Here is a 57,671-nt window from a genome sequence, read left to right as displayed (position 1 = left end):
CACGGCGCTCGGCGGCCCGGACCCGGGAGGGCGCGTTCGCCCTGGGCCCCGACGGCGGGACCGGCCGTCACATGCACGCGCGGGAAGGAGAATCGACCGCGCCGGGCAGCCGGCGCACGGCCCGCCGGGGCGCACCCGGCCAACTGTCCGTCCCGACTGCCGCCCCCTGCACCGACGCCGCACGGCGCCCGGAACGCAGTGGACCCGGGGGCACCGGCCCCCGGGTCCACTGCGGTCGGTCCACGAGGATCGGCCCGGTCTCGTGGACCGACCCTCGTGGATCACATGAGGCGCCCGGTCAGGCCGGGCGGACGGCGCCCATGTAGGGCATCGCGGAGATCGGCAGGACCTCGATGTTCTTGCCCGTGCGCGGGGCGTGGATCATCTTGCCGTCGCCGATGTACAGGCCGACGTGGTGCAGGTCGTTGTAGAAGAAGACCAGGTCACCGGGCTGGAGGTTGGCGCGGTCGACGTGCGGGCCGTCCTTCCACTGCTCCTCGGACGTCCGGGAGATCGTGACGCCCGCGGCGCGGTAGGCCTGGCTGGTGAGGCCGGAGCAGTCGAAGCTGGCGGGGCCGTTCTTGCCCCAGCCGTAGGGCTTGCCGAGCTGGGCCTGGGCGAAGCCGATGATGGCGCCGGCCCGGCCACTGGCCGACGGCACCGGGGCGTTCATGTCCGGGCGGTCGGCGGAGCGGGAGGCGCGGTCCTTGGCGGCGGCAGCGGCGGCGGCGGCCGCCTGCTGGGCCTCGGCCTTGGCCTTCTCGGCGCTCTGCTGGGCGTTGATCTTGGCACGGTCCTCGGCGCTGAGCTTGTTCAGCATCTCCTGGGCCTGGGCCAGCTTGGTCTGGATGTCCTTCTTCTGCTCCGCCAGCTGGGTGCCCACCGAGTCGAGCGCGGCCAGGGTGGCGGTGGCCTCGGCGCGGTCCTGGTCGAGCTTGCGCTGCTCGTCCTGGGCCTGCTTGAGCAGGCTCGCCTGGGAGTCGGAGACCTGGTTCTGCACCGAGGCGCGCTCCAGGTAGGCGGACGGGTCGGAGTCGAGCATCAGCTGGACCGACGGGTCTATGCCGTTGGTGCGGTACTGGTCGGCGGCGACCGCGCCGAGCCGGGTCCGCAGCTCGTTCATCGCCTCCTGACCGCGGGCGACCTTCTCCTGGATCACGTTGGCGTCGGCCTGGAGCTGCTGCTGCTTCGCCTGGAAGCCGTTGTGCTTCTCGATCGCCTGCTCGGCCGCCTCGTTGAGCTGGTCGACCTGCTCCTTGACGGAGGCCAGGCTCGGGGTCGGCTCGGCGTGGGCGGTACCGGAGGCGAGGACCGCGCCGCCGGCCGCCATGGCCGTGGTGACGACCGCCATGCGGGCCCGGCTCGGCGGGCTGGGCTTGCGACGCTTTCCCATGGCGGTCGCTCTCCTTCGGGGGAATCTGGGGAGGGTCCGGACGGAGCCGGGGAACGGCTCGGCCGGGGCCGGGGACGACGAAGGCGGGCAGGGCGAGCAACGGGGGGGTACCGCCCCGCCCACCTTCTTCGAAGTAACTTAATAGATGAGGGCCCTGGTTCCGCAATCCCCCTGATCATGACGTTTTGGCAGCATGACGGGACATCGATCACGTTCCCTGCCATCGGTGTTGACCTCGGACATCGCGCCCGCCGCCGACGGCCGCCGCCACCCTCGCCGACCTGCGCCCGTCCCACTCCCGCTCCCCGGCTCCCCTCGACCCCCCTCCACTGCCCCCCCGGCTCCCCTCGGCTCCCCCGTACGGCACCCCTTCCTACCCCTGGCGCCCGCCGCCCCGGCGGCCGTGGCACTCGACGCCTCGGAGAGTGCTCGGATCACGGCCCGATCGAGGGCAAGGTCACACGGAATCCCCCTCCTGCGGCCCCGCGAACGGACGCTAACCTGCGCACATGAAGGTCCCGCCCGAAGGGCTCCCCCTCGCCACCGAGTTCCCGGCCGCGCACCGCGAGCAGTGGCAGCAACTCGTCCAGGGAGTGCTGCGCAAGTCCGGTGCCCAGCCCGAGGACGGCGCCGCCGCCGAGCAGGCGCTCACCACCCGACTCCAGGACGGGCTGAGCGCCCGCCCGCTGTACACCGCCGAGGACACCGACGCGGACCCGGGCTACCCCGGCTTCCCGCCGTTCGTGCGCGGCGGCCGGGCGCAGGGCTCCGCCGTGGCCGGGTGGGACGTCCGCCAGCGGCACGCCGACCCGGACCGCCGGCGCACCAACGAGGCCGTACTGGCCGACCTGGAGCACGGCGTGAGCTCGCTCTGGCTGGAACTGGGCGGTGCGGGCCTGCCAGTGGCGGCCCTGCCCGAGGCGCTGACCGGGGTGTACCTGGACCTGGCCGCCGTGGCACTCGACGCCGGGCCCGAATTCACCGACGCCGCCGAGCAGTTGTTCAAGCTGTACGAGGAGCGCGAGGTCTCCCCCGGCTCCGCCGCCGGCAACCTCGGCGCCGACCCGCTCGGCCTCCAGGCCCGCACCGGCGACGGCGCCCGCACCGACGCGCTGCTCGCCGAGGCCACCGCGCTGGCCGCCCGCTGCGCCGCCGGGTACCCGGGCCTGCGGGCGCTCACGGTGGACGCCCTGCCGTACCACGAGGCCGGCGCCTCCCCCGCCCAGGAGTTGGGCTGCTCGCTGGCCACCGGCGTCGCCTACCTGCGCGCGCTGACCGCCGCCGGGCTGTCGGTGGACGACGCGCTCGGCCAGCTGGAGTTCCGCTACGCCGCGGACGCCGACCAGTTCCTCACCATCGCCAAGTTCCGTGCCGCGCGCCGACTCTGGGCCCGCGTCGCCGAGGTCTCGGGGGCCGGCGCGGCCGGTCGGGCGCAGCGTCAGCACGCCGTCACCTCGCGGGTGATGATGACCGCCCGCGACCCGTGGGTGAACATGCTGCGCACCACCGTCGCCTGCCTGGCCGCCGGCGTCGGCGGCGCCGACTCCGTCACCGTGCTGCCCTTCGACACCGCGCTCGGCCTGCCGGACGCCTTCGCCCGCCGGATCGCCCGCAACACCCAGGCGATCCTGCTGGAGGAGTCCCACCTGGCCCGGGTGATCGACCCGGCCGGCGGCTCCTGGTACGTCGAGCAGCTGAGCGAGGAGCTGGCGCGGGCCGCCTGGGCCTGGTTCCAGGAGATCGAGCGGGCCGGCGGCCTGGTCGCCGCCCTCGCCTCCGGACTGGTCGAGGAGCGGATCGCCGCGACCTGGGCGAAGCGGTCCGTACGGCTCGCCAAGCGGCGCGAACCCGTCACCGGCGTCAGCGAGTTCCCGCACCTGGACGAGCAGCCGCTGGTCCGCGAACCGGCCCCCGCCGGGTTCGGCGGCGGGCTGCCGCAGGTCCGTCGCGCCGAGGCCTTCGAGGCGCTGCGGGACCGCTCGGACGCCCACGCCGCCGCGCACGGTGCCCGACCGAGCCTGTTCCTCGCCTCGATCGGCACCGCCTCCGCGCACACCGCGCGCACCACCTTCGCCGCCAACCTCTTCCAGGCCGGCGGCATCGCGACGGTCTCGGCCGAGTCCGTCGACCCGGCGGCCTTCGCCGAGGCGTTCCGCGCCTCCGGCGCGACCGTCGCCTGCCTCTGCTCCAGCGACGCTCTGTACGCCGAGCACGCCTCGCCCGTCGCCGAGGCCCTGAAGGCGGCCGGCGCCACCAGGGTGCTGCTGGCCGGACGGCTCGGCGAAGTACCCGCCGGAGTGGACGAGTTCATCTTCGCGGGAGGCGACGCCGTCGCCGTCCTGACCTCCCTGCTGGACCAGATCGGAGCCGCTCGATGATCCCCGACTTCACCGGAATCGGGCTGGACGGTGGCGCCGCCGGCGACACCGGCAACCCGGACGCCACCGGCCGCGCGGGCGTCACCGAGGAGCAGTGGCGGGCCGCCTGGCGCCAGTCCACCGGCAAGGACGTCGAGGAACTGCTCTGGGACACCCCCGAGGGCATCGGCGTCAAGCCGCTGTACACCGGCGCCGACCTGGCCGGCCTGGACTTCCTGGAGACGTACCCGGGCGTCGCCCCGTACCTGCGCGGGCCGTACCCGACCATGTACGTCAACCAGCCCTGGACCGTCCGCCAGTACGCGGGCTTCTCCACCGCCGAGGAGTCCAACGCCTTCTACCGCCGCAACCTCGCGGCCGGCCAGAAGGGCCTGTCGGTCGCCTTCGACCTGCCGACCCACCGCGGCTACGACAGCGACCACCCGCGGGTCACCGGCGACGTCGGCATGGCGGGAGTCGCCATCGACTCGATCTACGACATGCGCCAGCTGTTCGACGGCATCCCGCTGGACAAGATGTCGGTGTCGATGACCATGAACGGCGCCGTGCTGCCGATCCTCGCGCTGTACATCGTCGCGGCCGAGGAACAGGGCGTACCGCCGGAGAAGCTCGCGGGGACCATCCAGAACGACATCCTCAAGGAGTTCATGGTCCGCAACACCTACATCTACCCGCCGCAGCCGTCGATGCGGATCATCTCGGACATCTTCGCGTACACCTCGCAGAAGATGCCCCGGTACAACTCGATCTCCATCTCCGGCTACCACATCCAGGAGGCGGGTGCGACGGCCGACCTCGAACTGGCCTACACCCTCGCCGACGGGGTGGAGTACCTGCGCGCGGGCCTGGACGTGGGCCTGGACGTGGACGCCTTCGCGCCGCGGCTGTCGTTCTTCTGGGCGATCGGCATGAACTTCTTCATGGAGGTCGCCAAGCTGCGCGCGGCCCGGCTGCTGTGGGCCAAGCTGGTCAAGCAGTTCGACCCGAAGAACCCCAAGTCCCTGTCGCTGCGCACCCATTCGCAGACCTCGGGCTGGTCGCTCACCGCCCAGGACGTGTTCAACAACGTGACGCGCACCTGTGTGGAGGCGATGGCGGCGACCCAGGGCCACACCCAGTCGCTGCACACCAACGCCCTCGACGAGGCGCTCGCCCTGCCCACCGACTTCTCCGCGCGGATCGCCCGCAACACCCAGCTGCTGCTCCAGCAGGAGTCGGGCACCTGCCGGGTGATCGACCCGTGGGGCGGCTCCGCGTACGTCGAGAAGCTGACGCACGACCTCGCCGCGCGGGCCTGGGAGCACATCCAGGAGGTCGAGGCGGCCGGCGGCATGGCGAAGGCCATCGACGCGGGCATCCCCAAGCTGCGCGTCGAGGAGGCCGCCGCCCGCACCCAGGCGCGGATCGACTCCGGCCGCCAGCCGGTGATCGGCGTCAACAAGTACCGGGTGGACAGCGACGAGCAGATCGACGTGCTCAAGGTCGACAACTCCTCGGTGCGGGCCCGGCAGATCGAGAAGCTGCGCCGGCTGCGCGAGGAGCGCGACGAGGCCGCGTGCCGCGACGCGCTGCACGCCCTCACCCGGGCCGCCGAGGCCGGTTCGCAGCGCGGCGGCTCGCTCGACGCCAACCTGCTGCACCTGGCCGTCAACGCGGCCCGGGCCAAGGCCACCGTCGGCGAGATCTCGGACGCCCTGGAGAAGGTGTACGGCCGCCACTCCGGCCAGATCCGTACCATCTCCGGTGTGTACCGAGACGAAGCGGGCCCGTCGGCCTCCCTCCAGCGCACCCGCGACCTGGTCGAGCGGTTCGAGCAGGCCGAGGGCCGCCGTCCGCGCATCCTGGTCGCCAAGATGGGCCAGGACGGCCACGACCGCGGCCAGAAGGTGATCGCCACCGCCTTCGCCGACCTCGGCTTCACGGTCGACGTCGGCCCGCTGTTCCAGACCCCGGCCGAGGTCGCCCGCCAGGCCGTCGAGGCGGACGTCCACATCGTCGGCGTGTCCTCGCTGGCCGCCGGCCACCTGACGCTGGTGCCCGCACTGCGCGCCGAACTCGCCGAGGCGGGCCGGGAGGACATCACCATCGTGGTGGGCGGGGTGATCCCGCCGCAGGACTTCGACGCCCTCCACGAGGCGGGCGCCGCGGCGGTCTTCCCCCCGGGGACGGTCATCCCGGACGCGGCGTACGACCTGCTGAAGTCCCTGGCGGCCGACCTCGGCCACGAGCTGTGATCGCCTGATCCCATGCCTCCGCGGACGATCGACCTCGACAGCTACGTGACGGGCGTCCTGGACGGCTCGCGCGCCTGGATCGCGCGCGCCGTCACCCTCGTCGAATCCTCCCGGCCCGACCACCGCGCGCTCGCGCAGCAGCTGCTCCAGCGGCTGCTGCCGCACGCGGGCGGCGCGGTCCGGGTGGGCATCACGGGCGTGCCCGGTGTCGGCAAATCGACCTTCATCGACTCCTTCGGGACGATGCTGACCGGCCGGGGCCACCGGGTCGCGGTGCTCGCCGTCGATCCGACGTCCAGCCGGACGGGCGGCTCCATCCTGGGCGACAAGACCCGGATGGAGCGCCTGGCCGTCGACCCCGCCGCCTTCGTCCGCCCGTCCCCGACCTCGGGGACACTGGGCGGCGTCGCCAAGGCCACCCGCGAGTCGATGGTGGTGATGGAGGCGGCGGGCTACGACGTCGTGCTGATCGAGACGGTCGGCGTCGGCCAGTCCGAGACGGCGGTGGCGGGAATGGTCGACACCTTCCTGCTGCTCAGCCTGGCCCGGACCGGCGACCAGCTCCAGGGCATCAAGAAGGGTGTGCTGGAGCTCGCGGACGTCATCGCCGTCAACAAGGCCGACGGCCCGCACGAGCGGGACGCGAAGGCGGCGGCACGCGAACTCGCTGGGGCACTACGGCTGTTGCAGGCCCCGGACGCGGCGTGGACGCCGCCGGTACTGACGTGCAGCGGGCGCGACGGCGCGGGCCTCGACGTGCTGTGGGAGCGGCTGCAGCAGCACCGCAAGGTGCTGGACGCCACCGGCGCCCTGGCCGCGAAGCGCCGCGACCAGCAGGTCGAGTGGACCTGGTCCATGGTCCACGACCAGCTCTACGCCCGCCTCCACGAGAACAGCGAGGTGCTGAGGTTGGCCCCCGAGTTGGAGACCCAGGTCCGCGCCGGCACCCTCCCCGCCGGACTCGCCGCCCAGCAGATCCTGGACGCCTTCTTCGCCTGATCCGCAGTACGAAGGTCGAGCGCCGTGCCCCACCCCTGCGTGAGGCCCGGCGTTTCGCGGGTTTCGGGGTACTCGAACCACACCACCTTGCCCACCTCCACCGGGTACCACCCCCACGCATCCGCGAGCGCCTCCACGAGTAGCAGCCCCCGCCCACTGGTCGCCTCCTCCCCGGCGCACTCCCGCTCCGGCGACTCCACCCCCCCCGGTCAGCCACCTCCACCCGCACCCGCCCACCGCGCCAGCGGACGGAGACGACACACCGCTCCCCCGTGTGCACCAACGCGTTGGCGATCACCTCGCTCGCACACAACTCCAGCTCCTGAAGCGCGGTTTCGGAGAGCGGCACACCCCACTCCCGCACGATCGCCACCACCAACCGCCGCGCCGCCGGCACGGCGTCGGCTCCCGGTGGCTCCTCCCGTTCCAACGGAACCGGGAACCGGGCGTTGCTCAAGGGACTGACGACCATGGACGTCAGGCATCCCGCCTTCCCATGCATCAGACCGCCCTCTCATTCACACGAAGAGCGGCAGCCCACTCCAGTGCGCTCGTGATGTGCTCCGACTGGATGCCGACACGCGGATCCGGCTGGATCAGTAGGGTCGGATTTCCGAATGCGCTGCGATCGGCGGCCCACCTGTGATCCAGCGGCGTGAAGTCGTCGTCGATCCAGACGGCTGGAGCGGTGGCCAACCAGTCCGCGACATGGTTCCGCTTCCAGAGGTAGCCGTCAGGGTGGCTCGTGGTGATCTGCAGCCTCGGCAGGTCGATGTGCTCGAAGTCCGGCACATCGAGCAGCGGAGCGACGATGCGGCGGGCGTCGAATCGCCAGCTGGTGCACCACACGGGCCGAATGAGGCCGGAGTTGATGACCTCGGTGATCAGCGCGCCGTGGGTCGGGTTGAGCCAGACCCAGAATGGCCCGGCCACGTCGTCCGTGTGAACCTGGAAGCGGGCGTGGGTGGTCGGCGTGCTGCCATCGGCGGCGGGGAACGGGATGAGGACGCCGTCGATGTCCAACAGCAGGAACGGGGTGGCAAGCACTACTACCTCCGGGTGTCAGGGCTTCCGTGCGGTGATGAGGAGAGTGGTCGGCCAACGTGCGCCGACCGGAGCGCGGAGGTTGTGCACTCCGGTGACGAGCAGGCCGGCGCGGTTGAGGGCACGCACCCAGGCAGCCGAATCGGCGTCCCAGCGCTTCACCACGGCCTGGGTGCCGTCGGGCAGGGTCATCTGGTCACAGGTGCGGGGATCCACCGGAATGGCGCCGGTCCGCTTCGGGTGAGGAACAGAAAACGCGAGCACGCCACTGCGGTCGAGGCTGCGGGAACATGCGTAGAGGAGCTTGTACGGCTCAGCCGATCCGATCGCACCAAAGACGGACACGATGGCGTCCAGCCGGAGCCGGTCACGGTTGAGGTAGGCACTCGCGGTGGAACAGACGAAGTCGACTCCGGTGTGCCCGTAGTAACTCGTCGCCCGGTGGATCTGGCCACGGGAACTGTCGACCCCGGTGACCTGAGCACCGAGGCCGGCCAGGTGCGCGGCGTTGTGGCCGGGGCCGCAGCCGAGGTCCACGATTCGCCGCCCGCCCAGTTCCTCGCCCAGGATCTCGGAGCCGGGACCGACGCCAGGTCGTTGAGTCCACTCCATCCGATCAGGCGCCGTCAGCAGCTGCGGCGCCGCCCCAGCGAGGCGCTGGGCAGCGTGGGCGTCCCAGAGGTTCACAGTCACGCTTCCAGAAGACGGACGGCCGTGGTCAGGTGCCGACGGACGACGTTGACGTAGAGCGGGTCGTCCTGAGGGTTGTTGATCCACTTGATGGCCTGCTCCATGAACCACTCGCTGGCCCACACGCGGTGCCAGCCGAGAGCCCACTGCTCGGCGGACAGGCCACCGCGTTCGGCAAGCGTGTCCTTCGGGCCGCCGGTGGCGACGTAGGCCGCGATCAGCCTCCGCAGTCGGGCGGGATCGGGGTCGCCGATGGTTCCGTGCCAGGAGGCGAGGTCGAGCAGGCCGGGGCCGGTGAATGCGCGGGCGAAGTCGAGCAGGCGCCAGCCGTTCTCACCGATGTGCAGGCTGGTGGGGTGGAACTCGGAGTGCACCCAGCCGAACGGGGCCAGATCCGCACCGCCCGCACGCTTGGAGGCTGCAAGGGCGAGCGCTTCAAGCATCGCCGTGATGTCTGTGGTGCCCTCGGTCCAACGGCCGTTCTCGCGCAGACGGCGAAGGTGCCCGAGCGCCCGGGAGGGCAGGGCCGCGAGCGCTTCCTCCCCGAGTTCCGACAGGGACTCGGCCACGGGAGCCGCATGGAGGGCGACGGCGGCCACGACGCCATCGACGTCGCCCGCCTCTCGGAGCGGCTGGCCCAGGTCCTCGATGATCATGCCGAGCGTGCCTTCCCGGACGATGGAACCGATGATCTCCGGCACCGGGATGCCCGCGCTGTTCGCCGCCAGAAGGATCCGGTCCTCGCCATCGAACGGCTCGACGGCGTACTTGTAGACCGCGGTACGTCCGTTGTCGAAGCGCAGGCGTTCAACTCCGGACATGCCCCACACGCGCACCGGCTCCCGGGCGGGCGCGGGGTGTCCGGTGCTGAAGCAGAGACCGGTAAGGATGTCGGTGACGAGCTTGTTGTCCACGAGAGGCAGTTCCGTTCTGGTTGGTAGGGGGCTGGCAAGATCCGGGGCGGCAGCGCGCTTGCCGCCCCGGATCGACGTCAACGCAGGGCTCAGGCGACGGTCACGCGGTAGGAGTCGACCTGCTCGATCCACTCCGCCTTCATGTCGGCCAGCTCGTCGCGGAAGCGGGCCATGGAGGCGCCGTAGGGGGCGACGACGCCACCGGACTGGTCGGGGACGGACTGGCAGCCGTGGACGAGCCGGCCGCCGAGCGCCGTATGGGCCTTGATGCCCTCGATCCGGCGGTGCTCGTTGAACCAGCCGCCGTGGTAGACCTCGTCGAGCATCTGACCCTCCGCCTCCGAGAGGTCGAAGACCACGCCGGTGGCGGAGGGGAAGAACCAGCACGGACCGACGTTGCTGATGTGGCCGTCCAGCTCGACCTTGTTGAGGGCCATGAACGTGGCGGCCTCGCGGAGCATCCGCAGGTGCTCGCCGGTCACGTTCGGCAGACCGAGGCCGGCCAGGTGCTCGTCGCGGAACAGGTACGAGTAGACCTGGTGGGCGATGGCCAGCACCTCGCCCGCGTCGCGGGTCGAGCGCCCGTGGGTCTTGATGAACTCCAGCGCCAGCTGCTCGACGCTGGCCTCCTCGGTCTCGTCCACGCCCAGCAGGCCGTCCCGGACGGTCTGCCAGTCGATGACGAGCCAGGAGCTGGCCTCGAACCGGAAGAAGTACCTCTCCGGGTCAAGGCCGATCTGCTTGCCGTCCACGGTGATGCCGGGCAGACGGTTCCAGCGCGGGTCGAACGCCTCGGGCAGCTCGACGGTGATCGTCGCGGTGTCGACGGTGGTCACCTGATTCTCCGTTCCGGGTCGCGGCACCGGGTCAGTGCCGATTGGCTTGGCCTCGCCCCTGAGACGTCGGAGAACCGATCGCTCAGGGCAGCCGCTGACTACGGTGGCGCCTCTGGCCGGACGCTTCCATGCCGCGCCGCGGTCTCCCACATACACGAGATGCATAGATCGACGGACACCAACCGTGTTGCTTCATATACTCTTGGTAGGGGATGTCGGGGCTAGCGGATCGGGCGGCGAACGTGTCGATCAGGAACGGACCCGCGCTCACGTGTCGCCGGTGCGGTGCGCGGCTTGCTACGGATCGTCAAGCTGCCTTCTGCTCCCCGTGCCAGGCAGTAGGTCGCGCCCAAGTCGGCCCTCAGCCGCCGAACCTTCCAGTCGAGTTCTGGACCACACAAGCACTCCTTGCAGCTTTCCAGGACCGTCACATCGGTCGGGTGTTGCGTGCATTCCGACTCCACCAACACCACCGGGCGGAGTACGGCCCGCGCGGTGTTCCCCAGAGTGTCGTCGGCCAGTGGCTGAGTCTCACACAGGCGCAGATCAGCCGAATCGAGACCGGTCCCCCTGTGACCGACCTGGTCTCCCTCATCCACTTCGCACGCGTGTTGAACATGCCGACCGAACGGCTATGGTTCAGCATTCCCGAGAAGGCATCCGAGGCACGAGTGGAGCCGTCCGTAATGGATGAGCTCAACTCACCTGCAAGCGAAGTGGTTGCCAGCCAGGACTCTTGGCGCACCACTCGCCAATACCTCAACACCCATCGTGCGCAACTCTCGCAAGCTGCCGGCCTGCTTTATCCCGCAGGGCTTCGCGTACCAAACACTGCACTGTTGATGCCACCGCCATGGACACCTCCGGTGCCTGTGCTCCTTCATCGCGTGCTCCTCAAGTGGGTAAACGCCGCACCGAAGGCGCCGTTGGTCGAGGGTAGAGAGGTCGAGGCTCACCAGACCTTGCCCTTGTACAGCCCCAGCCGATCGTTCGAGCGCTACACCCAGGCGATTCGATACATCGACGCACCGACGTTGTTCGAGAATCGCCCGAGCTACCGGCTGACCGGAGTCGAGTGGGATCAGGACGGCGGCGGCGAGCTCTCCTTCGGGTTGGCCACTTACTTCGACAAACTCGATGTCTGCGAAGCTATCGGGCACGAGTTCGCTTCCGCCACGAGAGAGAACTCCGCCCACTGGGCCCGCCTACCGCTGCGGCGGTTGCTGAGCGATCCGTTCGACCTGGAGTTGCGGGCGGTTACGCCAGCCATCACCACACTGTTGTTGCGGGTACGGGCCTCTGGTGAGGCACGGTTCATGCTCCACTGGCGCGATCCACGCAAGGTCGCCACGGCCGGAGGCCTCTACGACACCATTCCGGCCGGAGAGTTCCAGCCCAGCACAATCACCGGGAATCCGGCTGGCAGCGACTTCGACCTCTGGCACAACATCGTCAGGGAGCTCAACGAGGAGCTACTGGGTGCACCTGAGTACGACGGATCCGGCAGCCGACCGCTGGACTATGATCGCTGGCCGCTCTACCGTTCGCTTGAGCGGGCTCGCCGAGACGGGCAGCTCCGGGTGTACTGCTTCGGCGTCGGCTGTGATGCGCTCACGTTGGCAGCGACCATCCCCGGCGTGTTAGTGATCAACGACGATGTGTTCGAGGAGCTCTTCGGCGAAGTGGTACGGACCAACGCCGAAGGGATTACGGTCACCAGGTGGAACGGCCAGGACACTTCGTCCGGCATCCCCTTCACCGAACCGAACGTCTCCCGATTCATCAGGAACGAACCCATGGCGCCGCCGGGCGCGGCATGCTTGGCTCTGGCCTGGAAGCACCGCGACCTGCTGCTCAACTCGTAACCAGTTTTGAACCGTCACTCCCGGTATGCAAACAAGGAGCATCGTGCTCAGCACGCCCGCGGCAGATGATCCGCCGAGTTCCATCAACAGTGCCGAACACTGGCGGCAGGTTCGAGCCTTCCTGAACGAGCAACGGTTCGCCTTGACCGGTCGGCTCCTGAACGAGAGCCCACCGGAGCACCGGGTCCCGGGCACGCCGCTGATCGCTCGGCAGCACTGGATCCCTGAGCGGCCGGTGCCTTTGGAGCGCGTCCGGCTGCGGTGGCGGCCGGACGCGCCGGATGGCCTCCTGGACGGGAGCGAGCCGGAGCTCGACCACGTCCGGCCTCGTCGGGCGGATGGCACTACGTATCTTCATTACGCGGATGCCGTCCGGGAGCTGGCCAAGCCCAAGTTGTTCGAAAACCGTGGCTGCTACCGCCTCTTGGACGTCGATGCTTCCACGGCCGAGCCCGTGCTGACCTTCGGGCGCGGGCAGTACTTCGACGTCATCAACATCTGCGAGGCCGTCGCCCACGAGTACGCGTCGGCCGCCCTGGCGGGCCCGGACCGGCACACGCCGTTCCGGGCCGCCATCGCCGATCCGACCGACCTTGCCCGACGCCCCGTCATGGCGGCCACGAGCACACTCACCATCCGGCACGACCGCCACACCGGCGAGGCGGAGTTCGTCCTCCACTGGCGTGACCCCGAGAAGGTCGCCAGCGGCGGCGGGCTCTACCAGGTGATGCCAGTCGGGATGTTCCAGGCCTCGCACGACGCACCGTGGAACGAGGCCAACGACTTCGACCTGTGGCGTTCCATCCTCCGTGAGCTAAGCGAGGAACTCCTCGGCTTCACTGAGGACTACGGAAGCGACAAGTCTCCCATCGACTACGCCTCTTGGCCGCTCAACCAGAAACTCACCGCTGCACGTGAGGACGGCACCCTACGCGTGTTCTGGCTGGGCCTCGGGATGGATCCGCTGACCTACGTCACCGACATGCTCACCGTGGCCGTCTTCGACGCCGAGCTGTTCGACGAGACGTTCCGACGGATCATCTCCACCAACGATGAAGGCCGTCGGGTCGGGCTGGACGACGCCACGGGACGCTCGACCGGCATTCCCTTCACCGCGGATCAGGTGGATCGCCTCACCAACACGGAACCCATGCAGCCCGCCGGTGCGGCGCTCCTTCGCCTGGCCTGGCGGCACCGGCACGTACTCCTGCGGCCCCTCGCCGCCGGATAGGCGGCCGTCAGGTGCACGAGGCCCACAGCAGTGTATGAAGGCCGCGAAGGATGCCGCACCTTCGTGGACGCCCTCGTGGGTCTCGGCGACATCGTGGGTCCTGCCGCCCCGCTCGGGCGGGGCGATGAAGGAGTAGAGGTAGCCCTGGTGGGCCATGAAGACGACGCAGTCGTCGAGGGACTCGCCGGGGGCCGCTTCCGACAGGATCTCGCGGGCGCTCTCCTTGGTGCCCAGGATCTCCGGGAAGGCGTACGTCTTCCCCGCAGCGCGTGGAACCCGCCGCCGGCGAGGGCCACTGCTTGAGCACGCCTTCCGGGTCTCGCACGAGCGACGATCCCGGACGTTCCAGTGACGGCAGACATGGCGTCACGTCACGTGACGTCCCTGAGGGCTCGGGCCCCGAAGTCGATTCAGGTTCGGATGTAACGCTCCTGTCGTGCGTCGCCAAGAGGAGATGGGGGGACGGACGGACAAGGGAGTCGATGTGAGGAAACCGCCGGACAACGGTCTGGTCGCGCGGATCGGTGAGGATCCGGAGGCGTTCGAGGCCTTCTACCGTGAGCACGTGCAAGCGGTGCTGCGGTACGCGACCCGGCGGACCAGGGACCCGCACGCCGCGGCCGACCTGGTCACCGAGGTCTTCCTCGCGGCGATCTCCGCCGCCGGCGGATACCGGCCGCAGCTGGGCACGCCGATCGCCTGGCTGCACGGCATCGCCCGCAACGTGGCCGCGTCCCAGGAACGGCGCGCGGCGCGGATCTGGGTGGCCGAGGGCCGGATAGCCGGCCACCGGCTGCTGGACGGCGATGACATCGCACGGCTGGAGGAGCGCATCGACGCCGAGCGCGCCTCGCGACAGCTGCTGGAACGCATCGCTCTGCTGCCGCGCGGGCTGCGGGAGGTGCTGGAACTGGTGGCGGTTGACGGTCTGAGCGTCTCCGAGGCCGCCAAGGCACTCGGTATCAGCACCGTGGCTGCCCGGGTCCGGCTTCACCGGGCTCGCAAGGCCCTCCAGCAGCCCGGCACCAATCCCGAATCCTCTCCGTCCCCCTCGTCCCTTGTGGAGGCCTGAATGAACGCCGAACGCTTCGAGGAGCGGTTGATGCACGAGCTCAAGAACCATGTCCAGCAGCGGGCGGAGAACCCGCACCCCGACCAGTCGGCCACGGCCCGACCCCGCCGTGGCGCCCGCGTGCGCTGGCTCCCGGTCGGTCTGGCCTCGGGTCTGGCCGCCGCCGTGGGAGGCGTCGCCCTGACCGTGCTGCCGAGCCAGCCCGCGGCCGCCTACACCCTGCAGAACGACGGGAACGACCTCGTCAAACTCACCATCGTCAACCCGGCCGGGAAGATCGACCTGGGCAAGCTGCAGAAGGACCTGGACCGCATCGGCGTTCACAGCCGCGTGCTGGCCGGTGACCCCGACTGCGCCACCCCGTGGGGCAGTCCCGACCCGTCCGCGTCCCCCAACCCGTCCTCGTCCTCCTCCCCGAACCCGCAACCGCCCCACAACGAAACTCCGCGCTCGGCCCCGCCCGGTTCGGCGACCCCCTCCCCCGACAGCACCAGCCTGCCGGCCGACGGCTGGGACATCAGTGGGGAGGACGGCAAGACCGTTCTCTCCATCCGCCCCAGCAAGATCCCCGCCGGCAAGCTGCTCATGGTGGGCTTCCCCCTCGCCAAGACCGACCCCTCCCACGCCTACGGCGTGATCATGTCAGGTCTGCTGGACGGATCGGGCCCGGACTGCCTGCCGGCCCCGCCGCCCGGCACCGTTCAGTTCCAGTAGAGCCATGACTGTGTCCACGGTCGTCTCGCGGCCGTACTGACCACCGTGTCGGCCGCTCCGGCCGCGGCGTCATCCTCCGCCGCGGCCGGAGCGGCGGAGGATGACGCGTGTCGGCGACCGGCCCGCGGGTCCGCGGGCCGGTCGCGGCGGATACGGCCGTGGCCGGCCTCAGCGGCGGCCGACGGCCTGGCGGGTGCGGCGCACGGCGCCGTGGAGGCGCTGGAGGGCGACGAAGCGGTGCATCCGGCCGGCCGTCGTCAGGCCGTACTTGAGGCGCAGCTGAGGGCTGAGGCCGGCCTGAGCCTCGGGGCCGATGGCCCGCAGGAGGCGGCTGACGTGCTGCTGGTAGGCAGCGCGGTAGGCGTGGTCGCCGTCGGGGACGGTCCAGAAGAACATCGGGATCTCCTCGGCCAGGCAGTTGCGGTCGTAGGCACGCAGGTGGTCGGCGAAGACGGGCTCGGGGCGGGCGAGCAGCCATTCGCGGACGAGTTCCATCGAGCGGACCCGGTCGACCAGCCCTCGCGGGTCGGTTTTCTTCTGGGTGATGGAGAGGTCGCCGTCCTCGCGTACGCGCCAGTGGTAGATCGGGTCGGCGAGCACGTCGACCTGCTCGGCGAGGAAGTGGTGGGGCACGCTGACCGGGGCGTCCTCGTACAGGATGCCCTCGGGGTAGAGCAGGCCCGCGCCGTCGAAGAAGGTGCGCCGGTAGACCTTGTTCCAGGCGGTGCGGTCGGTGACCAGGGCGGGCAGTTCGCTGACGTGGGTGCGCAGCCGGGTCTCGCGGAACGGGCGGCGGTGGCCGTGCGAGGGGCTGAGGCCGGTGGTGCGCAGCCGCAGGGCGTTGCCGGCGGCGAAGTCGGAGCCGGTCCCGTCCAGGGTGTCGATCATCAGCTGGTAGGCGTGCGGCGGCAGGGTGTCGTCGCTGTCGACGAAGGCCAGGTACTCGGTGCCGGGGGTGAGGTGGCGCCAGCCGGTGTTGCGGGCGGCGCCCAGACCCTGGTTCTCCTGGCTGACCAGCCGGAAGCGGGGGTCCCGCTCGGCGTGGGCCTTGGCGATGGCCGGGCCGTCGTCGGTCGAGCCGTCGTCGACCATGACGCACTCGAAGTCCCCGAAGGTCTGCGCCGCGATCGAGTCCAGGCACTCCTGGAGGTAGCGCTCGACGTTGTGGATCGGGACGACGAGGGAGAGACGCGGGGCCATCGGGCGCCCTTTCGCTCGGCGGCGGCAACCGCGGCTGCGGCGACGGCGGTGGCGGCGCAGCGGCGGCGACGCAGCGGACAGGGCCGGGAGGCCGTTGCCGGCCGGTCACCGGCGGTGGTCCGAGCGAGCGTAGGGAGGACACGCGACCGGCAGGCGAACGACGGATGGCGTCCGGCCTGCGGCGGGGTGCACCGGCTGTGTCGGGCGTCAACTCCCGTACCGGACAGGCACGGCAGGGGTCGGCCCCGGACCGCCCGACCGGTCCGGGGCCGACCGTCACCCGACGGGGTCAGGCGCTCTTGACGGCCGCGAAGCGGTCCGACACGTCCTGCCAGTTGACGACGTCCCACAGGCGGGTGACGTAGTCCGGGCGGACGTTGCGGTACTGCAGGTAGTAGGCGTGCTCCCAGGCGTCGAAGGCCAGCAGCGGGGTGGTGTTCTGGCCGACGTTGCCGTGGTGGTCGTAGACCTGCTCGACGATCAGGCGCTGCCCGAGCGGCTCCCAGGACAGGATGCCCCAGCCGGAGCCCTGGACGCCGGTGGTGGCGTTGGTGAGCTGCTTCTTGAAGGCCTCGAAGCTGCCGAAGTGCTCGGTGATGGCGTCGGCCAGCTCGCCCTCGGGGCGCTCGCCGCCCTCGGGCGAGAGGTTCTGCCAGAACAGCGAGTGCAGCACGTGGCCCGACAGGTGGAAGGCGAAGGTCTTCTGCAGGCCGACCAGGCCGCCGAACTGCTCCTTGTCGCGGGCCTCGGCCAGCTGGTCGAGGGTGTCGTTGGCGCCCTTGACGTACGCGGCGTGGTGCTTGGAGTGGTGCAGCTCCAGGATCTCGGCCGACATCGCCCGCTCCAGCGCGGAGTAGTCGTACGGGAGGTCGGGAAGCGTGTAGGTGCCCATCAGGACACGGCCCCTTTCGGCGGGTTGAACCGCGTTGGACGGCGGTGGAGGTGTGATCGTGCCGGGACAACACTATTGCGTATGAGTTGCAAGAACGAAGCATGGGCTCCTGCTTATTCCTCACATCGCGTCGGGCACAATGGTCGTCGTTCCGTGTAATGACCGACAAAGGTGAGTGACTGTGACAGGGTCGCCGGTGGTGCTGGGCATCGAGTCCTCCTGCGACGAGACCGGCGCGGGCCTGGTGCGCGACGGCGTGCTGCTCGGACAGGCGGTGGCCTCGTCGATGGACGAGCACGCCCGCTACGGCGGGGTGGTGCCGGAGATCGCCGCCCGGGCGCACGTGCACGCGATGGCGCCGGTGGTCCGGGAGGCGCTGGACCGGGCCGGACTCACCCTGGCGGACGTCGGCGCGGTCGCGGTGACCGCCGGCCCCGGACTGGCCGGGGCGCTCCAGGTGGGCGTGGCCGCCGCCAAGGGGTACGCCTTCTCGCTGGGCGTCCCGCTGTACGGCGTGCACCACCTCGCCGGGCACGTCGCCGCCGCCACCCTGGACGGCGGGCCGCTGCCCGACCCCTGCGTGGTGCTCATCGTCTCGGGCGGCCACACCTCGCTGCTGCTGGTGCGCGACCTGGCCCGGGACCCGATCGTCCACCTCGGCGACACCCTGGACGACGCGGCCGGCGAGTGCTTCGACAAGGTCGCCCGGATCCTGGGGCTCCCCTACCCGGGCGGTCCGGCGATCGACCGGGCGGCGCGCGAGGGCGATCCGACGGCCGTCCGACTGCCGCGCCCGCTGACCGGGCCGCATGACGACCCGTACGCGTTCTCCTTCTCCGGCCTGAAGACCGCGGCCGCCCGCTGGGTCGAGTCGCAGCGCGAGCCCCGGGTGCCGGACGCGGCGGCCGCGCTGCAGGAGGCGATCGCGGACGTGCTGACCCGCAAGGCGGTGCGGGCCTGCCTGGACCACGGGATCGGCACCCTGGTGGTGGTGGGCGGGGTCGCGGCCAACTCCCGGGTGCGGGCGCTGGCCGAGCGGCGGTGCGCGGCGGCGGGGATCGCGCTGCGGGTGCCGCCGCTGCGGCTGTGCACCGACAACGGCGCGATGGTGGCGGCGGTCGGGGACCTGCTGGTCCGCGCGGGTGCGGAGCCGGCCCCGGCGGACCTGTCGGTGGATCCGTCGGCGCCGCTGGAGTTCGCGGCGCTCACGCCGTCGGCACGGTCGGCCGGCTGACCTATCGTCCGTTCTGACGACGCGCCACGACGACGCGTTCCGACACGCATTCCGACGCGCTCCGGCAACGTTTCGGTCTCGCCGACCGGCAATCCGTTCTTGGGGGCTTCCCTCCACGTTCAGGCTTGTGCCATTTTACATGTCACACAGCAAGGCCCGTGCGCCCCACACAGCACGGCCGCCCCCACCCTCAACGGCCCCGGAGGCCCCCACAGATGCGTCCCTCCTCGATGGCGAAGGACGGCGTGCGCAGGCTCCCCGCGCTCGGCACCGCCCTCCTCCTCTCACTCGGCCTGTTCGCACCGGCGGCCCACGCCGCCGGAGCCCCCTCGGCCACCCCGGCCGGCAAGCCCGCCACCTCGGCCGGGAAGGCCGCGCCCCGCACGATCCCCGTGCCCAAGTCCCCCGACACCCCGCAGGACGACCGGCCGCTCGCCTCGGACCCGCAGGCCAAGGCGACCGCCCCGACGGCGGGCAGCACCGTCGGCGCCGCCAAGTCGGCCCGGTCGTTCTCGGCCGCCGCCGCCTGCGACGTCTCCGCCTTCACCGGCAAGTCCGGTGCCGCGCTGGTCCAGCAGGTCAAGGGCTCCGGGCTCGACTGCGTCAACACGCTGTTCCGGCTCACCGGCAACGACGCCAAGGGCGCCTTCAACGAGGCCCAGATGGTCACCGTCGCCAACGCCCTGCGCGACACCGCCGCCACCTACCCCGGCGACAACTCCACCTCGGCCGGGCAGTTGGTGCTCTTCCTGCGGGCCGGGTACTACGCGCAGTGGTACAACAAGGACGCCGTGGGCCCGTACGGCGACAGCCTCAAGACCGCCATCCGCGGCGCGCTGGACGCCTTCTACGCCGCCCCGCACAGCAAGGACGTCACCGACGCCAACGGCGCCACCCTCGCCGAGGCCGTCACCCTGATCGACAGCGCCCAGGAGAACGCCCGCTACACCGGCGTCGTCAAGCGGCTGCTGAACGACTACACCGGCAGCTGGCCGGCCGCGATGACCACCGCCGTCGCCAACACCGAGACCGTCATCGAGCGCGGCTTCGACCTGCCGGAGTTCGTCTCCGCCCTCCAGGCCGACCCGTCCTTCGCCACCACCGCGGCGTCCTTCGTGACCCGCAACAGCGGCCTGCTCGACGGCGGTGACCTGGTCACCAGGATCGGCATCCAGCTCGGCAACCTGGTCGCCCACGACGAGCTGCGCGCCCAGGGCCGGCCGATCCTCAAGGACCTGATCAACCGCTACCCGCTGGTCGGCAACACCGGTCCGCTCACCATGAACCTGCTCTGGTTCACGGAGAAGAAGGACGAGGGCAACTGCTCCCTCTACGGCACCTGTGACGTGCCCGCCAAGCTCGTCCCGCTGGTGCTCACCGTCGACCACACCTGCAACGCCAACCTGCGCATCCGCGCCCAGGACATGACCGCGCAGCAGCTCGCCGACACCTGCACCAGCCTGGTCAACCAGGACGCGTTCTTCCACAAGATCGTCAAGGACAACGGCCCGGTCGCCAACGACAACAACACCAGCCTCGAGGTCGTCGTCTTCGACGACTACTACAACTACAGCCTGTACGCCTGGGAGATGTACAAGATCGACGTCGACAACGGCGGCATGTACGAGGAGGGCGACCCGGCCAAGGCCGGCAACCAGGCCCGCTTCATCGCCCACGAGGCCTCCTGGCTGCGCCCGCAGTTCCAGATCTGGAACCTCAACCACGAGTACACCCACTACCTCGACGGCCGCTACGACATGTACGGCGACTTCGAGGCCGGCATGACCACCCCGACCATCTGGTGGGTCGAGGGCCTCGCCGAGTACGTCTCCTACAGCTACCGCGGCGAGCACTACGACGCCGCGGTCGCCCAGGCCGGCAAGGGCACCTACGCGCTGAGCACCCTGTTCGACACCACCTACGACAACTCGGACTCCACCCGGACCTACAACTGGGGCTACCTGGCCGTCCGCTACATGCTCCAGTCGCACCCGGACGACGTCACCGCGGTGCTCGCCAAGTACCGGGCCGGTGACTGGAACGGCGCCCGCGCCCTCCTGAAGACCACCATCGGCACCAAGTACGACGCCGACTTCGCCACCTGGCTCAAGGCCTGCGCCGCCGACAACTGCGGCACCCTGCCCACCGAGCAGCCCAAGGCCCCGCTCTGCACCGCCGCCGACACCCGGCAGTTCGACAAGAACTGCCGCCGCGACGGCGTGGCCGCCACCACCGGGAACTACAGCTACAGCTTCCTGTACCTGCCGGTCGGCGTGCAGCAGCTGACCATCACCACCAGCGGCGGCACCGGCAACGCCGACCTGTACTACAACGGCGGGGCCTGGGCCTCCACCGGCTCGTACCAGGCCAAGTCCACCAACGGCGGCAACGGCGAGACCCTGACCATCACCAACCCGCCGTCCGGCTGGGTGTACTTCAGCCTCTACGGCCAGCAGGGCTTCGGCGGCGTGACCGTCACCACGACCTACAACTGATCACCGTGCTCGACACCTGACCGTGCTCGACACCTGACCGACCGCGCCGTACCCGTCGTACGCGCAGCAGGGCCCCGCGGCTTCGCGGGGCCCTTTCGCGTTCCCACTCCGCGCCCCACCTTGATTTCCACGGGTTATAACGATTCGACCATCGAATAGACCGCTAACAAGGCGCAGAGATCGCATAATCCTCTGCGGAAGGGGTGTCCGAGCGGCGATCTTTCGGTTAGGGTCCATGACAGATGAACGCGTTCGGCACCCGGCAACGGAATGCCGAATAGCTCGGACGGCCCGGGTGCGGCATTCTCGCCGCAGCCGCAATCACCGGAATGGAGACAGCCATGAAGATGATCAAGACGCTCGTCAAGAAGTTCAAGAAGAACGAGGACCTCGCGAACCACGCGTGGGTGCTGCACGTCATCTGACGTGGTCGGCCGTCGGCGGGAGCGAGGGTCGGCCACGTCTCCCGCCGGCGCCGCGGCGCGTCCGGAATTCCCCGCGCGCCGCACCGAACGCACCTCCCAGGCATTTCCCGGGCATTTCGCATTGGAGGCCGAATTCCCATGGAAGAAATGGCGACGGCCACCGCGCGCAGCCGTACCGTCGTGTTCGCCCCGACGATTCGGGACCTGCTGGCCAGGGACGAGAAGGTCTTCCGGATCGACCCGGCCAAGGTCGGCGTCTCGGACTCCCGACTGATGGCCGAAATCGTCGCGGCCCGCCCCGTGCTTTCCACCGAGCGATCGGTCTACAAACCCGCCGCGGGCGCCGAAATCCCCCACGACAGCGCGACCCGGACGATCCGGGCGCTGGGCCAGGACGCCGTGGCGGGCAGCCGCAAGCCGCCGCCCCCGGCCCGCGGGATGGCCGGCGCCTGGCCCTACGCGGGCACCTCCTACCTGCGCCGCTGGCTGTTCTCCGGCGACCCGCTGCCCGTCTCGCTGCTGTCGAAGCGCGGCGTGACCCGCTCCGACACCCTCTCCCGGCTCGTCGACCGCGCCGCCACCCGCTGGCCCGGCTCCGCCGAGCAGGACGGGCGCACCGCACTGGCCGGGCTGATCCGCGACGCCGACGACCCGCTGGACCGCCGGCAGGCCGTCGCGATGTACCGGCGGGCGACGGCCACCCTGTGCGACGGCGTGGCCGCGCTGACCGGCAACGCCCTGTGGCTGATGGGCCCGGAACGGGACCGGCCGGAGCAGCGCGCCGACCTCACCGCCATCCTCTGGGAGACGCTGCGGCTACTCCCACCGGCGTGGATGCTGTACCGCAACGGCGGCGCGGCGTACACCGCCCTGCACCCCGAGATCCGCCCCGAGGACGACGTCGCGCTCTTCCCGCTGCTGATGCACCGCCACCCCGACTACTGGTCCGACCCGCTGGAGTTCCGCCCCGAACGCTGGGACGGCGTCACGGACCCGGAGAAGGCGCCCGCGTTCATGCCCTTCGGCTTCGACGGCGCCCGCTGCTGGGCCAAGCACCTGATCGTGCCGCTGGCCGAGCGGCTGCTGACCGTCGCCCTGGACAACCGGCTCACCGTCCGCGGCCCGCAGCAGGAGGCGCAGGTGCCGCTGCGCTCCCTGCTCTCCGTACGGTTCGAGGCGCAGGTCGGGGCCTGACGCCCGGCTCGTAGAGGACCCCTGGGGCCCCGCGCTCCCGCGCCCCCGCGCCCCGGAACACCCCTGACACCACGGGACACACCATGGAATCGCCCACGCTGGCCGACTGGGTCGGCGACGTCCGGAGCTTCGCCGAGCGCCAGTGGCAGCGCGAGCCCGCGCTCTTCCCCCGGGAGAACTCGGCGGCACCGGAGGCCCCGAATGCCCCGGCGGCCCCGAAGGCCCCGGCGGCACCGGTGGCTCCCGCGGCCCCCGCCTCGCCGTTCGACCTCGACGAACTGGACGCCGCCTTCGACGGCGGGCTGCTGCGCACGCCCTACCTGGAGATGGTCCGCTCCGACAAGGTCACCATCCCGCCCGAGGCTTTCACCACCTCCCGCGTGGTCAACGGCGTCACCCACCACGGCTTCGCCGACCGGGCGCGGGTCCTCGCCCAGCTGCGCCGCGGGGCGACCCTGCTGCTGCGCTGCGTCGACCAGTGGCACCGCCCGACCGGCGACCTGGTGGCCCGGCTCTCCGAGGAGCTCGACCGGCGGATAGAGGCCTTCTTCTTCGTCACCCCGGCCGGCGGCCAGGGCCTCGCGGTGCACCGCGACGACGCCGACGTGTTCGTCCTCCAGGCCGCCGGCCGCAAGACCTGGTACGTCCACGACGCGCCGACCGCGGCCGACTGGCGGCTCGGCGAACTGCCGGACGACGAGCGCTCCCCACTGCGGCTGCACGGCGTCCTCGAACCCGGCGGCGTGCTCTACATCCCGCGCGGCTTCGCCCACCGGGCGGTCGGCGCCGGCGGCCTCTCCGCCCACCTGTCGCTGACCGTCCGCGACCTCTCCGTCCAGGATCTGCGCGCCGCCCTGGAACGGCAGTTGGCCGAGGGCCTCGACCTCCCGGCCCGCCCGCTCGGCGAGGCCGCGATCACCGCCGCCTGCGCCACCCTGCTCGACCACGCCCGGGCCCGGCTCGCCGCGCTCGGCCCCGAGGACCTCCTGCGCGCCGCCCGCGCCGCCCGGTCGGTCCGGTCCGACCGGGCCGACCAACCCGACCGGGGCGGCCCGCCGATCGCACCGGCGCCGCCGGAGAGCCTCGCCGAGGCGGCCCGGTCCTGGGAGTCCGGTGCGCCCGCCGCCGGACGCACCGGACCGTCCTCCCTCGGCCGCACCTGGCGCAAGCTGCGCGACGCGGCCCGCACGGGGGCCTGACGGGCCGTCGCACCCGGCGTCGTCGCGCCCGGCGTCCGGTACGACAGCCTGCCCGGCATGCGATCCGGTGATCAGATGGACATGCCGCCCAAGCCCGTCCTCCCGGACATCGCCGCCGCCCGGACGATCGGCCCCGAGGCCGCGGTGGCGGCCCGCTGGGAGAGGACCGTCCGGAACCGGGAGGGGATCGAGCGGGAGTACGGGCACGGCCCCGGCAGCTACCACGACGACCTGGTCCGCCTGCTCAGGGCCGCCCGCTCCGAGCCCCGGCTGCGCCGGCTGTTCCCCTGGACCAGCCACTGGACCAGCCACCACAACCTGCACTTCAGCCTGTCGACCACACCCCGTGGGCCGACCGGGGCCTCCCGAACGCCCATCCGCAGGAGGGCGGCGGCTACCCCGTCGGCCGGTGGGACGAAGCCGGCGAGCGCGTCAGCGCCGCCACCCCGGAGGAGACCGACGCCCTGCTGGTCGAACGCCTCCGGCGGACCTCGGGCCGGTGTCCAACCGCCCCGCCGACGAGCAGCGCTGAGGAGACCGGGGTGGCAGCGCCCCGCACCCCGGGCCACGATGGAGGCCCGGCCACCACCGGCCCCGGCCCCGATCGGAGCGCGATGAGCGAGCAGCACAACGTCGTCCTGCTGACCTTCCCGGACGCCGGTGCCTGGCGCCCCGCCTTCGACGAGGCGCAACGCCTGCCGGGCCTGCGGATGGTGGCCGCGATGGAGCGCAGCGCCGACGGCCTGCTGGAGGTCAAGGACACCTTCACCCGGGGCGCCGGCCTGACCACCGTCGGCTCCGGCGCGCTGGGCGGCCTGATCGGACTGCTCGGCGGGCCGGTCGGGGTGCTGCTGGGCTTCGCGGCGGGTGCGGTGATCGGCAACGCGGCCGAGGAGCACCAGGCGAGCGAGGGCGGCGCCGGGCTGATCCTGCTCTCGCCCCGGGTGCCGGACGGCGGCGCGCTGCTCGCCCTGGAGGTCAGGGAGTCCGTGCCGGGCCCGGCCGACGAGCTGGCCGCCCGGCACGGGGCCTCGGTCGAGCGGATCGACGCCCACGACTTCACCGAGCAGGTCCGGGCCGCCGAGAAGCGGGCGGAGCAGCAGAGCACGGACGAGGACTCCTCCTGAGCCCACCAGGACCGGGCAGCACCACCCGGCACGGGCAGGACCACGCGAAACGGGCGGCGCCGGGTGAGGTCCCCCGGCGGGAGCCCGTAGCGACGGCGGGAGCCCGGAGGTGGCGCCCCCGGGCTCCCGCCGTCGCCGTCAGTCGACCGGCATCACGCGAGGTCGAAGCGGTCCGCGTTCATGACCTTGACCCAGGCCGCGACGAAGTCCTCGACGAACTTCTCCTTGGCGTCGTCGGCCGCGTACACCTCGGCGATGGCCCGCAGTTCGGCGTTGGAGCCGAACACCAGGTCGGCGCGGGTGCCGGTCCAGCGCACCCGGCCCGACTCGTCCCGACCCTCGAAGGTGTGCCCGTCCTCCGAGGTGGCCTTCCAACTGGTGCCCAGGTCCAGCAGGTTGACGAAGAAGTCGTTCGTCAGCACGCCCGGGGTGGAGGTGAGCACGCCGTGCGTGGACTTGCCGTGGTTGGCGCCCAGCACGCGCAGGCCGCCGACCAGCACGGTCATTTCGGGCGCGCTGACGCCCAGCAGGTTGGCCTTGTCGAGCAGCAGGTACTCGGCCGGCAGTCGGTTGCCCTTGCCGACCCAGTTGCGGAAGCCGTCCGCCTTGGGCTCCAGCGCGGCGAAGGACTCGGTGTCGGTGAGTTCCTGCGTCGCGTCCACCCGTCCGGGCGCGAACGGCACCTCGACGGCCAGGCCGGCCGCCTTGGCGGCCTGCTCGACGCCGACGCCGCCGGCCAGCACCACCAGGTCCGCGAGCGAGACCTGCTTGTCGCCGGCCTGCGTGTTGAACTCCTGCCGGACGCCTTCGAGGGCGCGCAGCACGGTGGCGAGCCGGTCGGGCTCGTTGACCTCCCAGCCGGCCTGCGGCTGGAGCCGGATGCGGCCGCCGTTGGCGCCGCCGCGCTTGTCGCTGGAGCGGAAGGAGGAGGCGGCGGCCCAGGCGGTGGAGACCAGCTCGGACACCGACAGGCCGGTGGCGGCGATCCGCCGCTTGAGGTCGGCGACATCGGCCGCGCCGATCTGCCGGTAGGTGGCCTGCGGCAGCGGGTCCTGCCAGAGCAGGTGCTCGGCGGGGACCTCCGGGCCGAGGTAGCGGACCACCGGGCCCATGTCGCGGTGGGTCAGCTTGAACCAGGCGCGGGCGAAGGCGTCGGCGAACTCCTCCGGGTTCTCCAGGAAGCGCCGGGAGATCGGCTCGTAGACCGGGTCGAAGCGCAGCGAGAGGTCGGTGGTGAGCATGATCGGCACGTGCCGCCTGCTCGGGTCGTGGGCGTCGGGGACGGTGCCCTCGCCGCCGCCGTCCTTGGGCTTCCACTGGTGCGCGCCGGCGGGGCTCTTGGTGAGCTCCCACTCGTAGCCGAACAGCGTCTCGAAGAAGCTGTTGTCCCAGGTGACCGGGGTGGGCGTCCAGGTGCCCTCCAGGCCGCTGGTGATGGCGTCGCCGCCGACGCCGGTGCCGAAGGTGCTCCTCCAGCCGAGGCCCTGCTGCTCGATCGGGGCGTCCTCCGGGGCCGGGCCCACGGAGTCGGCCGGGCCGGCGCCGTGGGTCTTGCCGAAGGTGTGGCCGCCGGCGATCAGCGCGACGGTCTCCTCGTCGTTCATCGCCATGCGGTAGAAGGTCTCGCGGATGTCGCGGGCGGCGGCGATCGGGTCCGGGTTGCCGTTGGGGCCCTCGGGGTTGACGTAGATCAGGCCCATCTGGACGGCGGCCAGCGGGTTCTCCAGCTCGCGGTCGCCGGTGTAGCGCTCGTCGCCGAGCCAGGTGGTCTCGGGGCCCCAGTAGACGTCCTCGTCCGGCTCCCACTCGTCGACCCGGCCGCCGCCGAAGCCGAAGGTCCGGAAGCCCATGCCCTCCAGGGCCACGTTGCCGGACAGGACGATCAGGTCGGCCCAGGACAGGGCGCGTCCGTACTTCTTCTTGACCGGCCACAGCAGGCGGCGGGCCTTGTCCAGGCTGGCGTTGTCCGGCCAGCTGTTCAGCGGGGCGAAGCGCTGCTGGCCGCCGCCGGCGCCGCCGCGGCCGTCGCTGATCCGGTAGGTGCCGGCGCTGTGCCAGGCCATCCGGATGATGAAGGGGCCGTAGTAGCCGAAGTCGGCCGGCCACCAGTCCCGCGAGGTGGTGAGGGCCTCCTGGATGTCCCGCTTGACGGCCGGGAGGTCGAGGGTCTTGAAGGCCTCGGCGTAGTCGAAGTCCGCACCGAGCGGATTGGCCACGGCGGGGTTCTTCGCGAGGATCTTCAGATTGAGCCGTTCCGGCCACCACTGGCGGTTCCCGCCGCCCTGGGTGGGGTGCGGCGCCCGCCCGTGGTTCACCGGGCAGCCCTCCGCGTTCGCCTCTACGCCGGTTGCATCGTGGTTGTCAGACATGGGAATCCTTCCCTCACAAGGCGGATCACGGTGTCTTCTCTGCTACCTACGGCACCTACTGCTGCTGTCTGGTCCTGGTGCGTCACGTGTTGCCACTGCTCGCCGTTGCGCACGGCAGCGACGGGAGTCACGTGCTGCTGCTACCCAGGCTAGCGCCGGAGCCGATCCTACGATGGACGGAATCCAAGTCAAGAATGACACCAAAGCCATATCCGATCGGGATCCGGAAGGCACCGGATGTGAATTGGTAAACTCCGGTCCTCCCCTTGACCTGAATAGGTGAACCGATATGAGTGACCTGCTGGAGCGGCTGCGCGGGCGCGGCTGGCGCCTCACCTCCCAGCGGCGTGTCGTGGCCGAGGTCCTGGACGGCGAGCACGTGCACCTGACCGCCGACGAGGTGCACGCCCGGGCGGCGGAGCGCCTCCCGGAGATCTCCCGGGCGACGGTCTACAACACGCTCGGCGAACTGGTCGCCCTGGGCGAGGTCGTCGAGGTGGCCACCGACGGGCGCGCCAAGCGGTACGACCCGAACGCGCACCGCCCGCACCAGCACCTGATCTGCACCGGTTGCGGCGCCATCCGCGACGTCCAGCCGCGGGGCAATCCGCTGGCCGACCTGCCGGCCGAGCAGCGCTTTGGGTTCGCCGTGTCGCAGGCGGAGGTCACCTACCGGGGGCTGTGCCCGACCTGCGCGGGCTGATCGCCCCGGCGGTCGGCCCCATGGTCGGCCTGATGGTCCGCCCGGACGGTCGGCCCGCCGGCCCTTTCGCGGGCGCCGTGCGGGCGCGTGCCCGGCTCCGTCGGCGGGCGGCAGTGGCTGGTATGTCGTGATGATGGACGTATGCATGCACAGGCGGATCACGAACCGGATGACGCCCGCCACCGGGAGTTCGGGGTCACACCGCTGGGCGCCGCGGTGCCCCCCGCGGCTGTCGGACTCCCGCCGCCGTCCGGGCGGACGCTCCCCGGCACGCTGACGGATCCGCCGTTCGCGGGGCCGCGGCGGTCCGCTTCGCCCGCCCGTGCCCGGCCGGTTCCCCGCAGTTCCTCGTTCGGCCGGGCGCACCGTCACCGGAGCGCGCGGTGAGGCTCCCGGGCTTCGGCGGGGCCGCTCGGCACCGTGCGACGGAGCCGGACGGGACGGAGCCTCAGGTGCCCGCCCAGCCGGCCTGGCTCCGCTGGCTGCCCGCCATCTACGTCGCGGTCATCCTGGCGCTGGAACCGATCACTCCCGTGCAGTGGCCGGTGAGCTTTCTGCTCATCGCCCTGCCCGTCATCGCCGCTTTCGCCCACGGTCCCGCCTTCGTCGGCGCCATCACGGTCTTCGCCTTGGTCTTCGAAGGCGTGCTGGCGGGCACTCCGTGCTGTGCGGGCCGCGTCGTGGGTTATCTGTTCGAGCGCCACTACGTGGCCACCTACTTCTCCACGGCATTGGTCGGGGCGCTGGGCGTCCTTCTGGCCGCCCACCGAATGCGCAGGGAACGCACCCTGGCCACCGTGCGCTCGGTGGCCGAGACGGCGCAGCGCGTGCTGCTGCGTCCGGTTCCCCACCGCCTGGGCCGCGTCAGCATCGAAACCCTGTACGTGTCGGCAGCTGCGGAGGCCCAGATCGGCGGCGACCTCTTCGAGGCGATGAGCACCGCGCACGGTGTGCGCCTGCTGATCGGCGATGTCCGGGGCAAGGGCCTGCTCGCGGTGGAGACGGCCGCGGCGATGCTGGCCGCCTTCCGCGAGGCCGCCTACGACGAGCCCGATCTGCCCGCGGTGGCGCGTCGACTGGAGCGGAGCATGAGCCGCCGGGCCGACCGGCTCCCCGATAGCGAGGAACGCTTCATCACCACCGTCCTCGCCGAGATTCCCGGCGACGAGCCCGTGGTCCGCATCGTCAACTGCGGTCACCCCCCGCCGCTGCTCATCAACCGGGACAGGGTCAGCGAACTGGCCCCGTGTGATCCGTCGCCGCCGCTCAACCTCGGTGTGCTGCTCGGCGGCGACTACCACGTCGACGTGGAGCCCTTCCGTCCGGGCGACCGGCTGCTGCTGTACACCGACGGCGTGACCGAGACTCGCGACCGAACCGGAGCCTTCTACCCGCTCACCCAGCGTGTCCGCAACTGGACCGCCCTGCCGCCACGCGAGCTCCTGAACCGCCTGCACGAGGATCTGCTCGCATACAGCGGTGCCGCCCTCGACGACGACATCGCCGTGCTTCTCGGCCACCGGCTCCCCGACGACCGCGCTGACGCGGACTGATCACAGGGGCTCCGCCGGGCACCGCCCCCTCGCTACCTGCCCTCGCTACCTGCCCCAGATCGTCCGGTACGCCTCGCGGTAGCCCGACGGGTCCCAGGAGGTTGCTCCGCCGCTGTTGGCGGCCGTGGCGATGTGGACCGGGGCGACGTAGCCGCTGGCGGGCTGGTCGGAGAAGGCGCGGTTGAACTCGTCGACGATCTGCCAGCCCTGTTCGGTGAGGGGTTCGGGGACGGTGGCGGCCTGGAACTGTCTGCTGTCGATGCGCTGGAAGGCCGAGGGGTCGCCGTCGCCCGCGCCGATGTTGTACGGGGCCGCGTCGCCCGGTCTGCCGGCCGCGCGCAGGGCGGGCGCGGCGTCGGCGAAGTACAGGTCGTTGATGGCGACGGAGTGCGTCCACTGGCCCTGGAAACGGGCGAGGAGGGCGGAGACCTCCTGGGGAGTGCGGCTGGTCGCGTCCGGAATGGGGATGTTCTCGGAGGCCAGCAGTCTCACGCCGGGGCAGGTGGCGAGTTCGTCCTTGATCAGTTGGGACTTGGTCCTGGCGAACGGAACGGAGTCGTCGGTGAAGACGACGGCTCCGGCGACGCCGTTGGACTCCGCGATGACCCAGTCCGCGCTGAGCCGTGCGACATCCCCGACGTTGGTGGTGATGTTGCTGAAGAGCGGCGGGTTCGTGCTCGGCCCGGGAGCCGCGACCGCGTGCCAGCCGATGAGCGGGATGTGTGCCGTGCCGGCCTGCGCGACCTGTCGCGAGGTCAGGCCCGGGTCGAAGCCCCCGATGACGATGCCCGAGGGCCCGAGGTTCACCGCCTGGCCGAGCGCCGCCTGGATTCCGGCGGGCGTGCCCTGTCCGTCGATCACCCGCACGCTCCAGCCCATGACCGTCGCGGCCTCCGTGACACCCCTGGCGACGCCCGCCACGCCGGGGTTGGTCATGGTCTGGGCGACGTAGACGATGGACTTGCCGGGGACGGCCCCGGGGCCGCTGGTGGGGCCGTTCCAGGCGGTGGTGGCCTGCTCGGCCTGCCGGACGTCCGCCTTCGCCCGGGCCAGGGTGGCCGGGCAGCCGACCCCCGAGGGCCCTGCGACGGGGCCCCCCGCCCCGGTCGACAGGCCGCGCTGGCAGCCGGCCAGGGCGGTGCCGGCCGCTGCCAGCACGACTGCTGCCAGCACGGTCACGGCACCGCGCTTCATGGTGTCTCCCGGGAGGATGCCACGTCCGCCGACGGCGGCGTGAGCGGACGGTGGGGCCCGGCGCCGCCGGCGCGCAGCCGGCGGCGTGCGGAGTAGCCGGCCAGGCCGACGGCGAGGAGCAGTGTCGCGCCGTTGAACAGCGGCACGGCCCAGAAGTCGGCGCCGAGCTGCCCGATTCCGGCCAGACCGATGGCGAGGACGGCGACGGCGACCACGGTGCCCAGGCTGTTGGCGCGTCCGGGTTTGATCGCTGTGGAGCCGAGCAGCGCGCCGACGAACGCGGGCAACAGGTACTCCAGGCCGACGCTCGGGTTGCCGATCTGCTGCTGCGCGGCGAGCAGGACCCCCGCGAAACCGACGACCAGGCCCGATCCGGCGAAGGCATGGACGCTGTAGCGGCGGACGGGGATTCCGACGAGTTCGGCGGCGCGCGGGTTGGAGCCGATGACGTACAGGTACCGGCCTAGCGGCAGCCGCTCCTGCACCGTCCACAGGACGGCCGCGAGCGCGAGCACGTAGGAGGCGGACACCGGCAGTCCGAGGAACGTGGAGTCGTAGAGGTCGGTGAAGGCGACCGGCAGGCCGCCCGCGCCGGGGAGGACCCGGGCGCCACCGGTGATCCAGCCGGTGAAGGCGTACAGGATGCTGCCGGTGCCGAGCGTGGCGATGAAGGAGTCGATCCGCCCGAACTCGACGATGACACCGTTGAGGGCCCCGAAGGCCGCCCCGCCCAGGATCACGGCCAGGCAGGCGAGCGGCCAGGGCCAGTCGCCGTCGACGATGAGCCACAGCACCGCGACGTGCGCGAGGCCGAGGCCGTAGCCGATGGACAGGTCGAATCTGCCGGTGGCGATGGGGATCGTCGCACCGAGCGCGAGGATGGCGGGGACCGACTGGTTGGACAGGATCGAGGAGACGTTGTCGAGGGTGGGGAAGGTGTTCGGCAGCGCGAGGGAGAAGACCAGGAACAGCAGGGCGGCGAGGGCCGGCAGGCCGTAGCCGCCGATCAGGTGCCCGCGCCGGCGGCCCGGCGGGAATCGACGGAAGGGGGGCGCGGTCATCGGCCTGTCGCACGCCCGTCGCCGTCACCGTCGGTGACGGGAGGCATGGCCGAGGCGGCGGAGGTGAGTTCGGTGACGGTGAGGGCCGCACCGGTCAGCTCGGCGGTCACGGTCCCGCGGACGAAGACCAGGGCCCGGTGGCACACGGTGGCGACCTCCTCGAAGTCGGTGGAGATGAGCAGGACCGCGAGGCCGTCGGCCCGCGCCTGGTCGAGCAGGCGGTAGAGCTCGGCCTTGGCGCCGACGTCGACGCTCGCGGTCGGTTCTTCGAGGATCAACAGCCGCCGGTGTACCCGGAGCCACCGGCCGACCATGATCTTCTGCTGGTTCCCGCCGGACAACGTGGCGATCGGCGCCTCGCTGTCGCGGGGGTGCACCGAGAACCGCTCGATCAGGGCGGCGGCCTGGGCCCGCTCGCGCCGGGGACCGATCCAGTGCAGCGCCGACCGGCCGCCCGCCCGGGGGTTCGCCAGGAAGTTCTCGCGGACCGTCAGTTCGGCGGCGCAGCCCTCCTCCTGACGGTTTCCGCCGACCAGGCCGACACCGGAGTCGACGGCACCGGCCACCGTGTGCGGGGTGTACGGTCGGCCGTCGAGCAGGGCCCGCCCGCCGACGATCCGACGGGCTCCGGCGAGGGCGCGGCCCAGGTCGAAGTGGCCGGCGCCGGTGAGGCCCACCATGCCGAGGATTTCGCCGGCGCGCAGCCTGAGGCTGACCGGCCCGGCGTTCGGGGTCCGCACCGCGTCGAGGCTCAGCACCACCGGGCCCTCGGCGGAGGCGACCGGGGCGGCCCGGTGGCTGACCGGTTCGCGGCCCACGATGTCGTGGACCAGGCGTCGGCGGCTGTGGCCGGCGAGCGGGCCGGAGCTGATCAGACGGCCGTCGCGCAGGACGGCGAAGGTGTCGGCGACCTGGTAGACCTCGTCGAGCCGGTGGGTGACGTGGACGATGCCGTGCCCCCGGTCGCGCAGGGTGCGCAGGACGGCGAAGAGCCGGGTGCAGTCCGCGGCGGGGAGGCTGGCGGTCGGCTCGTCCAGGACGATGAGCTCCGCCCGCGTCGCCAGCGCGCGGGCGATCGCGACCAGCGAGCGCTCGGCGGGGGCGAGGTCGGCGATTCGCGTGTCGGCGTCGAGGTGCCCGGCGATCAGGGCGAGGGCGTCGGCGCAGCGCTCCCGGGTCCTCCGCCAGGAGATCAGCCCGTGACGGCGCGGGTAGCCGGCGACCAAGGCGATGTTCTCGGCGACCGTCATCCACTCGACGAGACCGAGATCCTGGTGGATGAAGGCCATGCGGCGAGCAGCGGCCTCGGTGCCGAGCGGGTGCCCGGCCACCGTCACCTCGCCCTGGTCCGCGTGGTGGATCCCGGCGAGCGTCTTGATGAGGGTGGACTTGCCGGCGCCGTTCGGGCCGAGCAGGGCCAGGACGCTGCCGCGATGGATGTCGAGGTCGATCCCGGCCAGCGCGGAAGTGCCGCCGAACCGCTTGCCGAGACCGCGGATGCGGACGAGTGGGTCGCGGCGCGCGGGTGGGCCCGCCAGGGGGTCGGGGGTGTCGTGCATGGACCACCGTTCCTACCAGCTCGGCCCGGCCTCCGAGGTGTTGACACGCCACGGTGGCCGTTGGTGTCCGCAGGGGCGGGTCATTCGATTTCGGGAATGTCGGCGAAGTGGTTCTCGAAGAAGTGGCTCTCGAAGAGGTCGGGGCCGCCGTCGGACGCCTCCAGGCCGCATTCGGCCCAGATGACCTTGCCCCTGGCCGTGTAGCGGGTGCCCCAGGCCTGGGCGAGCTGGGCGACGAGGAACAGGCCGCGGCCGCCCTCGTCGGTGGTCGCCGCGTGGCGCAGGTGGGGGGCGGTGCTGCTGCCGTCGGAGACCTCGCAGATCAGGGCGCGGTCGTGGATCAGACGGACCTGGATGGGCTCGGTGCCGTACCGGATGGCGTTGGTGACCAGCTCGCTGAGCAGCAGTTCGGTGACGAAGGCGACCTCGTCCAGCCCCCAGTCGTCCAGGCGGCGGGCGGCGGCGGCGCGGACGTCGGCGACGCGGGACGGGTCCGCGGGCAGGTCCCAGGTGGCGATCCGGCCGGGGTCGAGGGCGTGGGTGCGGGCGACGAGCAGCGTGACGTCGTCGGCCGGATGCTCGGGTACCACGGCCTCCATGACGGTGCGACAGGTCTCCTCGGGCGAGCGGTTCGGGTGGGCCAGGGCGGTGCGCAGGCGGTCGAGGGCCGCGTCGGGGTCGCGGCGGTGGTCTTCGAGGAGTCCGTCGGAGTAGAGGACCAGCCGGCTGCCTTCGGGGAGGTGCAGCTCGGCGGTTTCGAACGGCAGTCCGCCCAGGCCGAGCGGGGGCCCGGCGGGGAGGTCGGGGAGGGTGACCGTGCCGTCCGGGTGGACCACCGCGGGTGGCGGGTGACCGGCGCGGGCCAGCGTGCAGCGCTGCGAGGTCGGGTCGTAGACGGCGTACACGCAGGACGCGCCGACGATGCCGTCGTTGCCGGCGGCGGGCTCCACGCCGTCCTCGTCCCGGTCCAGGCGCCCCACGAGGTTGTCCAGGTGGGTGAGGAGCTCGTCGGGCGGGAGGTCCAGTTCGGCGAAGTTGTGCACGGCGGTGCGCAGGCGGCCCATGGTGGCGGCGGCGTGCAACCCGTGGCCGACGACATCGCCGACGACCAGGGCGACCCGGGCACCGGAGAGGGGGATGACGTCGAACCAGTCCCCGCGCACCCCGGACTCGGCGGGCAGATAGCGGTGGGCGACCTCGATGGCGCTCTGCTCGGGCAGGCCGCGCGGGAGCAGGCTGTGCTGCAGGGCCAGGACCATGGCGTGTTCGCGGGTGTAGCGGCGGGCGTTGTCGATGCAGATGGCGGCGCGGCTGGCCAGCTCCTGGGCCAGCGAACGGTCGTCGTCCCCGTAAGGGGCGGGGTTCCGGGCGCGGTAGAAGCCGGCGATGCCCAGCAGGACGCCGCGGGCCAGCAGCGGGACGGCGATGAGGGAGTGGACGCCGTGCGCGAGGAGGCGGTCGGCCGACTCGGGGTCCTGCGAGGCCCAGCCGGCGGCCGTGCGCAGATCGGGTTCCAGCACCGCCTGCCCGTCGGCCAGGCAGCGGCGGTGGGGCGTGGTGGGGCTGAGGTCGATCCGTTCGCCGACCGGGTGGAAGGGGCAGTCGGCGCGGATGCCGTGGACCACCGTGCGGTGCAGCTCGTTGGCGGCGTCGGTGGGCTCCTCGCCGCGCAGGACGGTCTCCGGCAGGTCGATGGTGACGTAGTCGGCCAGTCGCGGGACGGCCATCTCGGCGAGTTCCCAGGCGGTGCGGGTCACGTTCAGGGTGGTGCCGATGCGGGTGCTGGCCTCGGACAGCAGCTCCAGGCGGCGGCGGGCCGCGACGGCGTACTGTCCCACGCCCGGCTCACCCAGCAGCAGCAGGCCGGTGGCTGCGTCGCGTGCGGGGGCGGACGGCACCTCGGCCCCGAGGTCCGCTGCCCCCGTGGAGGTCCGGAGCGGTGGGACGGCGGTGGTCGTCGCGGGCGCCGGGAGGCCGATCGGCCGACCGACCTGGTCGGCCTGGTCGAGGGCGACGAGCCGGGGCTGCGAGTCGCCGTACAGGATCGCCTCGATGACGAAGCCCTCCACCCCGGACGGGCTGGTCACCGGACGACTCAGCAGGGTGGCCCGCCGACCCTGGGAGAGGATCACCTCGACCGCGGTGCGGCGGGCCGAGGAGATCAGCTCGGTGGCCATCTGTTCGAGCAGCATCCGGTCGTGCCGGTCCAGCCCGCTCCGGGGCGCCGCGCCCAGGCCGACCACGCGCCCGTCCCCGGCCGCCTGGTCGGCCTGGGCGCGGCGCCTGGAGTCGAGGTACGCGCGCAGCAGGGTACGCTCGCGCGCCGAGGTCTGCGCCAGCAGGCGCCGCTCGATGGCGATGGCGGCCCTGCGGATCAGGTCCTCCATCTGCGGGTCCGCGTAGGCGGGCGGATAGGCGAAGCAGAGGACACCCTCGATCCGTCCGCTGAGGGGGTCACGAACGGGAATCGCCGTACATGCGTTCGACTGGCCGCGCTCGGCGAAGTGCTCGGCGCCGGAGATGTGAATGAGCCGCCGTTCCGTGAGCGCCAGCCCGATGCCGTTGGTCCCGCCGTACCGCTCGGCGAACACGAAACCCGGGACGCTCTGGATCGCGGGCAACTGCCTGCTCATGGACGGTTCGCCGAAACGGCGCTGCAGCACCGCCCCGTCCCCGTCGGTCAGGGCCACGTTCACCCGGCTGCCGGCGAACCTGGATGCCAGCCGGTCCAGCACGGGCCTGGCCGCATGGACCAGCCGGCCGTCCAGATCGATGTCCGGCCGGTACGGGAGCTCGGACCCGTCCGGGGAGATCTCCATCGACTGGCAGCGTTGCCAGGAGCTCAGGATCAGGTTCCGCACGCCACCCTCGACCGGTTCACCGAGCATGAACCGCTCACGGGCCCGTACGGGGCCGATCCCCGCCTCGTCCGAAGCCGTCATGACCGCCACAGCGCTCGCATCTCCGCGGACCTGCACCCTTCAATGCAATATTAGGACTTTGCCCGTTACGCGGTGTTTTTTCACCGGATCGCTCACGCTCCCCGAGCACGGTGGCGGTAGTGCGGCCGTCACCGCATCATCGGCAGAGCGGGGGACGGGCTGAGGAGCGCCATGACCAGTGCCGACGGGCCGGCGATGACCCGCGACGAGTTCGACGCGCTGTTCCGGCAGCTGCGCCGCGACCGTCTCCCCGGGCCGGTCGAAGGGCGGCGACGGGTGGCGGCCGCCGGACTCGTACGCACGGGTGAGGTCGTCGCCATGGGGCGGCCGTGGGACAGCGTGCCGGGGCCCGACAACCGCAGGCCGGCACTGCACCAGATGACCGAACTGGCGGACGTCACGGCCCCCGAGCCGACCGTCCACCGGGACTTCATCGCCTCCGACTACCACGGCAAGGCGCAGACGCACCTGGACGCGCTCTGCCACATCGCGTACGGCGGCCTGCTCTTCGCGGGAGTGCGGGCGCGGGAGGTGTTCTCCTCGCAAGGTGCGGCCTACGGCGCGGTGACCGACCTGCTGCCCGGACTGGTGGGGCGAGGAGTCCTGCTGGACGTGCCACGCCTGCGTGGCCGTGCCTGGCTGGAGCCGGGAGAGTCGATCGGCGGCCCGGAGCTGTGGGCCTGCGCCGAGGAACAGGGCAGCCCGCTCCGTCCCCAGGACATCCTCCTGGTCCGCACGGGCCACCTCGCCCGACGGCGGCGGCTGGGCGCGTGGGACCCGGACGACCTCAGCGCGGGCCTGCATCCCGGCGCGATGCGCGTGCCGAGCGAGTCACAGGCCTCGGCACTGGGCAGCGACGGCGACAGCGACGTACGCCCGAGCCCCGTCGCCGGCGTCCACTCGCCGGTCCACGTGCTGGCCATCACCGCCCTGGGCCTGCCGCTGATCGACAACCTGGACCTGGAACCACTGGCCGAGGCGTGCGCGCGCACCTCACGATGGGAGTTCCTCTTCGTCGCCGCGCCCCTGAACATCCCCCGCGGCACCGGCTCCCCGGTCAATCCGCTCGCGGTCCTCTGAGCACTCGCGGTCTTCTCGGCGTGGCCGGGAGCCCGCTGCGCTCCGGGCGGCGTCGTCACCACTCGTCGCGGTCGCCGATCACCCGGAAGCTGCCCACCGCGCCGCCGCCACCGAGCAGGCCCCCGTACACGCCCCCGTGGTCGGTGCGGGTCACGACGCCATTGGTGGCGCCGTAGGGGCCCACGGTGGCGACCGGACCGCCGTTGTCACAGGAGAAGCCGCGGTAGACCTCGACGATCTTCCGGCTGTCGTTGAAAATGCTGAAGCTACTGGAGCCCAGTCCGCTGGCGGCGGTGATGCATCCCTCCGCGTCGGCGGAGTACGTGCGTTCGTTGAAGTAGATCCTTCCCGCTTCCTCATGGCCGTGGCCGCGTCCGCCCTCATGACGGTCGCCGCCCTCGCCCTCGTGCCGCTCCCCGCTTTCGCTGCCGCCGCCCGGGGCGGCCTGCTTGTCGGGCTCGGCCGCCGGCTGGACGGCCGGGGGCGCCGGGGCGGCCGGCTGGACAGGCTGCGCCGCCCGCTGGACAGACGGGGACGCCGGGGTGGATCCGGTGGTCAGGGCGTAGGTGATGCCGGTGGTTGCCAGGGCTGCCGCGCCTACTCCGGCGGCGGCCACAGCCAATGTGCGCGTGCGCATGTCACTGTCTCTCTGCCTCACGGACGTCGGCCGGGTGACCGACCCGCGATGAACGTAACGACAGCGGTGGTGACCGTCATTTCGGACATGTCCGAGGTGTGACACCATGAGCCCAGCCAGGTGAACATGCGGCACGCATCGCATACCGGTGACGAACTCGTCAACCACATCCGCCGCGACGTCCTCGCTCGCGTCGGCCACCGCCTCAACGACGACGACACCGCCGCCATCGCCATCCGGCGCGCCGAACCCACCGCCGCCCACCTCGCCGAGTCCGGCCGCAACCAGTGAGGCGCCTGCCTACCTCCAGCGGATGCGCAGCTCCTTCAAGCCGTTCTGGAAGTTGGAGACCAGCCGTTTCGGCGGCGCGTCCGAGGCAAGCTCCAGACCGGGCAGCTCGGCGACGACCCGGCCGATCAGGGCCGACATCTGGATCCTGGCGAGTCGTGCTCCCACGCAGAAGTGTGCTCCGAACCCGAAGCTGACATGGTCGTTCGGCGTGCGGGTGATGTCCAGGCGGTCCGGGTCGGGGAAGACCGACTCATCCCGGTTGGCGGAGGCGTGATACACAACCACCTTGTCGCCACCGCGAATCTCCTTCCCGGCCAGCACCACGTCCCTGGTCGCGGTACGTCGGAATTCGACAACCGGCGGCCAGAACCGAAGCAGCTCATCCACTGCCGGAGCGATCAGGTCCGGCCGTCGACACAGCAGGCGGTACTGCTCGGCGTGGGACAGCAGGGAGTACAGCCCGCCGGGCAGGCCGTTGCGCAGGGTCTCGTTACCGGCGACCGCGAAGAGGAAGAACATCGTCTCGAACTCCTCGACCGTCAGCCCCGCGTCGAGCATCCGGGAGAGCAGTCCGCCCGGGTCGGGCCGCCGGGCCAGGCCGTGGGCGTAGGCGAACATGTCCGCCAGCGCGGCGCGGGACCGGGGGTTGACCGGGCGGCCGTCCGGGGTGGTCCAGGTGGTGGGGCGGTGGGCCAGGGCGGCCCGGCCGAGGTCGGTGAGCGCGGCCGGCTCGACGGTGCTGGAGTGGGCGTAGTCGGCGTCCTGGTAGCCGATCACCCGGTTCGCCCAGTCCAGCAGCAGCCCCCGGTCCTGCTCCGGCACGCCCATCACCCGGGCCAGCGTCCACACCGGCAGGTCCGCGGCGAGCCGGACGAAGTCCGCCCGACCATCCGGCCGCACCTCCTCCACCAGCTCCCGCACCCGGCCGTCGACCGCCTCCGCCAACTCCGCCAGCGCACGCGGGGTGAACGCCGCGGCGACGATCCGACGCAGCCGGGAGTGGTCCGGAGGATCCTGGTTGAGCAACATCGCCCGGGCGAACTCCAGATCCGCCGGCGAGTCGGGGTCGCGGATCTGGGTGGCACCCAGGTGCGAGGAGAACAGCCCGGGACTGCGCAGCACGTGCTTCACGTCCGCGTGCCGCAGCACCGCCCAGTACCCCGGCCCACCGGCCCACCCGCCGACCGGGGGCTCCTCGACCCACCACACCGGCGCGGACTCGCGGAGCTCCCGCAGGAGCCCGTACGGAACGCCGTGGGCGTAGGTCTCCGGGAGGAAGAGCTGGTTCACGTACGCCTGATCGAGGGTCACGTGGAGGGACGGTACGGCAGGGCTGTCGTGATGTCATGGACGGCGGAAGATCCGGCAGGGCTTCGCCTTCCATAATGGTGTCCGTTGAACACGCGGGTCGTTGGTGGGGGCGAGCAGGTGCAGGGCCGGCAGGTCAGGAACGGGATCGACGGCAGTGCCACCGTGCATGGCAGTGCCTTCCAGGCCGGGGAGATGACCGTCCACCAGTACGCGGCGCCGGCGGGTGCCAAGGTGCTGTGGCCGGTGGTGGTCGGGCGGATCCCGCCGAAGGCGACCGCCTTCCAGCCGCGGGCGGAGCTGCGGCAGGCGATCGACGAGGCGCGCGGGGAGTACGGGACGGTCGTGCTCAGCCAGGTGCTGGCGGGCGGTGGCGGTGTCGGGAAGTCGCAGCTCGCGGCGCACTACGCGCGGGAGGCCGTCGAGGCGGGCACCGATCTGGTGCTGTGGGCCGACGCAGCGGAGCCGTCCGCCGTGACCGACCTGTACGCGCGGGCCGCCGTGGCGGTTCAGGCTCCCGGGGCGAGCGGGGAGGCGGCGGAGCAGGACACGGAGCGCTTCCTGTCCTGGCTGGCCACCACCGACCGCAGCTGGCTGGTCGTCCTCGACAACACCACCGAGCACACCCCCGAGGAGCTGTGGCCGGTCACCAGCCGGGGCGGGCGGGGCCGGGTCATCGCGACCACCCGGCACCGGGGCGCCGCCAGCACCGGTGGCGACCGTCGGCTCGTCGACGTCAGCACGTACTCCGAAGCCGAGTCCCTTGCCTATCTGAGCGAGCGACTGGAGCGGGCGAAGTGCGCCCGGTTCCTGGACGAGCACGCCGGCGAGCTCGCCGAGGAGCTGGGGCACCTACCGCTGGCGTTGGCCCACGCGGCCGCCTACATGGTCAACACCCGGCGCAGCTGCGGCCGTTACCTGGAGTTGTTCCGCGACCGCACCCGCAGCCTGGACGCCGTCCTGCCCGCCCGCTCCGGCGCGGACGGCTACCGGGGTCCGGTGACGGCGGCGCTGCTGCTGGCCCTCGACGCGGCGCAGCAGGAGGAGCCGGTCGGGCTGGCGGGGCCGGTCCTCGGGTTGGCGGCGCTGCTCGACCCGGCCGGGCATCCGCAGGAGCTGTGGGGCACGGAGGCGGTACTGGAGCACCTCGGCAGGGTTCGCGGCGGGCCGGTCACGGCCGACGACGCGCTGGACGCGCTCGCCTTGCTGCACAACTACAGCCTCATCACGCTCACCGAGACCGCCGACCGGGAGGTGACGCTGCACGCGCTCACGGCGCGTGCCGCCCTGGGCATCGGTCCTGATGCGCCGGAAGCGGCCGTCACGGTTGCCGACGCCCTCGTCGAACTGTGGCCAGGTGAGGACTACCGTGCGCAAGGCTTGGCCGCGACGCTCCGGGCCAACACCGAGGTCCTCGCCGGGCACCGCACCCCCGACCTGGTTCGGCCGTTGACGGGAATTCACCCGCTCCTGTTCAGCTACGGAATCAGCCTCATCGAGGCAGGCCTGTACACCACCGGCATTCAGCACTGGAGCGGTCTTGCCGCCGCGAGCGAGCGGGTCCTCGGCACCGACCACCCGAACACCCTCACCTCCCGCAACAACCTCGCCACCGCCTACTCGGACGCCGGGTACACCGACGACGCCCTGCGAGTCCAGGAGGAGGTCCTCGCGGACCGCCGACGTGTCCTCGGCGACGACCACCCCGCCGTCCTCATGACCCGTAACAACCTCGCCGTCACCTACCGGACCGCCGGACGCATCGACGACGCCGTCGACCTCATGGAACAGGTCCTCGCGGACCGCCGGCGCGTCCTCGGCGACGACCACCCCGACACCCTCATGGCCCGCCACAACCTCGCCGTCACCAGGTCGGAGACCGGACGCGTCAACGAGGCCGTCGACCTCATGGAACAGGTGCTCGCGGACCGCCGGCGCGTCCTCGGCGACGACCACCCCGCCGTCCTCATGACCCGCAACAGCCTCGCCGTCATGTACTGGGAGGTCGGACTCCTGGACCAGGCAGTGGAGCTGCTCCGCCAGGCCGTGGCGGATCTGGACCGGGTCCTCGGACCGGACCATCCGGACACCGTACTGGCCGTGGGCAACCTGCGTGATCTGGCCCCGGAACCTCAGCCCGACGCCGCCCAGGACAGCAACAGCCGCAGCCCGTCGTCCGAGGCCGAGCCCGGGTCGGCCGTGTAGGTGACCAGCGCCTGGCCCGGGTCGTCGGCCGGCCGGAGGGTGTCGTAGGCGAGGTCCAGGGTCCCCGCGAACGGGTGGCGGAAGGACTTGCGGCCCGAGGTCTTGTCGGCGACCGGGTGTTCGGCCCACATCCGCTGGAACTCCTCGCTGCCCAGGCAGAGTCGGCCGATCAGTTCGGCGAGCAGCGGGTCGTGGGGGCGGCGGCCGGCCTCCAGGTGGAGGAAGGCGACGTTCTCCCGGGCGCAGGCGGCCCAGTCGGCGTAGAGCTCGCGGGAGCCCGGGTCGAGGAAGGTGATGCGGGCGATGTTGCGGTCCTCGACGGGCAGGGCGCCGTAGTCGCCGAACAGGGCGACGGCGGCGGGGTTCCAGGCCAGGACGTCCATCCGGTGGCCCATCACCACGGCCGGGGTGTCGTGGAGCTGCCGCAGCAGGTGCAGCAGCGAGGGGCGCGGCTGCTGGCGGACGGCGGGGCGGCGGCGGGGCCGGGCCGTGGGGCGGGCGAGGCGGTGGAGGTGGCCGGACTCGTCGGGGGCCAGGCGCAGGGCGCGGGCGACGGCGTCGAGGACGGCGTCGGACGGGTTAGCGACGCGACCCTGTTCGAGGCGGGTGTAGTAGTCGACGCTGACCCCGGCGAGGTGGGCGAGTTCCTCGCGGCGCAGTCCGGCGACGCGGCGGCGGCCGCCGTAGTCGGGGAGGTCGACGTCCTCGGGCCGCAGGCCGGCGCGACGGGTGCGGAGGAATTCGCTCAGGGCGCTGCTCGGGTTCACACCGGTGATTCTCACCCGGACGGGCGGCGCCGTGCCTGGCCCTGTCAGGACCAGGCACGGCGGGGCGCCCGGCCGCCCGGCCAGTCAGCCGCTCAGCCGCTCAGCCGCTCAGCCGCTCAACCGGTCAGCGACGGGAAGGCCGGGACGAGGCCGCCGTCGATCACGATGTCCTGCCCGGTGATGTACGAGGAACGGTCGGAGAGCAGGAAGGCGACCGTCTCGGTGATGTCCTCGGCGGTGCCCAGCCGCCCGAGCGGCACCTGGCCGCGGATCGGCTCGTGGTCGGCCGGGTCCGGGACGGCGGCGTGGAACATCTCGGTGACGATGTAGCCGGGGCTGACCGAGTTGACCCGGATGCCGCGCCCGGCGAGTTCGCTGCCGAGGGTGCGGGCGAGGCTGAGCACGGCGGCCTTGGTGGCGGCGTAGACGGCGGCGCCGGGCAGGCCGCGGTGCGGGGTCCAGGAGGCGTTCAGGACGACGGATCCGCCGCCGGCGGCGTCCAGCAGCGGCAGGGCGTGCTGGACGGTGAAGAAGACGCCCTTGAGGTTGGTGGCGACCATCCGGTCGAACTCGGCCTCCGTCACCTCGTCGGCCGGCTGGAAGCCGGCCACGCCCGCATTGGCGAACACGCCGTCGAGCCAGCCGTAGCGCTCCCGCACGGTGTCGGCCAGCCGGGCGAGGTCCGCGGGGACGGAGGCGTCGGCGCGGACGGTGAGCAGGCGGTCGCCGGCGTCGAGCCGCGCCGCGGCGCGGGCGAGCCGGGTGTCGTCACGGCCGGTGATGACGACCCGGGCGCCGGCGGCGAGGAGGTGGCGGGCGGTGGCGAAGCCCATGCCGCTGGTGCCGCCGGTGACGAGGACGGTGGAGTGGGACGGAGTGCTGTTCATGGCGTCCACCCTCGCGACGGGCCCCGGGGCGGCACCAGGCCCGCCTCGACCGTGGGTCCGGGAAAACCACCCTGCCGATCGGGAATCCGCGGCGGTCTCCGGGTGGTTGGGCCAAGGCGAACGTCCCAAACAGCACTCGCGAAGAAGGACTTCCCATGAAGATCGGCATTATCGGCGCGGGCAACATCGGCGGCAACCTGACGCGGCGGCTGACGAAGCTCGGGCACGAGGTCTCGGTGGCCAACTCGCGTGGCCCGGAGACGCTCAAGGCGCTGGTCGAGGAGACCGGGGCGACGGCGGTGCCGGTCTCCGAGGCCGCGCGGGGCGCCCAGGTCGTGGTGGTGACGGTGCCGCTGAAGAACGTGCCGGACCTGCCCGCCGGGCTGCTGGACGGCGCGGCCGAGGGCGTCGCGGTGATCGACACCGGCAACTACTACCCGAAGGAGCGCGACGGCCGGATCGACGCGATCGAGGACGGCGGGCTGACCGAGAGCCGCTGGACGGAGCAGCACCTCGGGCACCGGGTGGTGAAGGTGTTCAACGGCACCTACGCCCAGGACCTGCTGGAGCGCCCGCGCCCGGCGGGCGACCCCGAGCGGCTCGCCGTGCCGGTCGCCTCGGACGACGAGGCGGCCAAGCGGGTGGTCCGGGCACTGGTCGACGAGTTGGGCTTCGACACCGTGGACGCGGGCGGGATCGACGAGTCCTGGCGGCAGCAGCCGGCCACCCCGGTGTACGGGCTGCGCGCGGGCGTCGACGCCGTCACCCGGGCGCTCGCGGAGGCCTCCCCGGAGCGCCCGGCCGCCCACCGGGCCTGACTCGGCCGAACCGGCCCGCCCGCCGGGCGCGGCTCAGCCGACCCGGCGCGCCCCCTCCGCCGGGACGGCGGTGAGGGTGCGTGGCTCGGCGTACCCGGCGTCGCGGAACGCGGCGGTGACCTCTGCGGCGACGCGCTCCGCCGCGGCCGCGTCCACCAGGGCGATGACCGAGCCGCCGAAGCCGCCGCCGGTCATCCTCGCGCCGTGGGCGCCTGCGGCCAGGGCGGCCTCGACGGCGAGGTCGGTCTCCGGGCAGGAGACCCGGTAGTCGTCACGCAGCGAGGCGTGCCCGGCGGTGAGGATCGGGCCGAGCGCGGCGAGGTCGCCGGCGTCCAGGCGGGCGACGGCGGCCTCCACCCGGGCGTTCTCGGTGACCACGTGCCGTACCAGCGGAACCAGTTCCGAGGGCAGTCGGGTGAGCGCGTCGGCCAGTGCGGACGGCTGGAGCGAGCGCAGCGCGGGCAGCCCGAGCAGGGCGGCCGCCCGTTCGCAGCCGGCCCGCAGCGCGGCGTAGGCGCCGTCGCCGAGGTCGTGCTTCACCCGGGTGTCCAGGACCAGCAGGGCGAGGCCGGCGCCCGCGAGGTCGACCGGCACCTGACGCATCGTCAGATCGCGGCTGTCCAGGAACAGTGCGGCTCCGGGGCGGCAGCACATCGAGGCCATCTGGTCCATGATCCCGCAGGGCACGCCGACGAAGGCGTTCTCGGCGCGCTGGGCCAGCACGGCCAGCTCCGCGGCCGGGAGCCCCAGCCCGTACAGGTCGTTGCAGGCGGCGGCGACGACGCACTCCAGTGCGGCCGAGGAGGAGAGCCCGGCGCCGCTGGGCACGTCGCTGTCCAGCCGGATGTCCGCCCCGCCGACCGGGTGCCCGGCCTCGCGCAGCGCCCACACCACCCCGGCCGGGTAGCCGGCCCAGCCGGGCACCGAGCCGGGGGCGAGGTCGTCGACCGGGAGCGTGACGAGCTCACCGCCCTGGGCGGACCAGAGCCGCAGCAGCCCGTCCTCCCGGCGGGCGGCCTGGGCGCGGACGGTCTGCGGCAGGGCGATCGGGAGGACGAACCCCAGGTTGTAGTCGGTGTGTTCGCCGATCAGGTTGACCCGGCCGGGGGCGGCCCACTCCCCCTCGGCGGGTCGGCCGTACAGCTCCGTGAAGGTACTCATGCTCCAGCTACCTCCCGCAGCCGGCGGGCCGCGTCCTCGGGGGTGACGTCGTTGACGAAGGCGTCCATGCCGGACTCCACCCCGGCCAGGTACTTGAGCTTGTCGGCGGTGCGGCGGATGGTGAACAGCTCCAGGTGCAGGGCGAGTTCGTCCCGCTGCCCGGCGGGGGCCTGGTGCCAGGCGGAGATGTACGGGGTGCGGCCGGTACCGAAGAGCCGGTCGAAGCGGCGCAGCAACTCCAGGTAGAGGGAGGGGAATTCGTCCCGCTGGTCGGCGTCCAGGGCGGTCAGGTCGGGCACCCTGCGGTGCGGGTACAGGTGGACCTCGTACGGCCAGCGGGCGGCGAAGGGGACGAAGGCCGTCCAGTGCGTTCCGGCGAGCACGACGCGCTCGCCGTGGGAGCGTTCGGCGGCGAGCAGGTCCTCGAAGAGGTTGCGGCCGGTTCCGGCGCGGTGTTCGGCGGCGCGGGCGGCCATCCGGGCGGTGCGCGGGGTGGTGAAGGGCAGGGCGTAGATCTGGCCGTGCGGGTGGGCGAGGGTGACGCCGATCTCGGCACCCCGGTTCTCGAAGCAGTAGACCTGCCGCACGCCGGGCAGGGCGGAGAGTTCGGCGGTGCGGTCGGTCCAGGCGTCCAGGACCAACCGGGCGCGTTCGGGGGTGAGGTCGGCGAAGGAGGCGTCGTGGTCGGCGGTGAAGCAGACCACCTCGCAGCGTCCGGTGCCCGGACCGCTGGTCCACAGGCCCTCGGCCGCCCGGACGGGCTCCGCGGGCTCGCCGGCCAGCGAGGGGAAGCGGTTCTCGAAGACGGCCACCTGGTAGTCCCCGGCCGGGATCTCGCTGAGCCGCCCGTCCCGGGACGGGCAGAGCGGGCACTCCTCGGCCGGCGGCTGGTAGGTGCGCGCCTGGCGGTGGGCCGCGATGGTGACCCAGTCGCCGGTGGCCGGGTCCAGCCGGACCTCGGAGCCGGGGACCTGCGGGTCGAGCGGCCGTTCGTCCACCGCGCCCCGGGGGTCGGCGGCGCCGCTGTCGTAGTAGATCAGCTGCCGACCGTCCGCGAGCGTGGTCACGGTCCTGACGGTGGTGGGCTGGGTCAGGGACGTCCCGGGCATGGCCCTTCTTCCTCCGAGTGAAGCCATTGGAATCGTGGGATCGACCGGGATCGATGAGGATCCCTGGGATCGATGGGGAATCAACAGAAAGCTACAATCTCAAACATTATCCACCAGTACCACTCATCAGCAGTGGACGAAGGAGGCCCCCGATGGCTGACAGCGCCCAACCGCTCGCCGGACAGCGCCGCGTGCTGATCCTGGAGCAGATCCGCGCGCGCGGCGGGGTCCGGGTCACCGAACTGGTCCGCGACCTCGGGGTCTCCGACATGACCGTGCGCCGCGACCTGGACGCGCTGGCCCGCCGCGGCCTGGTGCACAAGGTGCACGGCGGCGCCGTCCGGGTCGAGGCGCCGGCCACCGGCGAACCCGGGTTCGAGACCAAGGCGCACTGGGAGCTGCCCGCCAAGGACGCGATCGCCCGGGCCGCCGCCGCGCTGGTCCCACCGGGTTCGGCGGTCGGGCTGGCCGGCGGGACGACCACCTTCGCGGTCGCCCGGCACCTGCGCGCCGTCGAGGGCCTCACCGTGGTGACCAACTCGCTGCGGATCGCCGAGCTGCTGGAGCAGCCCGCCGAGGACGGGACCCCGGCCACCGCCACGGTGATCCGCACCGGCGGGGTGCGGACCCCCTCGGACGCCCTGGTCGGGCCGGTGGCCGATCAGGCGATCCGCTCCCTGCACGTCAACCTGCTGATCCTGGGCTGCCACGGCCTCTCGCCCGAGGCCGGACTGACCACCCCGAACCTGGCCGAGGCGGAGACCAACCGCACCTTCCTGCGCTCGGCCCGCCGGGTGGTCGTGGTGGCCGACCACACCAAGTGGAACGCGGTCGGCCTGGCCTCCTTCGCCGACCTGGACCAGCTGGACGTCCTGGTCACCGACGACGCCCTGCCCGCCGAGCAGCGGGCGGCCGCCGCCGGACTGGTCGGCGAGCTGATCGTGGCGGCGACCGCCGAGCGCACGGACCGGCCCAGCTGACCGAAACCGCACCGGACCGCACCGAACCGAACCGGACCGAACCGGACCGAACCGGACCGGACCGGACCGGACCGGACCGGACCGGCCAACCGAACCGGATCGGCCAACCGAACCGCTAACCGAACCAGCCCGACCAGCCGGACGGTTCCGCCCCGCCGGACCGGCCCGAACTCCCCCGCACCACCAGCTCGGTGGGCAGCTCCAGCCCCTCGGCCGGCGCCGCCTCCCCGCGCACCCGGTCCAGCAGCCGGGCAACCATCGCGGTGGCGATCGCCCGCAGCGGCAGCCGGACCGAGGTCAGCGCCGGGTGGAGGTGCCGGCAGAGCGGCGTGTCGTGGAAGCCGGTGACCGCCACCCCACCGGGCCCGACCACCAACCCCTCCGCCCGGACGGCCTCGTAGACGTCCAGCGCCAGCAGGTCGTCGCCGGCCGCGAAGGCGGTGGGCCGGTCGGGCCCGCGCAGCAGCGCCCGTACGGAGGCCACCGCCGAGCCCGCGGCCGTCCCGGAGACGCCCGCCTCGGCGGCACCCGTCGCCACCGCGGACAGGCCCAGCCGGTGTGCCTCGGCCAGGAAGCCGGCCCGCCGCGCCGCCATCCAGGGCAGTTCCTCGGCGGCCCCGAGGTAGCCGATCCGGCGGTGGCCGAGCGCCGCGAGGTGCCGCACCACGTCGGCCATCGCCGCCTCGTTGTCGATGTCCACCCAGCACTGCGGCTGCGCGGGTCCGGTCCGTCCGAAGCTGACGAACGGGACGCCGAGCCGGGCCACATGAGCGATCCGGACGTCATCGCGCAGCACGTCGGCCAGCACCAGCCCGTCCACCTGGCGGGCCGCGACCAGTTCGTCGATCGCGGCCACCGGGTCGGCCGTGCCCTGCCCGGGGCGGAACAGCAGCACCCGCTGCCCGGCCGCCCCGGCCGCGTCGACCAGGGCCTCCAGGAAGCCGGCCATCAGCGGGTTGGGGTCGAGCGGGTCGTCCACCGGGGCGAGGTAGCCGATGGTGCGCCGGGCGCCGCTGCGCAGCGAGCGCGCCGACTGGTCGGGCTGGTAGCCGAGTTCGCGGATCGCCGTGTTCACCCGCTCCAGCGTCTCCGGGCGGACCCGGTGCGGCGCGTTGAGCGTGTTGGAGACGGTCTGCCGGGAGACCCCGGCCGCCCGGGCCACCTCCTCGATCGTGGTGGCGCCGCGGCGCGGCCGGTGCGGTCCGTCTGGCATGCGGTTCTCCAGGGGTGGTCGGGGGCTCGGGACGGGCTCCGGTGCCCCGCCCGAGCCCCGAACGGGTCGGGCTCGGCGCGGAGGCGGGCCCGACACGGCGTCAGGCCCGGTGCAGGGTCAGCAGCCCGCCGCGCGGCACGGGGATCGTGTCCGCCCGGTCCAGCTCGACCTCGCCCTGCCGGACGATACGCCCCCGCGCGTCCCGCACCGTCACCGCCACCTGCCCGCGGCCGCCGGTGAGCCGGACGTCCGGGTCGGCGTCGGCGTTGGCCACCAGCAGGGTGCGCCAGTCGTCGCCGGAGGCGTCCACCGGCAGCGCGGCGTACCGGGCCACGGCGACGGTGTCGGTGCCGCGCGCGGTGACCATCGGGTAGCCGAGGTCCGGGCGGGCCGGGAGCAGTTCGCCGAGCTGGAGGGTGGCGGTGTGCTCGCGGAAGACGCCCAGCCAGAAGGCGATCGCCTCGCGCTGGCCCTCGCTCTGCGCGGCGAGGTCCACGGAGACCTGCGGCACCGAGAACAGCACGTTGATCAGGTGGCAGGCGACCTGCTCGGCCGGCTCGCCGGAGTGCCACATCAGCATGTCGGCGTGGACCGGGACGGGCCCGGCGGCCAGCCGCACGTCGATGGTCCGCTGCCGGTTCTCCTGCGGGCTGAGCGGGCAGTCGGTGGCGCGGATCATGGTGGCGTACGGCCACAGGCCGGGGCTGACGTACGGCTGGCGGTGCTCGATCATCGCCTCCGGGTTCGCGGCGGTGATCCGGCCGCGGATCGCGGCGAGCAGCCGTTCCACGCCCTCCTCGACGCTCGCGCAGTCCGCTCCGGGGCGGGCCGGCGGGGCGTCGGCGCTCTCGGCGGCACGGGCGAACCAGTCGACGAAGTCCACCTTGAGGCCGTCCATGCCCCACTCCTCGACGGCCCGGGCGAGCCGGTCGGTGAGGAAGGCCCGGACCTCGGGGTGGCGCGGGTCGGCGACGATCGCGCCCATGTGGGCGACGTCGGCCAGTGCGAGGTGGCCGATCTCCCGGTAGGCGGCACTGTCCTTGCCGATGAACGGCAGCGCGTACCAGAGCATGTAGCGCACGCCGAGGTCGTGCACCCGCCGGACGTGGTCGGCGGTGTCGGGCAGCGAGACCGGCTCCCAGTCGCCGCAGTGGGCGTAGCCGCGGGTGCGGTCGGCGGTCATCCAGCCGTCGTCCACGATGATCACGTCCAGGCCGAGCTCCTTGCCGAGCGCGGCCTGGGTCTCGACGCCCTCGGGCGTGATGTCCTGGTGCATCGAGTACCAGGTGGAGTACGCGGGGCGGCGGGCGGCCTCCGGGATGTCGGCGGTACGGCCCTCGCCCCACCAAGCGGCGAGGTCGGCCAGGGCGCGGCCGAAGTGGCGGCGCGAGGTGTCGATCCGGACGGTGAGCCGGTCGGCGGCCTGGGCCCAGAACCGGAACTCCCCGGTCTCCTCGACCACGCCGGCCCCGGCCAGCACGTCCGGGCGCCAGGCGGCGAAGGCGCACAGGGCGACGTCCCCGGTGCCGACCAGCGCGGCGATCGGCGCGCCGTTGGCCAGCGAGGTGCGGCGCGGGGCGCTCCAGGCGGCGGGCAGCCAGCCGGTGCCGCGCGGCTCGGGGGTCCAGAGGGCGGTGGCGTCGACGCAGGGCACCCGCCACTCGATCCGCACCTCGCCCGTGCCCTCGGCACTGACCTCCACCACCCCGTCGGCGATCCTGCGCACCGTGCCCGTGCCGCTCACCCGCAGGTCCAGCCCGTCGGCGTCCAGCGGTCGCGGGGTCCCGGCGGCGGCGGCGGGGGCGTGCGGCTCCCAGACCTCGGCCGCGGCGTCGTTCGTCTCGGTCATGCTCAGCCCTTCGTGGCGCCGGCCAGCAGGCCGGAGATGAACTGCCGCTGGAGGACCAGGAAGAGGACCATCATCGGCAGGGTGGACAGCGCGGTGCCGGAGAGGATCGCGCCGTAGTCGGTGTTGGACTTGTTGCCGTGCAGCGTCGCCAGGGCGACCGGCAGGGTGTGCATCTCGGGGCTGCGCAGGGCGATCAGCGGCCAGACGAACTGGTTCCAGGAGCCCAGGAAGAGGAAGATCGACAGGGCCGCCAGCACCGGCCGCATGACCGGCACCACCACGCTGAACAGCACCCGCAGCTCGCCCGCGCCGTCGACCCGGGCGGCGTCCAGGAGTTCGTCCGGCAGGCTGCTCAGTGACTGCCGCATCAGGAAGATGGCGAACGGCACGCACAGGCCCGGCAGGATCAGTGCCTGGTAGGTGTCCAGCAGGCCGAAGTTCATCATCATCTTGAACAGCGGTACCAGCAGCACCTGTTCGGGCACCACGAGGGTGGAGAGCAGCAGCGCGAACAGCAGGGTGCGGCCGCGGAAGCGGAACTTGGCGAAGGCGTATCCCGCGAGCAGCGCCACGACCAGCGCGCCGATCGTCTGGACTCCCGCCACCAGCAGGGAGTTCCCGACCACCCGGAGCAGGCCGATCTTCTGCTCCAGGTGGCTCAGGTTCTCGCCGAGGCTTCCGCCGGGCATCAGCTTGGGCGGCCAGTCGAAGACCTCGGTGTCCTTGCGCGTGGAGGAGACCACCAGCCAGTAGAAGGGGGCGATCGACAGCCCGGTGACGCCGGCAAGGAGGAAGGTCAGCGGCCAGCCGCGCAGCTTCTTGAGGGGGTTCACGGTCTTGGGGGTCACTTCTCGCGCTCTCCCATCAGGCGCATCTGGACGGCACCGAGCACCGACACCAGCAGGGTGAGCGCGTAGGCGATGGCTGAGGCGTAGCCGAAGTCGAAGAACCGGAAGCCGTTCTGGTACAGGTACATGGAGACGGTCAGGGTGGCGTTGTCAGGCCCGCCGCCGGTCAGCACGTACGGCTCGTCGAAGAGCTGGAGCGTGCCGATGGTGGAGAGCACGACGGTGAACAGCAGCACCGGGCGCAGCGCGGGGACGGTGATCGAGGTGAACCGGCGGATCGGGCCGGCGCCGTCGACCATCGCGGCCTCGTACAACTCCCGTGGGATGGACTGGAGTCCGGCGAGGTAGATGACGGCGTTGTAGCCGGTGTAGTGCCAGGTGAGCACGACGACGACGGCCATCCGGGCCCAGAAGGGCTGGCCCAGCCAGTCGACGGAGGGCAGACCGACCGCGTTCAGCAGCCAGTTGACCGCGCCGTCGTCGGCCTTGAGCAGGTAGGCGAACATCACGCCGGTGGCGACCAGGCCGGTGACGGAGGGCATGAAGACGCCGAGCCGCCACACCGTACGCCAGCGCACCAGGGCGGAGTTGATGCCGACGGCCATCAGCAGGGCCAGTCCGAGCATCAGCGGGACCTGCACGACGAGGATCACGCCGGTGTTGCGCAGGGCCATCCAGAACAGCGGATCGTCCACCAGGCGCTGGTAGTTGGCGAGGCCGGCGTTCCGGGTGGCGCTGCCGGCGCCGGTGGTGAAGGACAGCAGCAGCGAGTCGACGATCGGATAGACCTTGAACACGGCGAAGGTGATCAGGGCCGGGGCGAGCAGCAGGTACGGCACCGCGCGGCGGCGCCAACGACTCGGCCTCGGCGTTCCGTTGAGGCCGGAGGCGGTCGGGCCGGACTTTCCGTTGAGGCCGGAGGCGGTCGGGCCGGACTTTCCGTTGAGGCCGGAGGCGGTCGGGCTGGCGGCACTCATGCGATACCGCGCCCCGTCTGCTGGGCGAGCTGCTTGGCGGCGTCCTGGAGGACGGCGGCCGGGTCGGCGCCCTTGAGCAGGACCTTGGTCTGGGCGTCGCTGACGAGCTTGAGGGCGCGGGCGTAGTCGCCGGAGTAGTTGGTGGGGTCGCCGCCCTCGGTGGCGAGGTCGGCGAAGGTCCTGAGCACCGGCTGGCCGCCGTAGAACGCGCTCGGCGCCGCGTACAGCGGGTCGGTGTAGGCCTCGGTGAGAGCGGGGAAGACGCCGCCCGCGTTGAACATGGCGTTCACCGAGGCGGGGCGGGTGACGGCGTACTCGACGAACTTCCAGGCTGCCCGGCGGCGCGGGCTGGAGGCGGCGACGGCCAGGTGGGTGGAGTTGACCAGGGCGGTGCGCTTGCCGCCGGGGGTGACCGCCGGGGGCTTGGTGAGGCGCCAGTTGCCGCTCTGGTCGGGGAACTTCTTCTCCAGGTAGTGCGCGACCCAGGCGGGCATCGCGGCCACCGCGAGCTTGCCGGTCTTCATCACGGGCGGCCAGCTCTGGACGCCGGGGGTGTCGCCGATCAGCCCGGCCTCGTCCAGCCGCTTGATGATGGTCATCGCGCGCACGGCCGGCTCCGAGCCGACGGTGATCTTCCCCTGGAGGTCGAAGTAGAAGGCGCCCTGGAGCTGCATCAGCGCCTGGAGGAAGTCCAGGTCGGGGGTGGGGTTGGCGGCCTTGTTGAGGCCGATCAGGGCGATGCCGGGGTTGGCGGCCTTGAAGCGGTCCGCGACGGCGATCAGGTCGTCCCAGGTGGCGAGGGCCTCGGGGTCGATGCCCGCCTTGTCGAAGTAGTCCTTGCGGTAGAAGAAGCCGAGCGGGTTGACCTCCCAGGGCAGCGCGTAGGCGTGGCCGTCCTTGCCGCTGACGACCGGCCACAGGCCCTTGGCGAACTTGTCCTTGTGGGCGTCCGCGCCGAGCGCGGAGAGGTCGGCCAGGCCGCCGGGGAACTTCTCCTGGTAGCCGGGCAGGTAGTCACAGCCGATGTGCAGGACGTCGCCGAGGCCCTGGCCGCCGGCCGCCAGGCCGACGGTGATCTTGTCCCAGATGGCGGGCTCGCCGATGTCCTGGACGTCGACCTTGATCCCCGGGTTGTCCTTCTCGAAGGCCGGGACGATCCCGCGCAGGGCGTCGGCGGCGGTGGCCCAGGACCAGACGGTGATCGTGCCGGTGTCGGCGTCCCCGCCGGCGCCTCCCGAGCCGGAGCCGCCGCCGCAGGCCGCGAGGGTGCCGCCGGCGGCGACGGCCAGCAGGCCGGCTCCGGAGGCGCGGAGAAGGTCGCGTCGGGAAAGGTGTGACATTGCATTCCTCTCGGTGGGGTGGCGCCGGAAGGCTGTGGTGCGAAGGAGGTGGGTGGCGCGGAGGGGGCAGGTGGTGCGGAAGGGGCGGTGGTGCGGAGGGGGCGGTGGGGCGTGACGGGGGCACAGCGGGGGTAGCTCGGCTGTTTTGAACGTTCAAACACACAAAACAAACCAGAACCAAACAGGTTCCAACGAGCGGACACAGCAAACGCCCGCCCTCCCCGTGCCGTCAAGCCCCGGGTACGGGAATGGCGGGCTCCGCAACCGTTCCGTTATCAGCCCGGCAGCCGGGAGCGTCAGCCCCGCACGGCGTCCACCGGGCCGAACACGGTCCCCGGGGTGACCGGGATCCCCCGGGACATCGCCTCGAAGTCCAGGATCGGGTGGGTCAGGATCTCCGCCACCTCGTCCGTCAGCAGGTTGCCCAGGATGAACTCCTCCTCGGCGCCCGACCCGAAGGTGACGACCTGCCCGCTCGACTGGATCATCCAGTTCAGCAGCTCCCGCTGGCTGCTCTCCGCGAGGTGGATCTCCCGGCCGGGGTGGTCCCGGCGGATCGCCTCCACGACCTCGCGGACCTCCTCGACCGCGACCCCGAGCCGGCGGACCGTGGCCGGCGAGGCCCGTCGCCCCCACCACTGGAAGATCACCCACTGGGCCACAGACGGGTGGGACATCACCTCTGCCGCGAGCTCCGGCAGCTGGTGGAGGTTCTCGGCGCTCGCCACGGTGTGCACCCGCACCCGGTCGAAGCCCTCGGCGTCGCAGAGGTCGAGGGAGTCCAGCAGCGCCCGCAGGAGGTTGCCGTCCGGGCTGCGCCGGAAGGCGCGCTGCACGTCCGCGGTGACGGCGTCCAGCGGCAGCCGCAGCGAGGACAGCCCGCGCAGCCGGGCGAGCTTCCCGGCGGTGAGGGTGTAGCCGGTGGTGTCGAGGCCGACCTTGAGGCCGGCCTCGACGGCGTGGTCGACCACGTCGAAGATCGGCGGCCAGAGCAGCGGGTCCCCGCCGGCCAAGACCAGGTCGGTGGTGCCGTGCGCGGCCAGCTTCCCGATGATCAGGTCCGCCTGGGCCAGGTCGATCTGCTCCGCGGCGAACGGGTTGTAGCAGCCCTGGCAGGACATCGGACAGCGGTTGTTGATCGACCAGTTGACCCGCCGGACGCGACGGCCGGTGCGCGGCAGGTCGGCCCGGCCGCGGATGCCCGCCACCAGGTGGGCGAGGCGGACGGCCTGCGGGAGGGTGGCTCCGGCGAGCAGGGCCTCGGCCCGCTCGACGGCGGCCGCGGTGGCGTCGTTCTGGAGCAGCAGGAACGCCAGGCGCCACCGCATGGTCTCGTCCGCCGGATCCTCGCCCAGTGCCCGCTCGACCCGCTCGGTCAGGGCGCTCAGGTAGCCGGGGTTGAAGTTTCCTGGTTCCAGGCGCCGTTGGAAGTCGTCGGCGATCGAGCCGCGGGCCAGGGACCGGTCGTAGCCGGCCCGCAGCGGGTGCGGGGGCAGGATCTCCACGTGCTGCCGGGTGGACATGGGCGTTCTCCGGTACGGGTCAGTTCGGGAGGGGCCGGTCGGTTCGGGACGGACGGGTCAGCTCGGGAGAGGCTGGTCAGTTCGGGACGGACGGGTCAGCTCGGGACGGACGGCAGCAGGACGACCATCGAGTCGGCGGAGGTCAGGCCCATGCTCTCGACGAAGACCGCGTCGCGGACGAGCTGCGCGATGTCGGGGTGGGTGGGGGCCGCGAGGTAACAGGCCGTGGACTCCAGCGGGGTGACGCCGTGTTCGGCGATCAGGGTGCGCAGTGTGCCCGGGAGGTCGTCGAGGCCGGCGCGCACAACCGCCAGGTCGAACCGGTCGGCCAGCCGCGTCGCGGCCCTACGGGCCTTGGCGAGGTTGGTCGTCGGGTCCACGGCCGTCGCCTTCGACAGGTAGTAGGGGACGGGCTGCATCATCCAGGCGAGCGCCGTCCGAAGGTCGTCCTCCTCGCGGCCCGGGCCGTCGAAGGCCTCAGGACCGAGCCCGAGACCGTCGCAGAACCACTCGCGCCGCATGCTGATCCGGTAGTGGGCGTGGGCCGCCTGCCGGAACGCCGGCAGCCTGGCGATGACGGAGGTCGTCTCGATCCGGAAGGTGTCGGCGATCCGCCGCATCCTCCGCCCCACCAGGGCACGGACGTCCGGCACGTCCGCGTCCTCGGCCACGACGTGGACCAGGTCGAGGTTGGAGAGGACCTCGCCGCCCGGTCCGGTGCGGTGGTCGCCGCGGGCCAACGACCCGGTCGCCGCCACCGACATGCCGGTCGCGTCCGCGAACTCGCGGGCCAACTCCTGGAACAGCAGGGGGACGTCTTCGGGTCTCACGCGCATCCTCGGGTGTCGGCGGGCGGCGATGGAGGGCGAGAGCCCTTCACCCTCTCTTCCAAGTCCTTTTACATCGTGGAGAGTTCGCATTCAGGCGCGCAGCCTAACAGCGACCGGCCACACACGGTCGAGTTCGCACCACGGATCTCACCCGGATCAGCTGACGGTCGGACAGAAACGTTCCGATCCAGCCACTTGTGAGCATTCGGGAGCTGTGGGAACCACCCCCCACAGGCGGAAGGGTCGGCGCCCCCCTGGCAGGTCGGCGGGCCCCTGATGAAATGATCTTCAAGGTGACTGCTGGGGGCGCCGCCCTTCGTAGGCCGCCGGGGCCGCCGGGGCCGCCGTCCGCCTTCCGCCGTCCGCGGTCTCAGGCGTACGGGAACACCGGGCGCAGCACCTCGGCCAGCCGGCCCTTGACCGCGGCGCCGTGAGCCAGCGGGACGGGGTTCCCCCCGCGCTCCGTGGGCACCCCGAGGTCCGCCAGGGCGTACAGGGCGAGCAGGGTGCGGACCGTGTTGGAGGCCCAGACCGGCATCGGCCCGCGTTCCATCCCGACGAATGCGTCGCCCACCGTCGACAGCCAGGCGGTCGACCGCTCCGGCGTCAGGTCGGGGCGGGTGAGGACGAGGGCGAGGGCCCTGGCGAGCCGGTTGTCCTCCCGTTCGGCGAACAGGTAGTCGGTCGGTGCGAGCAGGCGCTCCGCGGCGAGCCCCAGCAGCGGTTCGGGGTCGACCTCGGGCCGCCGACCGAGGGCCCCGAGCAGGTCCGCGCCGTGCGCCACGGCGTGCAGCCAGCCGAGCGTCTCGTCACGGCCGCGCAGGTCGGCCTCCGAGCGGTACCAGGCGGCGAACGCGTCGATCCATTCGGGCCTGAGGTGGCCCTGGTTCACGATCATCACCAGGACCAGCGGGGCGAACGTCCGGGCCTCGATCCGCGGATGGGCGAAACGTTCCACCATCAGATCGCCGAGCGCCAGGCACCGCTCGCCGTCGATCACCCCGCGCCCGATCCAGGCCGCCAGCACCGCGTACGGATAGCCGTCCCGGATCTCCGGGTCCGGGTCCCCCAAGGCCTCCGCCAGCTCCGCGACCAGTTCGTCCAGCTCGTCCAGCTCGTCCTGCCCGGTCCCCGCGGGCAGCGCGCAGTCGTTCTCGTATATCTCTCGCCAGTTCGTCACCCGCCGGACCCTATCGGGGGCCACCACCCCGTTCACCTGCTTTTATGCGCGACCGGCCTGGGGGGGGGGGGGGGGGGGGGGGAGGGTTGGGGGGGGGGGGGGGGGGGGGGGGGGGGGGGGGGGGGGGGGGTGGGGGGGGGGGGGGGGGTTG

46 protein-coding genes and 1 pseudogene are annotated in these 57,671 nt (G+C 72.2%); 20 read left to right on the top strand and 27 right to left on the bottom strand.

The features are described from left to right. Positions 1-298: 298 nt before the first annotated feature. Positions 299-1,393 (bottom strand): C40 family peptidase, encoded by a 1,095-nt coding sequence (locus tag ACZ5OX_RS11590; RefSeq protein WP_465629720.1) that lies wholly within the window; start codon positions 1,391-1,393, stop codon positions 299-301. Between the two features lie 509 nt (positions 1,394-1,902). Here ACZ5OX_RS11590 and ACZ5OX_RS11585 point away from each other — a divergent pair. The 3 genes from ACZ5OX_RS11585 to meaB are packed head-to-tail and all read left to right on the top strand — an operon-like array spanning position 1,903 to position 7,004. Further along, positions 1,903-3,771, top strand: coding sequence for a methylmalonyl-CoA mutase family protein (locus tag ACZ5OX_RS11585; protein WP_465629719.1), 1,869 nt, complete (start codon positions 1,903-1,905; stop codon positions 3,769-3,771). Next, entirely contained in the window at positions 3,768-6,005 is a 2,238-nt protein-coding gene (scpA, locus tag ACZ5OX_RS11580) for a methylmalonyl-CoA mutase (RefSeq protein ID WP_465629718.1), read from the top strand. Before ACZ5OX_RS11585 ends, scpA begins: the two co-directional genes overlap by 4 nt. A 12-nt stretch (positions 6,006-6,017) precedes the next feature. Continuing rightward, positions 6,018-7,004: a methylmalonyl Co-A mutase-associated GTPase MeaB gene (gene meaB, locus ACZ5OX_RS11575; RefSeq protein WP_449792803.1), complete on the top strand. Its 987-nt coding sequence runs from the start codon at positions 6,018-6,020 to the stop codon at positions 7,002-7,004. A 184-nt stretch (positions 7,005-7,188) separates the two neighbouring features. Here the strand turns inward: meaB and ACZ5OX_RS11570 are convergent. The 5 genes and pseudogenes from ACZ5OX_RS11570 to ACZ5OX_RS11550 form a co-directional block, all read right to left on the bottom strand. Then, a pseudogene (locus ACZ5OX_RS11570) lies at positions 7,189-7,476 on the bottom strand (ATP-binding protein); the annotation flags it as partial. A gap of 29 nt (positions 7,477-7,505) precedes the next feature. After that, a complete protein-coding gene (locus ACZ5OX_RS11565) occupies positions 7,506-8,051 on the bottom strand; it encodes an HAD domain-containing protein (RefSeq protein WP_465629717.1) in 546 nt (181 codons plus the stop codon). 15 nt (positions 8,052-8,066) lie between these two features. Beyond that, a complete protein-coding gene (locus ACZ5OX_RS11560) occupies positions 8,067-8,741 on the bottom strand; it encodes a class I SAM-dependent methyltransferase (RefSeq protein ID WP_465629716.1) in 675 nt (224 codons plus the stop codon). Continuing rightward, positions 8,738-9,652, bottom strand: a complete 915-nt coding sequence (locus ACZ5OX_RS11555) for a phosphotransferase (protein ID WP_465629715.1) — start codon at positions 9,650-9,652, stop codon at positions 8,738-8,740. The genes ACZ5OX_RS11560 and ACZ5OX_RS11555 overlap by 4 nt, the downstream gene beginning before the upstream one ends. Before the next feature lie 89 nt (positions 9,653-9,741). Further along, entirely contained in the window at positions 9,742-10,488 is a 747-nt protein-coding gene (locus ACZ5OX_RS11550; RefSeq protein WP_465629714.1) for a hypothetical protein, read from the bottom strand. Between the two features lie 572 nt (positions 10,489-11,060). Here ACZ5OX_RS11550 and ACZ5OX_RS11545 point away from each other — a divergent pair. The 4 genes from ACZ5OX_RS11545 (at position 11,061) to ACZ5OX_RS11530 (ending at position 15,370) form a co-directional block, all read left to right on the top strand. Then, the gene (locus ACZ5OX_RS11545; protein ID WP_465629713.1) at positions 11,061-12,353 is read left to right on the top strand and encodes a helix-turn-helix domain-containing protein; all 1,293 of its coding nucleotides are present in this window, start codon (positions 11,061-11,063) and stop codon (positions 12,351-12,353) included. A gap of 43 nt (positions 12,354-12,396) precedes the next feature. Further along, positions 12,397-13,584, top strand: coding sequence for a helix-turn-helix domain-containing protein (locus ACZ5OX_RS11540; protein WP_465629712.1), 1,188 nt, complete (start codon positions 12,397-12,399; stop codon positions 13,582-13,584). A gap of 484 nt (positions 13,585-14,068) precedes the next feature. Further along, positions 14,069-14,656, top strand: a complete 588-nt coding sequence (locus ACZ5OX_RS11535; RefSeq protein ID WP_465629711.1) for an RNA polymerase sigma factor — start codon at positions 14,069-14,071, stop codon at positions 14,654-14,656. Continuing rightward, positions 14,657-15,370, top strand: a complete 714-nt coding sequence (locus ACZ5OX_RS11530; RefSeq protein WP_465629710.1) for a hypothetical protein — start codon at positions 14,657-14,659, stop codon at positions 15,368-15,370. Between the two features lie 168 nt (positions 15,371-15,538). Here ACZ5OX_RS11530 and ACZ5OX_RS11525 read toward each other — a convergent pair whose 3' ends face one another. Both ACZ5OX_RS11525 and ACZ5OX_RS11520 read right to left on the bottom strand, forming a co-directional pair. After that, on the bottom strand, positions 15,539-16,570 hold the full coding sequence (locus ACZ5OX_RS11525; protein WP_465629709.1) for a glycosyltransferase family 2 protein: 1,032 nt from the start codon (positions 16,568-16,570) through the stop codon (positions 15,539-15,541). Positions 16,571-16,859: 289 nt separating this feature from the next. Continuing rightward, positions 16,860-17,462, bottom strand: a complete 603-nt coding sequence (locus ACZ5OX_RS11520; RefSeq protein WP_392880054.1) for a superoxide dismutase — start codon at positions 17,460-17,462, stop codon at positions 16,860-16,862. A gap of 196 nt (positions 17,463-17,658) precedes the next feature. Between ACZ5OX_RS11520 and tsaD the strand changes: the two genes are divergently transcribed. From tsaD to ACZ5OX_RS11490, 6 genes are all read left to right on the top strand, one after another. Next, entirely contained in the window at positions 17,659-18,696 is a 1,038-nt protein-coding gene (gene tsaD, locus ACZ5OX_RS11515; protein ID WP_465630124.1) for a tRNA (adenosine(37)-N6)-threonylcarbamoyltransferase complex transferase subunit TsaD, read from the top strand. 215 nt (positions 18,697-18,911) lie between these two features. Continuing rightward, positions 18,912-21,191: a M9 family metallopeptidase gene (locus tag ACZ5OX_RS11510; protein WP_465629708.1), complete on the top strand. Its 2,280-nt coding sequence runs from the start codon at positions 18,912-18,914 to the stop codon at positions 21,189-21,191. A 572-nt stretch (positions 21,192-21,763) separates the two neighbouring features. After that, complete coding sequence (locus tag ACZ5OX_RS11505; protein ID WP_465629707.1) at positions 21,764-22,810, top strand: cytochrome P450; 1,047 nt, start codon at positions 21,764-21,766, stop codon at positions 22,808-22,810. A gap of 83 nt (positions 22,811-22,893) precedes the next feature. Further along, on the top strand, positions 22,894-24,009 hold the full coding sequence (locus ACZ5OX_RS11500; protein ID WP_465629706.1) for a JmjC domain-containing protein: 1,116 nt from the start codon (positions 22,894-22,896) through the stop codon (positions 24,007-24,009). A gap of 57 nt (positions 24,010-24,066) precedes the next feature. Beyond that, complete coding sequence (locus ACZ5OX_RS11495) at positions 24,067-24,627, top strand: DUF6193 family natural product biosynthesis protein (RefSeq protein ID WP_465629705.1); 561 nt, start codon at positions 24,067-24,069, stop codon at positions 24,625-24,627. After that, positions 24,624-25,136, top strand: a complete 513-nt coding sequence (locus ACZ5OX_RS11490; RefSeq protein ID WP_465629704.1) for a histidine kinase — start codon at positions 24,624-24,626, stop codon at positions 25,134-25,136. Before ACZ5OX_RS11495 ends, ACZ5OX_RS11490 begins: the two co-directional genes overlap by 4 nt. Positions 25,137-25,288: 152 nt before the next feature. Here the strand turns inward: ACZ5OX_RS11490 and katG are convergent, their stop codons facing one another. Next, the gene (gene katG, locus ACZ5OX_RS11485) at positions 25,289-27,505 is read right to left on the bottom strand and encodes a catalase/peroxidase HPI (protein ID WP_465629703.1); all 2,217 of its coding nucleotides are present in this window, start codon (positions 27,503-27,505) and stop codon (positions 25,289-25,291) included. 289 nt (positions 27,506-27,794) lie between these two features. On the opposite strand from katG, the gene ACZ5OX_RS11480 reads away from it, so the two are divergent. Together ACZ5OX_RS11480 and ACZ5OX_RS11475 are read left to right on the top strand one after the other, a co-directional pair. Continuing rightward, positions 27,795-28,208 (top strand): Fur family transcriptional regulator, encoded by a 414-nt coding sequence (locus ACZ5OX_RS11480; protein WP_449792963.1) that lies wholly within the window; start codon positions 27,795-27,797, stop codon positions 28,206-28,208. A gap of 452 nt (positions 28,209-28,660) precedes the next feature. Beyond that, positions 28,661-29,761, top strand: a complete 1,101-nt coding sequence (locus ACZ5OX_RS11475; RefSeq protein WP_465629702.1) for a PP2C family protein-serine/threonine phosphatase — start codon at positions 28,661-28,663, stop codon at positions 29,759-29,761. A 45-nt stretch (positions 29,762-29,806) separates the two neighbouring features. Here ACZ5OX_RS11475 and ACZ5OX_RS11470 read toward each other — a convergent pair whose 3' ends face one another. The 4 genes from ACZ5OX_RS11470 to ACZ5OX_RS11455 all read right to left on the bottom strand — a co-directional run bounded on the left by ACZ5OX_RS11470 (position 29,807) and on the right by ACZ5OX_RS11455 (position 36,517). Then, complete coding sequence (locus ACZ5OX_RS11470) at positions 29,807-30,955, bottom strand: substrate-binding domain-containing protein (protein WP_465629701.1); 1,149 nt, start codon at positions 30,953-30,955, stop codon at positions 29,807-29,809. Further along, positions 30,952-32,016: an ABC transporter permease gene (locus ACZ5OX_RS11465; RefSeq protein ID WP_465629700.1), complete on the bottom strand. Its 1,065-nt coding sequence runs from the start codon at positions 32,014-32,016 to the stop codon at positions 30,952-30,954. Before ACZ5OX_RS11465 ends, ACZ5OX_RS11470 begins: the two co-directional genes overlap by 4 nt. After that, positions 32,013-33,575, bottom strand: a complete 1,563-nt coding sequence (locus ACZ5OX_RS11460) for a sugar ABC transporter ATP-binding protein (RefSeq protein WP_465629699.1) — start codon at positions 33,573-33,575, stop codon at positions 32,013-32,015. Before ACZ5OX_RS11460 ends, ACZ5OX_RS11465 begins: the two co-directional genes overlap by 4 nt. An 80-nt stretch (positions 33,576-33,655) precedes the next feature. Beyond that, a complete protein-coding gene (locus ACZ5OX_RS11455) occupies positions 33,656-36,517 on the bottom strand; it encodes a SpoIIE family protein phosphatase (protein ID WP_465629698.1) in 2,862 nt (953 codons plus the stop codon). A 171-nt stretch (positions 36,518-36,688) separates the two neighbouring features. On the opposite strand from ACZ5OX_RS11455, the gene ACZ5OX_RS11450 reads away from it, so the two are divergent. Next, positions 36,689-37,597 (top strand): cyclase family protein, encoded by a 909-nt coding sequence (locus ACZ5OX_RS11450; protein ID WP_465629697.1) that lies wholly within the window; start codon positions 36,689-36,691, stop codon positions 37,595-37,597. A 55-nt stretch (positions 37,598-37,652) separates the two neighbouring features. Here the strand turns inward: ACZ5OX_RS11450 and ACZ5OX_RS11445 are convergent, their stop codons facing one another. Continuing rightward, a complete protein-coding gene (locus tag ACZ5OX_RS11445; protein ID WP_465629696.1) occupies positions 37,653-38,234 on the bottom strand; it encodes a hypothetical protein in 582 nt (193 codons plus the stop codon). A gap of 126 nt (positions 38,235-38,360) precedes the next feature. Here ACZ5OX_RS11445 and ACZ5OX_RS11440 point away from each other — a divergent pair, with 126 nt between their 5' ends. Beyond that, positions 38,361-38,525 (top strand): hypothetical protein, encoded by a 165-nt coding sequence (locus ACZ5OX_RS11440; protein WP_465629695.1) that lies wholly within the window; start codon positions 38,361-38,363, stop codon positions 38,523-38,525. 9 nt (positions 38,526-38,534) lie between these two features. Here ACZ5OX_RS11440 and ACZ5OX_RS11435 read toward each other — a convergent pair whose 3' ends face one another. Beyond that, positions 38,535-39,836, bottom strand: coding sequence for a cytochrome P450 (locus ACZ5OX_RS11435; RefSeq protein ID WP_465629694.1), 1,302 nt, complete (start codon positions 39,834-39,836; stop codon positions 38,535-38,537). 84 nt (positions 39,837-39,920) lie between these two features. On the opposite strand from ACZ5OX_RS11435, the gene ACZ5OX_RS11430 reads away from it, so the two are divergent. After that, positions 39,921-42,038, top strand: a complete 2,118-nt coding sequence (locus tag ACZ5OX_RS11430) for a tetratricopeptide repeat protein (protein WP_465629693.1) — start codon at positions 39,921-39,923, stop codon at positions 42,036-42,038. Here ACZ5OX_RS11430 and ACZ5OX_RS11425 read toward each other — a convergent pair. Further along, positions 41,966-42,805: a helix-turn-helix domain-containing protein gene (locus tag ACZ5OX_RS11425; protein ID WP_465629692.1), complete on the bottom strand. Its 840-nt coding sequence runs from the start codon at positions 42,803-42,805 to the stop codon at positions 41,966-41,968. The genes ACZ5OX_RS11430 and ACZ5OX_RS11425 overlap by 73 nt on opposite strands. A gap of 116 nt (positions 42,806-42,921) precedes the next feature. Continuing rightward, positions 42,922-43,692 (bottom strand): SDR family NAD(P)-dependent oxidoreductase, encoded by a 771-nt coding sequence (locus ACZ5OX_RS11420; protein WP_465629691.1) that lies wholly within the window; start codon positions 43,690-43,692, stop codon positions 42,922-42,924. 155 nt (positions 43,693-43,847) lie between these two features. On the opposite strand from ACZ5OX_RS11420, the gene ACZ5OX_RS11415 reads away from it, so the two are divergent. Then, positions 43,848-44,510, top strand: a complete 663-nt coding sequence (locus tag ACZ5OX_RS11415) for an NADPH-dependent F420 reductase (protein WP_465629690.1) — start codon at positions 43,848-43,850, stop codon at positions 44,508-44,510. Between the two features lie 33 nt (positions 44,511-44,543). Here ACZ5OX_RS11415 and galK read toward each other — a convergent pair whose 3' ends face one another. Beyond that, positions 44,544-45,671 (bottom strand): galactokinase, encoded by a 1,128-nt coding sequence (gene galK, locus ACZ5OX_RS11410; RefSeq protein ID WP_465629689.1) that lies wholly within the window; start codon positions 45,669-45,671, stop codon positions 44,544-44,546. Then, positions 45,668-46,780, bottom strand: coding sequence for a galactose-1-phosphate uridylyltransferase (gene galT, locus ACZ5OX_RS11405; protein WP_465629688.1), 1,113 nt, complete (start codon positions 46,778-46,780; stop codon positions 45,668-45,670). Before galT ends, galK begins: the two co-directional genes overlap by 4 nt. Positions 46,781-46,932: 152 nt before the next feature. Here galT and ACZ5OX_RS11400 point away from each other — a divergent pair, with 152 nt between their 5' ends. Next, on the top strand, positions 46,933-47,760 hold the full coding sequence (locus ACZ5OX_RS11400; RefSeq protein WP_465629687.1) for a DeoR/GlpR family DNA-binding transcription regulator: 828 nt from the start codon (positions 46,933-46,935) through the stop codon (positions 47,758-47,760). A 115-nt stretch (positions 47,761-47,875) separates the two neighbouring features. Here the strand turns inward: ACZ5OX_RS11400 and ACZ5OX_RS11395 are convergent, their stop codons facing one another. From ACZ5OX_RS11395 to ACZ5OX_RS11360, 8 genes are all read right to left on the bottom strand, one after another. Further along, positions 47,876-48,973: a LacI family DNA-binding transcriptional regulator gene (locus ACZ5OX_RS11395; protein ID WP_465629686.1), complete on the bottom strand. Its 1,098-nt coding sequence runs from the start codon at positions 48,971-48,973 to the stop codon at positions 47,876-47,878. Between the two features lie 100 nt (positions 48,974-49,073). Next, positions 49,074-50,822 (bottom strand): glycoside hydrolase family 36 protein, encoded by a 1,749-nt coding sequence (locus ACZ5OX_RS11390; protein ID WP_465629685.1) that lies wholly within the window; start codon positions 50,820-50,822, stop codon positions 49,074-49,076. A 2-nt stretch (positions 50,823-50,824) separates the two neighbouring features. Then, positions 50,825-51,670: a carbohydrate ABC transporter permease gene (locus ACZ5OX_RS11385; RefSeq protein ID WP_465629684.1), complete on the bottom strand. Its 846-nt coding sequence runs from the start codon at positions 51,668-51,670 to the stop codon at positions 50,825-50,827. Further along, on the bottom strand, positions 51,667-52,647 hold the full coding sequence (locus ACZ5OX_RS11380; RefSeq protein ID WP_465629683.1) for a carbohydrate ABC transporter permease: 981 nt from the start codon (positions 52,645-52,647) through the stop codon (positions 51,667-51,669). Before ACZ5OX_RS11380 ends, ACZ5OX_RS11385 begins: the two co-directional genes overlap by 4 nt. Beyond that, positions 52,644-53,987, bottom strand: a complete 1,344-nt coding sequence (locus ACZ5OX_RS11375) for an extracellular solute-binding protein (RefSeq protein WP_465629682.1) — start codon at positions 53,985-53,987, stop codon at positions 52,644-52,646. The genes ACZ5OX_RS11380 and ACZ5OX_RS11375 overlap by 4 nt, the downstream gene beginning before the upstream one ends. A 296-nt stretch (positions 53,988-54,283) precedes the next feature. After that, on the bottom strand, positions 54,284-55,510 hold the full coding sequence (locus tag ACZ5OX_RS11370) for a radical SAM protein (RefSeq protein ID WP_465629681.1): 1,227 nt from the start codon (positions 55,508-55,510) through the stop codon (positions 54,284-54,286). A 95-nt stretch (positions 55,511-55,605) separates the two neighbouring features. After that, entirely contained in the window at positions 55,606-56,340 is a 735-nt protein-coding gene (locus ACZ5OX_RS11365) for a hypothetical protein (RefSeq protein ID WP_465629680.1), read from the bottom strand. 370 nt (positions 56,341-56,710) lie between these two features. Next, complete coding sequence (locus ACZ5OX_RS11360) at positions 56,711-57,520, bottom strand: DUF2785 domain-containing protein (RefSeq protein WP_465629679.1); 810 nt, start codon at positions 57,518-57,520, stop codon at positions 56,711-56,713. Positions 57,521-57,671: the final 151 nt, after the last annotated feature.

This window comes from Kitasatospora sp. NPDC032121 (genome assembly GCF_055580145.1).
This window is presented reverse-complemented; position numbering and strand designations above follow the sequence as displayed.

What these genes read in the sequence shown, in the direction of transcription:
- ACZ5OX_RS11590 (WP_465629720.1), bottom strand. Translation starts at nt 1,393, where the DNA reads ATGGGAAAGCGTCGCAAGCCCAGCCCGCCGAGCCGGGCCCGCATGGCG.
- ACZ5OX_RS11585 (WP_465629719.1), top strand. Translation starts at nt 1,903, where the DNA reads ATGAAGGTCCCGCCCGAAGGGCTCCCCCTCGCCACCGAGTTCCCGGCC.
- scpA (WP_465629718.1), top strand. Translation starts at nt 3,768, where the DNA reads ATGATCCCCGACTTCACCGGAATCGGGCTGGACGGTGGCGCCGCCGGC.
- meaB (WP_449792803.1), top strand. Translation starts at nt 6,018, where the DNA reads ATGCCTCCGCGGACGATCGACCTCGACAGCTACGTGACGGGCGTCCTG.
- ACZ5OX_RS11530 (WP_465629710.1), top strand. Translation starts at nt 14,657, where the DNA reads ATGAACGCCGAACGCTTCGAGGAGCGGTTGATGCACGAGCTCAAGAAC.
- ACZ5OX_RS11525 (WP_465629709.1), bottom strand. Translation starts at nt 16,570, where the DNA reads ATGGCCCCGCGTCTCTCCCTCGTCGTCCCGATCCACAACGTCGAGCGC.
- ACZ5OX_RS11520 (WP_392880054.1), bottom strand. Translation starts at nt 17,462, where the DNA reads ATGGGCACCTACACGCTTCCCGACCTCCCGTACGACTACTCCGCGCTG.
- ACZ5OX_RS11510 (WP_465629708.1), top strand. Translation starts at nt 18,912, where the DNA reads ATGCGTCCCTCCTCGATGGCGAAGGACGGCGTGCGCAGGCTCCCCGCG.
- ACZ5OX_RS11505 (WP_465629707.1), top strand. Translation starts at nt 21,764, where the DNA reads ATGGCGACGGCCACCGCGCGCAGCCGTACCGTCGTGTTCGCCCCGACG.
- ACZ5OX_RS11500 (WP_465629706.1), top strand. Translation starts at nt 22,894, where the DNA reads ATGGAATCGCCCACGCTGGCCGACTGGGTCGGCGACGTCCGGAGCTTC.
- ACZ5OX_RS11495 (WP_465629705.1), top strand. Translation starts at nt 24,067, where the DNA reads ATGCGATCCGGTGATCAGATGGACATGCCGCCCAAGCCCGTCCTCCCG.
- ACZ5OX_RS11490 (WP_465629704.1), top strand. Translation starts at nt 24,624, where the DNA reads ATGAGCGAGCAGCACAACGTCGTCCTGCTGACCTTCCCGGACGCCGGT.
- katG (WP_465629703.1), bottom strand. Translation starts at nt 27,505, where the DNA reads ATGTCTGACAACCACGATGCAACCGGCGTAGAGGCGAACGCGGAGGGC.
- ACZ5OX_RS11480 (WP_449792963.1), top strand. Translation starts at nt 27,795, where the DNA reads ATGAGTGACCTGCTGGAGCGGCTGCGCGGGCGCGGCTGGCGCCTCACC.
- ACZ5OX_RS11470 (WP_465629701.1), bottom strand. Translation starts at nt 30,955, where the DNA reads ATGAAGCGCGGTGCCGTGACCGTGCTGGCAGCAGTCGTGCTGGCAGCG.
- ACZ5OX_RS11465 (WP_465629700.1), bottom strand. Translation starts at nt 32,016, where the DNA reads ATGACCGCGCCCCCCTTCCGTCGATTCCCGCCGGGCCGCCGGCGCGGG.
- ACZ5OX_RS11460 (WP_465629699.1), bottom strand. Translation starts at nt 33,575, where the DNA reads ATGCACGACACCCCCGACCCCCTGGCGGGCCCACCCGCGCGCCGCGAC.
- ACZ5OX_RS11455 (WP_465629698.1), bottom strand. Translation starts at nt 36,517, where the DNA reads ATGACGGCTTCGGACGAGGCGGGGATCGGCCCCGTACGGGCCCGTGAG.
- ACZ5OX_RS11450 (WP_465629697.1), top strand. Translation starts at nt 36,689, where the DNA reads ATGACCAGTGCCGACGGGCCGGCGATGACCCGCGACGAGTTCGACGCG.
- ACZ5OX_RS11445 (WP_465629696.1), bottom strand. Translation starts at nt 38,234, where the DNA reads ATGCGCACGCGCACATTGGCTGTGGCCGCCGCCGGAGTAGGCGCGGCA.
- ACZ5OX_RS11440 (WP_465629695.1), top strand. Translation starts at nt 38,361, where the DNA reads ATGCGGCACGCATCGCATACCGGTGACGAACTCGTCAACCACATCCGC.
- ACZ5OX_RS11420 (WP_465629691.1), bottom strand. Translation starts at nt 43,692, where the DNA reads ATGAACAGCACTCCGTCCCACTCCACCGTCCTCGTCACCGGCGGCACC.
- ACZ5OX_RS11415 (WP_465629690.1), top strand. Translation starts at nt 43,848, where the DNA reads ATGAAGATCGGCATTATCGGCGCGGGCAACATCGGCGGCAACCTGACG.
- galK (WP_465629689.1), bottom strand. Translation starts at nt 45,671, where the DNA reads ATGAGTACCTTCACGGAGCTGTACGGCCGACCCGCCGAGGGGGAGTGG.
- galT (WP_465629688.1), bottom strand. Translation starts at nt 46,780, where the DNA reads ATGCCCGGGACGTCCCTGACCCAGCCCACCACCGTCAGGACCGTGACC.
- ACZ5OX_RS11400 (WP_465629687.1), top strand. Translation starts at nt 46,933, where the DNA reads ATGGCTGACAGCGCCCAACCGCTCGCCGGACAGCGCCGCGTGCTGATC.
- ACZ5OX_RS11395 (WP_465629686.1), bottom strand. Translation starts at nt 48,973, where the DNA reads ATGCCAGACGGACCGCACCGGCCGCGCCGCGGCGCCACCACGATCGAG.
- ACZ5OX_RS11390 (WP_465629685.1), bottom strand. Translation starts at nt 50,822, where the DNA reads ATGACCGAGACGAACGACGCCGCGGCCGAGGTCTGGGAGCCGCACGCC.
- ACZ5OX_RS11380 (WP_465629683.1), bottom strand. Translation starts at nt 52,647, where the DNA reads ATGAGTGCCGCCAGCCCGACCGCCTCCGGCCTCAACGGAAAGTCCGGC.
- ACZ5OX_RS11375 (WP_465629682.1), bottom strand. Translation starts at nt 53,987, where the DNA reads ATGTCACACCTTTCCCGACGCGACCTTCTCCGCGCCTCCGGAGCCGGC.
- ACZ5OX_RS11370 (WP_465629681.1), bottom strand. Translation starts at nt 55,510, where the DNA reads ATGTCCACCCGGCAGCACGTGGAGATCCTGCCCCCGCACCCGCTGCGG.